The organism is Amycolatopsis sp. NPDC034160 (assembly GCF_055575355.1).
Genome location: NZ_JBVISU010000030.1, coordinates 1 through 56451 on the forward strand (window position 1 = coordinate 1; position 56451 = coordinate 56451).

Consider the following 56451-nt stretch of genomic DNA (forward strand, 5'->3'; position numbering starts at 1 on the left):
CAAAAGGGAGGGGACCATCACTTCCTCCACACAAGAAACCCCGTCCTCCCAGGGGTTCGGGGGTGTCTGTTCGGGGGAAAACCCAACCCCCCCCCCACGACCCGGTCTCAGAAAGCGGCGAGGGTGTGCCAGGCCAGGCCCGGTTCTTCCGCGTCGTCGCGGAGGACCACACCCTCGATCAGGCCGTACGGGCGGTCGGCGGCGTAGAAGACCTCGTTGTCGTTCTTCAGTCCGAATGGCGACAGGTCCACCAGGAAGTGGTGCTTGTTCGGCAGGGACAGCCGGACTTCGGCGACCTCGCCGAGTTCCTCCAGCACCGCCTCTCCCATCGCGTACAGAGTCTGCTGCAGGGAGAGGCTGTGCTTGTCCGCGAAGGTCTCCAGGAGGATCCGCCGGACTTCGGCGTGGCTCGCGGCCCAGTCGATCCCCTCGCCCTGGTAGCGCCAGCGCGCGGTCACCGCGGTCGCGAGGATCCGGTCGTTCGTCTCGGCCAGCGTCGTGTACTTGTCGCGCGGGAACCCGTGGAACTCCGAACCGGTCGATTTGAGCACCACGAGATCGTCCAAACCGGACACCACCCACGCCTGACCGTCCTGAATGGTCACCGCGGTGGTGCGCTTTTCGCTACCGGCTTGGGAGAACGCGTGATCGTGGCCCGAGATGCGGTTCCAGCCGTGCTCGTCGATCAGGATCCTGGCGCCGGAGATGTGCTCGAACGAGTCGACGAAATGCCGCCCGAGACGCAGGGCGAAGTCTTCGATCTCACCGACCGGCGCCTCTTTGGCGAAGGCGTAGACGGTGTTCTTCTGGGTGTCGGTCGCGACGACGTCGGCGTTGTCGCCGGTCAGATGGGTGGCCGCGAGGTCGCCCCGCAGCGACGTCGAAACGGTGAGGTCCTTGAGGTGGTGGACACTGCCCTCGCGCCGGACGGTGACGAGCCGGACTTCGGCCTTGCCGTACTGGTTGGGGCCCAGGGTGATGGCCACGGGCGATCAGCTCCCTCGATAGGTGGAATACGCGAACGGGCTCAGCAGCAACGGCACGTGATGGTGCTCGGTCCCGTCGGCGATGCGGAAGGTCAGGGTGACTTCGGGGAAGAACGCGTCCGGGCCGAGGTGGGCGCCGGTGTCGAAGACCAGCCGGTACACCCCGGGTTCCAGGGTTTCCGGGCCGAGGTCGCGGATCCGGCCGTCGGCGTCGGTCCGCCCGTCGGCGACGGGTTCGCCCGCGCCGGTTTCGAGCCGGACCCCGACGCCCGCCGCCGGTCGTCCCGCGGCGGTGTCGAGGATGTGCGTGGTCACGAGACTCATGCCGTCACCGCCTTTTCCAGCCGCAGCGCGGCGATCTCGGCCAGCTCTCGCCCGGCCACTTCGAGTTCCTTCTCTGGGGCGTTCGGGAGTCTCGAACGCAGGTTCTCCAGCAGTTCGGCGCCGCTCCGGCCGCTCGCGCACACCAGGAAGACGTGCCCGAACGCCGCTTCGTACTCGGCGTTGGCCGCGGCGAATTCGCGCGCGGCGTCACCGTCCACACCGGACTGTTCCGACCGCGACCAGCCTGCCTCGGTGCTCTTGCCGTCCGCTTTTTCCCCGATCCGGGGATGGGCGGCCATCGCCTGCCGCACCTCTTCGGGGCGCAACGGGGTGAGCGCCTCGGACATGGCGAGCAAGGCGGTCAGGTCGGCGTAGGGGCGCCTGGCCAGCAGGCTTTCCACCCAGCGCGGGACGTCGAGGCAGGCGGCCAGCACCGGCCGGAGGTCCTGTGCGGGCGCCTCGTTGAACTCTCGAATGGTCAGCGGCACGGGAATGGACGGTACGGCGGCGGATCCACCGCCGTCAACATTTTGTTGAATCGACCTGCGTTGGGATGTCTCAGCAGTCTTGGTCGCGGTTGAGGTAGTTGTAGACCGTGAACCTCGTGACCCCCAATGCCTCGGCGACGGTCGACACCGATTTGCGGAGGCCGAACGCGCCGCGTTCCTTGAGCAGCCGTACCGCGCGTTGCTTGGCGGCACGGTCGAGGGTGTCGAGCTTGCCGCCGAGTTCGCGTTCGACGTCGCCGATGAGGCGGGCGAGGGCACTGTGCAGTTCGACGGCTGGCTCGCTCGTGTCGTCGCCGACCTGCCGGAGCTGGAGGGTCACGCGAGTCGCGCCGCCGTCCAGCGCCGCCCTGGCGATGGCGGGCAGCGCGTCGAGCAGGGTGTCGGCGTCACCGCGGACGAGGGTGCCGAGTGGGCCGAAGTCGGTGGAGAGGCCCGCGTCCTCGGCCTTGTCGCGTGCTTTGACGGCATGCTCGGGTGGCGGGCCCTCGCCGTGGAACGGTTCGCTGGTGAACTCGGCTTCTAACTGCACCAAGCGAAGGTAGCGCCGCTCGGGCTCATTGACGAGCACGGTGGCCGGAGTTAATGTCGGAGTGCGAAACCTCGATTCCGCTCAGTGGAAGTTGGCGGCTTAGATGGACTTGGTGATCAGGGCGGCGAGGGCGATTACCGCCGCCGGTGAAGTACCCGCGACCGTCGGCGTCGAAGGTGGCCGGATCGTCGCGGTGGAACCCGCCGGAGCCCCACTGAACGGCGATCGCGTGCTCGACCTCGGTGAGGACGTCGTCCTGCTGCCGGGTCTCGTGGACACCCACGTCCACGTCAACGATCCCGGCCGCGCCGAATGGGAGGGCTTCGCTTCGGCGACCCGCGCGGCCGCGGCGGGCGGGGTCACCACGATCGTGGACATGCCGCTGAACAGCCTGCCGCCGACGGTCGACGTCGCGGCGCTGGAGGTGAAGCGCAAGGCCGCCGAAGGACGCGTGCACGTCGACGTCGGATTCTGGGGCGGTGCGATCCCGGGCAATCTCGCGGAGCTGCGCGGGCTGCACGAGGCCGGGGTGTTCGGCTTCAAGTCGTTCCTGCTGCATTCCGGTGTCGACGAATTCCCGCCGCTGGACGCGCGCGGGCTCGAAGAGGCGATGACCGAATTGCGGACCTTCGACGGCATGCTCATCGTGCACGCGGAAGACTCCGAGGCGATCGATCACGCGCCCGACCCGCACGGCGAGAAATACGACGACTTCCTGCGTTCCCGCCCGCGTGGCGCGGAGAACGTCGCGATCGCTCAGGTCATCGAACTCGCCAGGAAAACCGGCGTACGCGCGCACATCCTGCATCTGTCCTCTTCGGACGCGCTGCCGATGGTCGAGAGCGCGCGGCGGGACGGTGTCCGGCTGACCGCCGAAACCTGTCCGCACTACCTGAGTTTCACCGCGGAGGAGATCGGCGACGGCGCCACCCAGTTCAAGTGCTGCCCGCCGATCCGTGAGGCCGGTAATCGCGAACTGCTGTGGCGCGGGCTCGCGGACGGCGTCATCGACTGTGTGGTGACCGACCATTCACCGTGCACTCCCGAGCTGAAACGCTTCGACAGCGGCGATTTCGGACTCGCCTGGGGCGGGATCGCCGGACTGCAACTCGGCCTGCCCGCGGTCTGGACGCAGGCGCGGCAACGCGGTTTCGGGCTTACCGACGTCGTCCGCTGGATGGCCGAACACCCGGCCAAACAGGCGGGGATGCGCCGTAAGGGTCATCTCGTGCCCGGCTACGACGCCGACTTCAGCGTGTTCGCGCCCGACGAGGCGTTCGTCGTCGACGTCGCGGAGCTGAAACACCGCAATCCGGTCAGCGCCTATCACGGACGCCCGCTCGCCGGTGTCGTCCGGAGCACGTGGTTGCGGGGCGAGGAGATCACCGGTGACGACCCGGCAGGCGTCCTGCTGACCCGGGGTGAATGCTGAGATGGAGGCGACCGTGAACGACCGTCCTGAGTGGACAGCCCGGCCCGATCTGGCCTCGCGCAGGTTCGGCGGGACCGTGATGTGGGCGACGGACGAGTTGTTCGCCGAGAAGGAGAACCTGGTCAATCCCTGGGTGCCCGCGCACCGGGCGGAGACCTTCGGGCCCAAGGGGCAGGTCTACGACGGCTGGGAGACCCGGCGGCATCGTGAACCCGGCGACGACCAGGCCATCGTGCGGCTCGGGCTGGCGGGCGCGATCACCGGCGTCATCGTCGACACCGCGTTCTTCAAGGGGAACTACCCTCCGTTCGTCTCGGTCGAGGCGTGCGCGGCCGAGGGGTACCCCAGCGCCGCCGAACTGTCCGAAATGGACTGGGACGTCCTGGTGAAACGCGGCGCGGCCGCGGGGCACACGGAGAACTTCTTCGAGATCGGCGGGAGCAAGCGCTACACGCACGTCCGGCTGACCATGCATCCCGACGGCGGGGTGGCCCGGCTGCGGGTGCACGGCACGCCGATCCCGGATCCGCGCCTGCTCGACCCCGGCGCGCTCGACCTCGCGGCGCTGGAGAACGGCGCGGTGGTCACCGGGTGCAGCAACATGTTCTATTCCTCGCCCAACAACCTGTTCTCGCCGGGGCTGGCGGCGCATCAGGCCGAGGGCTGGGAGACGGCGCGGCGCCGGGACGACGGGAACGACTGGGTCACCGTCCGGCTCGCCGGCGCGGGGGTCGTCCGGTTCGCCGAGCTGGACAACAGCAACCTCAAGGGCAACGCGCCGGGCTGGGCGGCGTTGAGCGGCCGGGACGGCGACGGCGAGTGGGTCGAACTGCTGCCGAAGACGCGCCTGCAGCCGGACACCCGGCACCGGTTCGCGCTCCCCGAGGGACCTGAGGTGACCGAAGTGCGGCTCGACATCTATCCCGATGGCGGCATGGCGCGCCTGCGCCTCTTCGGTGCGCTGACCGATCGGGGCCGCGCCGACGTCGCTTCGCGCTTCGAGGCCTCCCGTACCTGACGCGTTTAGTCCTCTGAACGCGGTGGTTCGCGATGCCAACTACCGCGTTTAGAGGACTAAATGCGAGGGTCAGGGGCGCGCGCCCGGCCGGTTCAGGTACACGGAGAACGCCGAGAGGACGATACCCACCGAGAAGATCGCGGTGAGCCACCACGCGCCGCCGATGGACAGGTTCCACACCAGGGCACCCGCCATGAGCAGTGCCATGACGATGTTCCTGAGCTGCAGCGGCGTCGGTTTGGCCATGGGGCCACCTTCTCACGCGGCCGGATTTTTTCGAGCGGCGGGCAACCCCGCGGGTGTGACATGCGTAAGCGACATGTCAACTTCACCTACCCTCAGGGGGAGATCGAAGTGCAAACCCGAACCCGAAGAATCCCACGGCGGCGCCTTGTGCTGTTCGCCGCGTTCCTGGCAGGGAGCGCCGTGTTCGCCGCTCCCGCGGAAGCGACGTCGCCCGAATCCGTGGCGCGCTCGCAGAACAAACCGGTCGAGATGCTTTCGGAACGCACCGAGAACTCGTCCACCTTCGCCAATCCCGACGGTTCCCGCACCACCCAGGTGCACGGCGGTCCGGTCCACGTCCGCCGCGGCGGCGACTGGGTTCCGGTCGACCTGACCCTGCGGAAGAGCCCCGACGGCCTCATCCGGTCGAAGGCGCATCCCCGCGATCTCGTGCTCACCGGCGCGACCGGCACAAGCGGGGATCTCGCCACTGTGCAGAGCCGGGACGGGAAGGTCGCCCTGCAGTACCCGGGCGCGCTGCCCGAGCCGGTCTTGAGCAGTGAGGTCGCCACCTATCCGGAGGTCCAGCCCGGCGTCGACCTGCAAATCAAGGCCACCCGGACCGGGTTCGAGCAGTTCTTCGTCGTCAAGCGGCGGCCCGATCGCGCGCTGACGTTCACCCTGCCGCTGAGAGCCACAGGGCTCACCACACGCACCGACGCGGACGGGAACACGCAACTGGTCACCGCGTCCGGGGCGGTGGTCGGCAGCGTGCCGGCCGCCGAGATGTGGGACTCGCGGATCGACCGGCGCAGCGGCGACCCCGCCGCGAAGGTGAAGGTCGGGAAGGTGGTGGCCGCCAAGGAACGCGGCACCCTCGGCCTCGACGTGACACCGGACGCGAGGTATTTCGACGACCCGGCGCGGGCCTATCCGGTCATCGTCGACCCGGGCGTCTCGGTGTGGACGAACTTCGACACCTTCACGCAGTCGAACATCGCGAGCACCGATCAGTCGGGTGCCACCGAACTCCGCATCGGCACCTATGACGGCGGGGCCACGAAGGCCCGGTCGTATCTCCACTTCGACGTGTCGCCGTTCCGTGGCGCCGAGATCGAATCGGCCACGTTGTCGTTGTGGGGCAACCATTCCTACTCGTGTTCCCCGCGCAACTGGGAGATCTGGGACACCGAACCGGTCAACCCGGGCACGCGGTGGGCGAACCAGCCCTCGCCCAAGAACCGGTGGGCGACGACGAACGCGACCCGCGGCTACAGTTCGGCCTGCGCGGCTGACTGGGTCCGGACCCCGATCGGGAACCTGATCGGCGCCTGGGCCGGTGCGGGGACCGCGACCGGATCGATGGTGCTGAAGGCGGAGAACGAGTCGGATTCGTCCGGCTGGAAGAAGTTCTCGTCCAGCGAGGGTGGCAAGTCGCCGTACATCGAGGTGACCTACCGGAACCAGCGGCCGAACCCGGCCGCCGGCCACGACATCTCGGACCGGGTCGACTCCGGCGGTGTCACCTACACGAAGTCCCTCACCCCGACGCTGCGCTTCACGCCGACGGACCCCGACGGCGGCAACGTCACCGCGGTCTTCTACGTCTACGAAGGCGAAACGATGATCGCGGACTACTGGGCGTGGGACGTCCCCTCCGGCACCGCCGCGACCTGGACGGTGCCCTCGGGACTGTTGCGGGAGAACCACAGCTACCGGTTCCGGGCCACCACGTTCGACCCGGGCGGAGAGTTCGGCGACGACGCCTGGCTCTCGCTGCAGGCGGTGTCGAGCGGGCTTTACGCCGACGTCGCCGCGTGCGGCTGGAACAACGGGACCAAGGTGCAGCAGTGGCCGTCGAACGGCGCGGACTGCCAGAAGTTCTTCCCGTGGGGCACCGGCGACGGCTTCTACCAGTTCCGTGCCAAGCATTCCGGGCAGGTATTGGACAACACCGGCTGCAGTACGGCCAGCGGGAACCCGGTGACCACCTACGATCGCGTCGCGGGCGCTTGTCAGAAGTGGACGATCGAACCGCAGACCGTCGGCACGGGGGTGTACCGGTACGCCGTCCAGAACGCGGGCAAGCTGCTGGACCAGGGCTGCACCGCGACCCAAGGGGCGCCGCTGTTCATCTGGGACCGGATTCCCGGTCGCGGTTGCCAGAACTGGCGGATGCCGGTTTCCCCGGCGAACGGCGTCACGGTGCAGTGGCTGCCGTTCACGGTGAACACAGCGGCCGAGTAGCGCCTCAGGGGGCGGACTGACGTCGTGAGCTGATCACGCCGGTGTCGAAACCGGCGAGGTGGAGCCCACCGGCGAACCGGGCGTGCTCGATCTTGACGCAGCGGTTCATCACGACGTCCAGTCCGGCTTCCTTGGCCTGGTCGGCGACCGGCTCGTGCCACAGGCCCAGCTGCAGCCAGAGCGTGCGCGCCCCGGCCTTGACGACCTCCTCGGCGACGCCGGGGAGGTCGTCGTGCTTGCGGAACACGCTGACCAGGTCGACCTCGCCGGGCACGTCGGCCAAGGACGGGTACACCGGCTGCCCGAGGAGTTCGTCCAGCCGCGGGTTCACGAAGTCGACCTGGTACTTGCTGGACGAGAGCAGGTACGTCGCGACGAAGAAGCTCGGCCGCGCCGGGTTGTTCGAGGCGCCGACGATGGTGACCGATTTCGTCCGCGAAAGGATGCGGCGGCGCTCGACCGCGCCGACGTCGTAGCTCATCCCGCCACCGCCTTGCCGAGTGCCTGATCGAGGTCCCACAGGATGTCGTCGACGTCCTCGAGCCCGATCGACAGGCGGATCAGATCCGGGCCGACACCCGCCGCGCGCAGCTGGTCTTCCGAAAGCTGCTGATGGGTGGTGGACGCCGGATGGATGACCAGTGTCCGCGCGTCCCCGACGTTCGCCAGATGTGACAGCAGTTCCACGGAGTTCACGAACGTCTCGCCGGCCTCGCGACCGCCGTCGACACCGAACGAGAACACCGCGCCCGGCCCGGCGGGGAGGTATTTCTTCGCCCGCTCGTGATGTGGATGATCGGGCAGGCCCGCGTAGTTGACCCAGGCCACCCGCGGGTCCGCCGCGAGGTACTCGGCGACGGCTCGCGCGTTGGCGACGTGGGCGTCCATCCGCTGAGGCAGGGTCTCGACCCCTTGCAGCAGCAGGAAGGCCGAATGCGGGGAGAGGACGGCGCCGATGTCGCGCAACTGTTCGGCACGGAGCCGGGTGCAGAAGGCGTACTCGCCGAAGTTCTCCCAGTACTTCAGGCCGCCGTAGCTCTCGACGGTCTCGGTCATCCGCGGGAACTTCCCGTTCCCCCAGTCGAATCTCCCGGATTCGACGACGACCCCGCCCAGCGTGGTCCCGTGTCCGCCGAGGAACTTCGTCGCCGAATGCAGCACGATGTCCGCTCCGTGTTCGATCGGGCGGCACAGGTACGGCGTCGCGAGGGTGGCGTCGACGACCAGGGGGATGTCGTGTGAGTGCGCGAGTTCCGCCAGCGCGGCGATGTCGGCGATCCCGCCGCCCGGATTGCCGATGACTTCGGTGAAGATCAATTTCGTCCGGTCGGTGATCGCGGCCGCGTAGTCCTCGATGCGGTCTCCGCTGATGAAGGTGGTCTCGATGCCGAAGCGGCGCAGCGTCCCGGTGAGCTGGGTGACCGTTCCGCCGTAGAGCCCGCCGGCGGAGACGATGTGGTCGCCCGCCTCGGCGAGCGCGGAGAAGGTCAAGAACTCGGCCGCCTGACCGCTGCTGGTGGCGACGCCGCCGATCGCGCCTTCGAGGCTGGCCAAGCGCTCCTCGAAGGCCGCGACCGTCGGGTTGCCGATGCGGCTGTAGATGTTGCCGTACTTCTGCAGTGCGAACAGGTTCGCCGCGTCGGCCGCGTCTTCGAACACGAAGCTCGTGGTCTGGTAGATGGGCACGGCGCGGGCGCCGGTCGCGGGATCGGGCGTCCCGCCCGCGTGCAGGGCGCGGGTGCGGAAGCCCCAGGTGCGTTCACTCATCGCACCCGACGCTACCTCGCGTCCCACCCCGTGACCATCGTTCCCATCCCGTGACCACCCCACCCGCGTTTAGTCCTCTCGATGCGGTCGATGCACGCGCAACTACCGCATCGAGAGGACTAAACGCGGGAAAGGGCTAGCCGAGTGCCGCGCGAAGGCGTCGCTCTCGTTCCTCAGGAGTCTGCCGGGGGCAACTGGTGCACTTCGGGTTCCCCGCCTCGTAGATCAGGCAGCAGGAAGCACGGCGCACCACGGTGTTCCGCCCGACCCGGGAGAACCGCGGTTCCGGCAGCCCGAGGCCGATCGCGGCCACGAGCGGCGCCGCCAGCTCGATCGCCCGGTCGGTGTCGCCGGTCCACAGCAGGCGGTTGCCGATCGAATCCGTCGCGATCGCGCCCAGCGCGCGCGGATTCGCGCCCGTGACCGCCGAGATGGTGCCGATCGCGGTGCCCAGCGCTCCGGCGAACGCCTCGCCGAGTTCGGCCGGCCCGCCGGAGAGGACCCGTGACGAACGGGCGCCGGTGAAGCGGCCGTCCGGGACGAGATCGATGGTCACGGCGTCGAGCGAAGGATCCAGCGGCTCACCACGAACGAGAGACTCGACGGAAGGAGCGACGAGTACCGAAGACAGCGAGTACCACCAGATCGTGCCCAGAACCTCGGGCCGAGAGCAGCCATAGAGCTTCGCGGCGCCGCCTATGCGAGCGCTGACCCAGGTCGCGTCGGCGAGCAGGGTCGCGGGTGCCTCCATCAGGGCACCGGCCGGTACAGCGTGACGCTGAACGACGTGGTGACGTCCACCGGATCGGTGATGGCGTCGAGCCGTTCGCGGCGGCCGTCGCGGTGGAGATGGTGCGCGCTCGGGCCCATCTCGACGACCTGGCGGAGCTGGGCGGGCAACAACTTCACCTTGTGGGTGACCTCGCGCCGGTCGACTTTGTCGAAGCGTTCGCCGAGGGTTTCCTCCAGCCGCGCGTCCTTGCCACCGTCGACGGAGATCACCAGGTCGCCCAGTTCCCGGAGGTGCCCGGGGTTCGGCGTGGCGACGACCAACAGCCCGTCCGCGGTCAGGACGCGATGGAACTGCTCCGCGTTGCGCGGCGCGAAGACGTTGAGGATCAGTGAGGCAGTCGAGCCGGCCACCGGCCAGGGCTCCCACAGATTCCACACGGCCGCGCCCGCGCGCGGGTGCGCGCGAGCGGCCCGGCGCAGCGCGACGGCGGAGACGTCCAGCGCCAGTCCGTACGCGGCGGGGACGGCGTCGAGCACGTGCGCGAGGTAGTAACCCGTGCCCGCGCCGGCGTCGACGATCAGCCCGCTCTCGACGTACTCCGAGGCGACCTTCGAGAGCGCCTCGGCGAGAGGGAGATAAGCGCCGGACGAGAGGAGGTCGACGCGGGCCGCGACCATCGGGGCCGTGTCCGCCGTGCCCGCCGGGATGCGTGCGTGCAGAAGGTTGACGTAACCCTGCTTCGCTACGTCGAACGAGTGGCCGCGCCCACAACGCACCGTGCGATCGGTTACCCCCACCGGGTCACCGCACACCGAGCACAGCAGCGACCGGACGATCTCTGGTGGCAGTGGGTCATTGCCGGGGTCGCGGGTGCTCATGGGGATATTCGACCACGACGTTTCGCAACCGGACAGAACGCACCAGGTCTCCGGAAACCTGGACGTAACAACGCCGCACCGACAGTTCACGCGGGTGAAACCTGAATCGCCGCCCGAGGAAACACCGCGGACCAAAAATTCCTGCGCAGTACACCCCAGGCACGGGAGGAAGATTGTGCTGAACGCAGGAGATACGGCATGGGTATTGATCAGCGCCGCGCTGGTCATGCTCATGACACCAGGACTCGCGTTCTTCTATGGCGGCATGGTCCGCGCGAAGAGCGTCCTGAACATGTTGATGATGAACTTCATCGCGCTCGCCGTGGTCGGTGTCCTCTGGACGTTGTACGGCTTCACGATGACGTTCGGCAACGACCTGGGCGGCGGTCTGCTCGGTAACTTCGATTTCGCCGGTCTCTCGAACATCTCCGGCAAGCTCGCCGGGTTCGCCACGGCCGCGACCGACACCGCGCCCGAAGTGGCCTGGCCCGGCGCCGACGCGCTGCCGTTGTTCGCGTTCGTGATGTTCCAGCTGATGTTCGCGATCATCACGCCCGCGCTGATCTCCGGTGCCATCGCCGACCGCGCCAAGTTCTGGGGCTGGACGCTGTTCGTCGCGGTGTGGGTCACCATCGTGTACTTCCCGGTCGCGCACTGGGTGTTCTCGTTCAACGGCTTCATCAGCGCCGACTCGGTCGGCGGCTGGATCGCCAACCAGCTCAAGGCGCTGGACTTCGCGGGCGGTACCGCGGTCCACATCAACGCCGGCGCGGCGGGTCTGGCGCTCGCGATCGTGCTCGGCAAGCGCAAGGGCTGGCCGAAGGGCACCGGACGCCCGCACAACGTGCCGTTCGTGCTGCTGGGTGCCGCGCTGCTGTGGTTCGGCTGGTACGGCTTCAACGCCGGTTCGGCGCTGGCCGCCAACGACCTCGCGGCCGTGGCGTTCACCAACACCACCGTCGCGACGGCGGCCGCGATCCTCGGCTGGCTGATCGTCGAGCAGATCAAGATCGGCAAGCCGACCACTCTCGGCGCCGCGTCGGGGGCCATCGCCGGTCTCGTCGCGATCACCCCGGCCGCCGGATTCGTCAGCCCGCTGGGGGCCATCGCCATCGGCGTCATCGCCGGTGCCCTGTGCGCCCTCGCGATCAGTCTCAAGTTCCGCTTCGGTTTCGACGACTCCCTCGACGTCGTCGGCGTCCACCTCGTGGGTGGTCTCGTCGGTACGCTGCTCATCGGTTTCTTCGGCACCACCAGTGTCAACTCGCTCGGCGTGGACGGACTCTTCTACGGCGGCGGTCTCGGCCAGCTCGGCAAACAGGCCGCGGCGGCGGGAGTGGTCCTCGTGTACTCGTTCGTGCTCACCTTCGTCATCGGCTGGGTGATCAAGAAGCTCGGCGGGTTCCGCGTCAGCGCGGAGGACGAGGTCACCGGTATCGATGAGGCCCAGCACGCGGAAAGCGCGTACGACTTCTCGGGTTCCGCGGGTGGCATCGGTCAGCACTCGGCGGTTCCGGTCAAGTCGTCCACCGGCAACGCGGCCACGAAACTCGAGGAGAGCAAGGCATGAAACTGATCACCGCGATCGTCAAGCCGTTCACGCTCGACGACGTCCGTTCCGCGCTGGAGCAGCTGGGTGTGCTCGGCATGACGGTCAGTGAGGTCCAGGGCTACGGCAGGCAGAAGGGCCACACCGAGGTCTACCGGGGTGCGGAGTACTCCGTGGACTTCGTGGCGAAGCTGAAAGTGGAGGTCGTCACCGACGACGCAGGTGTGGAGAAGGTGCTCGACGCGATCACGACCGCCGCCCACACCGGCAAGATCGGCGACGGCAAGATCTGGGTGACGCCGGTCGAGACGGTCATCCGGGTAAGGACCGGCGAACGCGGCTCGGACGCCCTTTGACGCTCGGCATATGGCGGTGTCTTGGAATTGACCAGAACGGCGCTCGTCCGAAGGGCTCGCTCACGCGGAGGCGGGTCGCCGTGCAGCTGAAGGTGAGGGTTATATGCCAACGAGCGACCCGGCTACGCGTTCGCGATCGCGCCATACGATGAGCACTGCGCTATAGGCGTCACGGATGGCCGACGGGGGTGAACTGGTCAAGGCCACCGAGCGATTGCTCGAGGGCAGGCACGGGAGGCTAGGGGCGGCCGCGTTGCGGGCAGCCCTGGTCGACCTCTACGAATTCTGGTTGGGCAAGGGCGCCACGATGGCCGGCGTCGACACCGCTGATCCCGGTGTCGCGCTGGCCGCCGTGGGCGGCCTCGGGCGCAGCGAGCTGGTGCCCTTCTCCGACCTCGATCTGCTGTTGCTGCACAACGGCAACTCCCGGGTCGGCAAGATCGCCGACGCGCTCTGGTATCCGTTGTGGGACGCCAAGATCGGCCTCGACCACTCGGTCCGCACGCCGGGCGAGGCGCTGAAGGTGGCGTCCGAGGACCTGCGGACCGCGATGGGGCTGCTCGACATCCGGCATATCGCCGGGGACGCCGAGATCACCGCCAGGCTGGCGGCCGCGGCCCGGGATCAGTGGCGGCGGACGGCGCGGAAACGGGTCGGCGAGCTGTCGGACGCGGTGCGTCAGCGCTGGGCCCGCAGCGGCGAGATCGCGCAGTCCGCCGAACCCGATCTCAAGCACGGCCGAGGCGGGCTTCGCGACTTCGCCGTCCTAGAGGCGATGGCGGCGGCGCAACTGACCGCGAGGCCCGGTGAGGAGCTGCTCGCGGCCAAGGGACTGCTGCTCGACGTCCGGACCGAGTTACGCCGGGAATTGCGCCGGGAGCGGGACATCCTCAGCGCGCCGGAAGCCGAGACGGTGGCGGGCGAACTCGGGTTCGGCGACCGGTTCACCTTGGCGCGCAAGCTTTCCGGCGTCGGACGGACGATCGCCTACGCGGTCGACGTGGCGCTTCGGTCCACTGTGGAACCACCCAGGACGCGGTTCGGACGACGGCCGTCGCGGACACCGCTCGACGAAGGCGTGGTCCTGCACGGAAACGAGGTCGCGCTGGCGCGGGACGCGGTGCCCGCCAAGGATCCGGCGCTGCTGCTGCGGGTCGCCGCGGCGTCGGCCCGGATCCGCAAGCCCATCTCGCACGGGACCCTGCGGGCGCTCGCCGAGACGGCGCCGGAACTGCGCGCGCCGTGGCCCGCCGACGCCCTCAAGGCGCTGGTGGAAATGCTCGGCGCGGGGGAAGGCCTGATCGACGCCGTGGAGGCGCTCGACCGGACAGGCCTGTGGGCGCGGCTGTTCCCCGAATGGGGTTCGGTGCGGGATCTCCCGCCGAGGTCGCCGGTGCACGCGTGGACCGTCGACCGGCATCTCGTGCGGGCCGCGGTGGAGGCGTCGAAACTGACGACCACCGTTTCGCGGCCGGACCTGCTGCTGATCGGCGCGCTGCTGCACGACATCGGCAAGGGGCGCGACGCGGACCATTCCGAACTCGGCGCGAAGATCAGTGCCCAGGTGGCGGCCCGCCTCGGGCTTTCGGAAACGGATGTCGCGCTGGTTTCGGCGATGGTGCGGCATCACCTGCTGTTGCCGCACACCGCGACGCGGCGGGACATCAGCGATCCGGCCACGATCCAGCGGGTGACGAAGACGCTCGACGAGAACTTGGTCCTGCTGGAATTGCTGCACGCACTGACGACGGCAGATTCGTTGGCCACCGGACCGGGCGTGTGGACCGACTGGAAGGCCCGGTTGCTCGCCGAACTCGTGTCCGGTTGCGAGGAGGCGTTGCACAGCAAGGGTTTTGTGCCGCCGGAGCCGATGGGCGCCGAACAGCGGGAACTCGTCGCCGAGGCCGTCGCTTCCGGCCGCGGCGAGGTGCGGATCACCGCCGCCGGCAAGGTCGTGACCGTCGTGTTGGCGGTCCCGGCGCGTGCGGAACTGCTGGCTCCCGCCGCCGGAGTGCTCGCGCTGAACTCCCTGGAGGTCCACGCGGCGGTGCTGCGCGGGCACGACGGAGGACGGGCGGGCGTGTTCACGGCGTCGCCGAAGTTCGGCTCACTGCCCGACGTCACGTTGCTGCGTGAGCAGTTCGCGCGGGCGGTGGCCGGGACGCTGCCGCTCACCCAGCGGCTCGCGGCGAAGGAACGGGACTACGGCGGTGCCGAGACGTCGTCGGCCGGGGCGAAGGTGATCTGGTTCGACGACGAGACCAGCGGTCAGGACACGGTCGTGGTCGAACTGCGGGCCGCGAACCGGATCGGGCTGCTGTACCGGGTCGCGGGCGCGCTGCGGCGGTGTGAGGCGGAGGTGCGCTGGGCGAAGGTGGCCACGCTCGGTGGCGCGGTCGTCGACTCGTTCGCCGTCGCACCGCGGACCGGCCGGGTCGACCAGGCCTGGCGGTCGAAGATCGAGGCGGCGTTGCTGTCGGCCGCTTCCTGATCGGAGATGATCGTTTGCCCCCGCCTCGGTGGGGGTAGGCCAGAGGCGTGCCGGACCCCACGCTGCTCGCGCTGGGGTCCGCGCTGTCCTACGGGTTCGTCGACTTCGCGGGCGGCCTGCTCGCGCGGCGGGCGGATTTCGTCGCCGTCGCGTTCGCGGGGCAGGCGGCCGGGTTCGCGTTCATGGTCGGTGCCGCGCTCCTCGTGACGCCGCAAGCCCCGGCGGTCCCGGACCTGGCGTGGGGCGCGGCTTCCGGTGTGGGCACCGGGATCGGCATGGTCCTCCTGTTCCGGGGGATGACCAGGGGTGCGTTGAGTGTCGTGGTGCCGATCAGCGCGGCCGGGAGCGTGACCCTGCCGGTGATCGTCGGGGTGGCACTGCTCGGCGAACGTCCGTCGGTACCGGCCTTGGCCGGGATCGGCGTGGCGATCGTCGCGTTGTGGGCGGTCTCGCGCTCCGGCGACGGTGATGGACCGGCAATGACGCCTGCCGCCCGCGACGCGCTCATCGCGAGCGCCGGGTTCGCCGTCCAGTACCTCGCCCTCGCGCAGGCGGCGCCGCAAGCCGGTCTCTGGCCGGTGGTGGCGAGCAGGCTCGCCGCGACGCTGACGATCCTGCCCATGGCCCTGCCCGCCGGGAAGGGCCTGCGTCTTCCGCGGCGCCTGGCCGTCCTTTCCGCGGTGAACGGATGCTTCGCCGCGCTTTCGCTGATGCTGTACATGCTCGCCACCCGGCAGGAATTGACCACGATCGCGGTGGTGCTCGCGTCGTTCTACCCGGTCGTTCCCGTGGTGCTCGGCATCGTGGCGTTGCGTGAACGGCCGTCCCGGATCCAGGCAGCCGGGCTCGCCGGTGCCGCGGTCGCGGTGGTCCTGCTCGGGCTCGGCTGACGTCGACCGGGGTGTCGCGGGGATGGCGGACGGTAGCGGTGGCAGGATGTTCGCGGTCGGGACCCGAAGGATCCGGAGGGGCGGTGAGCGCGTGCTGGGGCACGAGCAGAACGCACCCGGACCGCAGCGGCTCACGCTGCCGCCGACGGTCGTCGCCTCGCACCTCCGTGGCTGCGCGGACGACCTCGCCACTTCCCTGACCGCGTCGGGCACCGCCGCGACCGTGCCCGAACTGCGCCAGGTGGTCGAGTACCTCGTCGCCGGGCAACAGGCCTTGGCCGCCGCGCTCGAAGGCATGGCCGTCCGGGTCGAAGAGGCCAGTGAGGGCGCGTTGGCCGCCGCTCCCCAGGTGGACGTCGAGGTCGTCGCGGAAGTACTCCGTGCGGCCGCCACCGCTGTCGGCTGTTCGGCCGAAGCGCTCGCCGAATCACGTCCGTCATTCGAATGTGTGAGCGAATCAGTAGCCCCTGACACCCGTTTGTAGCTGTCCCGTCGCTTCGGCGCGTGGATACGCTGATCAGGCGGAGGTGGGCCATGCGGGCGGTATGGAAAGGCACGATCGGCTTCGGGACCTATGCCATTCCGGTGAAGGCGTACAGCGCGACCGAAGAGCACAACATCCCCCTCCACCAGGTGCACGAGCCGGACGGCGGCCGGATACGGGTGAAGTGGGTCTGCGAGGTCGACGGCGCCGAGGTCCCGCCGACGGAAATCGTCAAAGGCCACCCCGTCCCCGGTGGTGACGTGGTTCTGCTGACCGGCGGCGACTTCGCGTCGCTGATCGCGCCGACCACCCAGTCGATGGACGTCGTCGGTTTCACCCCGGCCGAGCAGGTCGACCCGATGTACTTCGCGCGCAGCTACTACCTCGAACCAGAGCCGGCGGGCACCAAGCCGTACGTGCTGCTGAGCGAGGCACTGCAGCAGTCCGGCCGGATCGCGATCGTGAAGGTGACCCTGCGGCAGCGCGAGACGCTGGGCGCGCTGCGCGTGCGGGACCAGGTGCTCGTGCTCGAGACGATGCTGTGGCCGGACGAGATCCGGCGGCCCGACTTCCCGTTCCTGCACGAGGACGTCGACCTGCGGCGCGGGGAGCTGCGAAACGCGGTTTCGCTCATCGAGGACCTCACGCGGGACTTCGAGCCCGGCAGGTACACCGACCGCTATCGGGAAGCGCTGGAAGCGCTCATCCAAGCCAAACTCGACGGCGACGACGTCCTCCAGCCGACCGCCGCCGAACAGGCGGAAGGCGTGACGCGGCTGCTGGCGGCTCTGCAGCGAAGCGCGGTCGAAGCCGACCGTGACCCGGTCGAAAAAGCCACGGAAGCGTCAGGCAAGGCGCGTGAAGCGCGTACTCGCGCCAAGAAGGCTTCGGCCAAGACCAAATCCCGCGCCAAGACCAGTTGAGTAGTTCTACCCAGGGATAGTTGGGGGTCTTCACGCTGCCGTGACCCCACGGTGACCGGGCATTGTTGTGCCATCGCGCGGCGAGCGCGCGGGGAGGCGAATCGCCTGGTACTGGGGGTCCGGCGAGCCGATTTCCCGCGAACCTCGCCAAGTGTGCTTACGGTCGGCTCGCGGGGAGGCGAGCCTTCCGTAGGGGCTCCGATACCGGCTTGCGAGGGGCGGCCGGTCTCGGAGCCCTTCTTTTGCCGGAGTCCTGCTTCAGAGTCGTTTGGCGGCGCGGAACGCCTTGGCGTAGGTGCCTTCGCCATCGATCAGCGACACACCGCCGGCGTCGCCGAACGTCGGCCCGTTGGCGACCTTGCGGCTGGACAGCACCCGCCGCCTCCCATCGACATCGATGCCGAGGTAGATCCCGGTGTGCGAGACCTGTGGCCCGAGGTTCGGCTCCAGATTGAAGAAGAGGATGTCGCCGGGCTGCAGTGCCGAGTAGTCCGTGGCCTGTTTCTTGGTGTCCGCGATCACTCGCGTCCCGGGACCGAGTTCGGACATCGCCCAGGCGCGTCGCGGTAGGCCCGGCCCCTTCGTGTTGCTGCCGAGCATCGGATAGCCCGCGCGGTAGCCGTAGACCATCCGCACGAAACCGGAGCAGTCGAGCGAACCGAACCGCGCCGGTTCCGCTTTCTCGTGCTTGTCGGGGAAATCCCAGTCGACGCCGAGGTAGTCGTAGAAGTCCGACTTCTCTAGCCGTCCTTCGGCGCTGTCGGGGCCGAAGTTGGCGTCGCCGCCTATCCGGAGCTTCTTGACCGTCTGAGGCGCCGCACCGTCGGTGTATTGCAGTGCGATGGCGAGGAGGTCCGGTGAGGTGTCACCGACGGCCTTGGGCAGCCAGTCGCGGAACCACGGTTCCTTCTCCGCTCCTTCTTGCCAGGCCTGCGGCGCGAAGCGGATCCACGCCGACGAGGTGACGGTGACCGTGGTGAACTTCGGCTCGGTGAAGGTCCGGCTCCGGCCGGTCAGCATGACCGTGCGCGAGCCGTCGGTGAACGACGCCAGCTGCGTGCCGGCGGAATCGCGGACGATGGTCCGGCCGGGGGCTTCGAGGCGCTCGTACGAATACTCGCCGGTGGCCGCGGCACCCGGCGTGACCAAGGCCGCCGACATGGCGGTGATGTCCTGCTTTTCCTGCGTGGCGACGTAGACCGCGGCGGTTCCGGACACGCCGATCACCGCGGCCAGTACGCCGATCCGGATTCCCCTGCCCATCGCCTGCCTCATAGTTCGGGGACCAGCCCGACCAGCACTCCGCTGATCAGGATCGCGTAACAGCCGAGGCTCACCCCGCCGGTGGCGAGGACGGTCGCGGCCGGCGGCTGCCGGACCAGCTGGTAGGCCACCAGACCGGGCACCACGAACCCCAGGGTCTGATGCACGAACAACAGCGGGAAGTCGGCCTGGAGGAAGAGCAGCAAGGTCGTCTGCAGCACGACCCCGAGCAGCACGACCGCGGCGAACAGCCTCTTGCCGTACAGGATCACCACCCGCTGCAGCACTTTCGTGCCCGCGTAGGTCAGCGCGGTCATCAGCACGATGATCGCCGCCCGCCGGAAGTCCTCGACGATGGTCAAGGCGATCCACCCGGGGGTGATCATGCCGCCGGGGGACAGGTTCGTGGTCAGGTAGCAGACCAGTGACAACAGCAACCCGATGGCGAGGCCGATGGTGGCGACTTCGGGCGAAAGGGACATGGTGTGCATCAGGAGGCGACCGCTTCCAGTTTGGCGAGTTCGTCTATGAGGAGTTCGCCCTGTCCGTGGATGTTGCCGATGGCGACCAGCGACGCCTGCCGGTCGATACCGCCGACGATCCTGCGCAGCAGCTCCTCCGGCGGCCGTGAGCCACCGAGGTCGAGGACGCGGTCCTGCCATTCGCTCGGGATCGCGTTCCGCGCGCTGCGCGTCGGGTCGCCGATCAGCACCACGCGTTCCGGGGCGATACGCGGGATCAGCGCGCCCATCTGGCCGTTGCGCTCGACCCGGTCGGGGCGGCAGTTGATGATCACGTGGAGCGGATCGGCGATCGCGCCCTGCGCGCGGAGCTGGTCGATGTTCATCAACGTCGATTCGGGGTCGTTCGCGGCGAAGACGTTCGCGAAGCGGAGCCTTCGCCGCCCCGCGCGGTAGTGGTGGACCTGGAGGACGCCGGGGTCGGGCGGTGCGGCCCACATGCCTTCGAGCGCCAGCCGCCGGTTGACCTTGAGCAGGTCGGCGACGGCCAGCGCGATGGCGACGTTCTCCTTGAACGTGATCCAGCTGAAGCCGCGCATCTCCTCGTCGGTGACCGTCTCGGGGTCGACGGCGATCAGGCGGCAGTTCCGCTTGTCCGCCTCTTCCTGGAGGATCGCGAGCCGGTCCTTCTCCGCGGTGAGGCAGATCCCGCCGATCGGCATCGAGCGGCTCAGCGAGCGCGCGACGTCGTCCAGCGTCGGGCCCATCTCGGCGAGGTGGTCCTCGCGGACGTTGCACAGCACGCCGATGGTGGACTGGATCAGCTTGCTCTGGTTGATCTCCTGAAGGTCCGGCATGACGGCCATGCACTCGATCACCAGCGCGTCCGGCCGGTACGCGGCGGCGCGGCGCACGATGCCGATCTGCTCGACGACGTTGGCGATACCGAACTTGCGGTAGACCGGCTCTTCGCTGCCGTCGGGGTGGATGAACCGGGCCGCGGTGCCGGTGGTCTTCGCGGTCGTCACCAGCCCGCCGCCGCGGAGCGCACCCGCGCAGAGCCGGGTGATCGACGACTTGCCGCGGATGCCGTTGACCAGCACCCGCGTCGGGATGCTGTGCAGGTTCCGGTAGTGGTTGCGTTGCTCGGCGATCCCGGCGGCCAGCATCGCCGCCGACGCGGTGAGCAACACGAAGTAGAGAAACGTCACTTGGGGCTCCGGCCCCGTTCGGCCAGGTGTGGTTGCCGGCTTTCGCCCGGCACCCGCTGCCGCCGCCGCGGCGGCAGCGGCTGTTCCGGGCGGGGTTCGTCGCGGGCGACCCGGGGGAGGTCGCGGCGCGGCCGCGCCGGACGACGGGGCGCGACACGGGGTTCCGGCCGCCGTTCGGCCTTGGGCGCGTCCTTCACCCGCTGGAGCAGCGTGGTCTCGTCGGTCGCCGCGCCCGCCGGACGGCGGACCTCGCCGAGGCGCGCCTTGCCCTCGGTCAACGCCTGGCGGCAGATTTCGACGCAGGACGCGATACTGCCGATCTCGTCCTGGCGCTGCGGGTAGACCACGGCACCCAGTCCGACGCCCTTGGCGATCGGCACGGCGGATTCCGCGACGCGGCGCAGCGGCCGGATGACGACGAGCAGATGCCAGGCGAACAACATCAGCGCGACGACGGCGGTGAGGAGCGCGGCCACCCGGGCACCCGCCCGCACGGTGTTGTCCGAGACGCCGAGCGAGCCGATCGGCTGCTCGGCGACGACGACCCACTTCAGCTCGGCCACGCTGCCCTCGTCGGCGAGGCGCTCCGCCGCGACCAGTGCCGTCGCCGTGGTTTCCCGGGCGGTTTCACCGGTCTGCGCGGCGGCGACGTTCTTGACCAAGACGGGGTCGGTGAGCTGGGAGAAGGCGAAGTAGCCCTCGGTGTCGGCGATGGTGCGCTCGCCCTCGTCGACCACACGGATCCGGCCGCCCGCCGAGCTGAGCATCGAAGCCATCCGCGGCACGTCGTATTCGCCGACCAGGGCCTGTGCCGAGTCCGGCAGATGCGTGAAGGCGTAGACCACGGGTACGCGACCGCTGGTGTTGTGCTGGCGCAGGCCCGCGCCGTCGGGGAGCTTGCCCGGTTCGCGCAGTGCCTCACGCCCGGCCGACTGGAGTACCCCACCGTCGGCGTCGGTCAGATAGACGCTGCGGAACCGGCTTTCGTTCAAGGAGAGCTGCTCGAGCATGCCGCGCAGCTGGTCCGGTTGTTTGCCCGCGCTGAGCCTCGCGACGGCCCGCAGGTCGCCGAGACCTTGGGAGAGGCTTCGGCGGAGCGTGTCGGCCGAGTGCGTGACGCGGCCGTCGTACTCGCTCAGCACGGTGGGCGAGACGGCGGCGTTCTGGCGACCGAGGGTCGCGGCGACGGTGACCGACCAGCCGAGCAGCGCCAAGGAAACGAGCGCGACGACGGCCTGTGCGGAGATGAACGGCTTGACCTTGGCACCGACCTTGCGCCGCCTGAGTTTCGCCCGGTATCGCTCGACGGCACGGGTCAGCCGGTTCACCTCGTGGACGCGGGATTGCCGGACCGGCCGGTCGAGCACCCCCGCCGCGACGGCGAGCGCGTCGGCGCGCAGGCGCAGGATCGGGGCGACGACCGTGCGCCGCAGCAGCACGAAACCCCCGATGGCGAGGACCAGCAGCGCGACCGCCGGGAGCAGGCCCGGCCACCGCGCGGGGACCGGTTCGACCGGGAAACGGCTGATGGTGACGGCGGTCAGCCCGAGACTGCCCGCGGTGCCGTCGGAGGTGACGGGGGCGAAGGACACGACCGGCGCGATCCGCCGGTCCGGTTCGGCGGGCTCGGCCGTGGCGTCACCGGTGAGCGCGCCCGACTCCCCGGCCGCCCCGGCGGCGGTGGCGCGGGTGAGGAGCTCCTGTGCCGTCCGGTCGTCCTCGGGCACCTCGGCGCCGTATGAGTAGAGCAGTGCGCCGTCCGGGGTGACCAGCCGGATCTGTTGTTTCGCGTCCTTGTCGAGCTCGGGCTGCACTCCCCGCAGCGCGGTCGAGACGACGAGGAGCTTGCCCGCGCGGGCACCGGTGAGCGGGAGCGCCGTGAGGACGAGCGGGGAGTCGCCGGGCCGGACGATCGGGCGGACCGTGAGCGTGGAGACGGCGACGTCGCGAAGGTTCTCGACGGCCACCGGTTCGCCGTGGGTGGCCAGCACCTTCCGGGCGGCGGGATCGAAGACGACGAGGCCGCGCCAATCCGGGTAGGTCTCGCCGAGGCGGTTGAGGACGGCGTCGTCATCGGGGTCGTCGAACAGTCCGGAACCGGTGCTGACCCGCAGATCGCCGGCGGCGGCGGTGGCGGAGGTGGCCAGTGCCTGCGCGAGGGCGACGGTCGCGCGCCGCTGGCCCTCGGTGACCTCGTCCGGAACCAGGTCACCGGATTCCCCGCCGATCGCCGAAAGCGGACCGGAGGTGGACAGATAAAGGGCGGTGAAGGCGGTGATCAGCAACAGCAGGACGAAACCCGTCGCGGACGCGACCCCCACGCCACGCGGAAAACCCGCCTCGGGGATCTGATCGCGAAGACGCGCCACCGGGTCGAGCTGGTCCTTCTGCCGATTCACGTGGCCCCCAGGCCTTTCACTTCGACGATCGGGGGTGATCGCGGCCCGGGTCGGCCACTAGCGGAACCCGCACCCAATCGGGTTACACGCGGATATCAACTTTGCCCTCAGTGACGTTACAACTCACCTCAACAGGGACAAAACGCGGCCAAGGCTACCTATTCGGGTGAGCCAGTAGGCTTCGGGTGGTGATCAGCCGAAAGCGGATGTTGCTGAGTGTGACCGGTATCGCTGTCGCGCTGGCCCTGGTGCTCACCCTCGTGCTGATCCTCGGCGACGACAAGTCACCCAAGCCCCCTCCGGCGCCGGACGGGCCGCTGCGGCCCGTGGTCGGCGAGTTCACCTCGACGCTCTCCGCCGAGCAGGATTACCGCTCGCCGAAAGCCGACGAACGTCGCGAAGCGGCTGTCGGCTTCACCACCCTGCTGGACGCCGGGCGCGCGGCGCCGTCCGCTCTCGAAAAGCTCGGGTTCTCGGTGCGAGACGGTGTGGACGCGGAGACGGGGCGGCCGTACACGATCGCCTTGAACGAGTCCGGCACCGAGCGGGCCTGGGGGATGTACCTGATCGACCGCTCCGCACCACCGTCACTGGTCATCGAGGTCCCGCATCCGGCGTCGGACCTGAGGACGGAATTGTTCGGCCTCGACTACTTCCAGCGGGTGCCGGGCGCGGTCCTGCTGATCGCGGGCGCGCACCGGAAGGCCGACGACGGCCACGCCGACGTCGCGCATGAAGTGGACTCGATGTTCCACGTCGTGGCCGCGACCCTCGCCGGACGCGGGATGACACAGGTACAGCTGCACGGTTTCGACGACCAGAACATGCCGGACGACGACATCGTGCTGTCGGCGGGAATGTCGGTGGCGGGGGAGCCCATCCGGCGCGCCGCGGACCGGCTCGCCGGCGGCGGGTTCTCCGTTTGCCGGGCGTGGGTTTCGTCGTGCGGCGCGCTGGAGGGAATGAAGAACGCGCAGGGCAAGGCGGCGGCCGAGGAGGGCACGGCCTTCCTGCACGTGGAGATGAGCCGCACCGTCCGCGAGTCCGGCCCCGCCCGCGCCGGCGTGATCCGCGCCCTCGCCGAAGCCGATCTCCGCGAACCCTGAGCCGCGGTCGGCCGCAACCGCGTCAAACGCCGACCTCGCACACCGACTACCCTGGAAAGCCGCCGGTCCGTGCCGGCACGCCACAACGACCCAGCTGGAGCGTGCACACCCGTGTTCGACACCCTCTCCGATCGGCTCACGTCCGCCCTGCAGACCCTGTCGCGCAAGGGCAGGCTCTCCGACGCCGACATCGACGCCACCGCGCGTGAGATCCGGATCGCGCTGCTCGAGGCGGACGTCGCGCTGTCGGTGGTCAAGGACTTCATCGCCCGGATCAAGGAGCGCGCCAAGGGCGCCGAGGTGCACGGCGCGCTGAATCCGGCGCAGCAGGTCATCAAGATCGTCAACGAGGAACTCGTCACCATCCTCGGCGGCGAGACCAGGCGGCTCACGTTCGCGAAGAACCCGCCGACGGTCATCATGCTCGCGGGTCTGCAGGGTGCCGGTAAGACCACTCTCGCCGGCAAGCTCGCGCTGTGGCTGAAGAAGCAGGGACACGCGCCGCTGCTGGTCGCCTGTGACCTCCAGCGCCCCAACGCCGTCACGCAGCTGCAGGTCGTCGGCGAGCGGGCCGGGGTCACCACGTTCGCGCCCGAGCCCGGCAACGGTGTCGGCGACCCGGTCGACGTCGCCCGCCGCGCCATCGACGAGGCCAAGCGTGCCCAGCACGACATCGTCCTGGTCGACACCGCCGGCCGTCTCGGTGTCGACGAAGAGCTGATGAAGCAGGCCGCGGACATCCGCGACGCCGTGTCGCCGGACGAGACGCTGTTCGTCGTCGACGCGATGATCGGTCAGGACGCGGTCACCACGGCCGAGGCGTTCCGCGACGGCGTCGGGTTCACCGGCGTCGTGCTCACCAAACTCGACGGTGACGCCCGCGGTGGTGCCGCGCTGTCGGTCCGCCAGGTCACCGGTCAGCCGATCCTGTTCGCGTCGAACGGTGAGAAGCTCGAGGACTTCGACCTCTTCCACCCGGACCGGATGGCCAGCCGGATCCTCGGCATGGGTGACGTGCTCAGCCTCATCGAACAGGCCGAGGAGCATTTCGACCAGGAGAAGGCCGAGCAGACCGCGGCCAAGCTCGGCAGCGGCCAGCTCACCCTGGAGGACTTCCTCGAGCAGATGCTCGCGGTCCGCAAGATGGGCCCGATCGGCAACCTGCTCGGCATGCTGCCCGGCGCCGGGCAGATGAAGGACCAGCTCGCGCAGGTCGACGACAAGCATCTCGACAAGCTGCAGGCGATCATCCGCGGCATGACCCCCGCCGAACGCGACGACCCGAAGATGATCAACGCTTCGCGCCGTCTGCGGATCGCGAAGGGCTCCGGCGTCGCCGTCCGCGATGTCAACGAACTGGTCAACCGGTTCTTCGAGGCGCGCAAGATGATGGCGCAGATGGCGGGCCGGTTCGGCTTCGGCGGCGGAGGCGGCGGCAGCAAGAACCGCAAGGGCAAGAAGGGGAAGAAGGGCAAGGGGCGCGGTCCGACGCAGCCCAAGGTCCGCGGCGGCTTCCCGGGCGGCATGCCGATGCTGCCCCCGGGCGGGATGCCCGGCGGTCAGGGTGGACCGGGTGGCCTGCCCGACCTCTCCCAGCTCGGCGGGTTGAACGACGTACCGGGCTTCGATCCCAAGAAGTTCAAGTTCCCGAAGGACAAATAGGCGTGGAGGCGCTGCATCTGGCGGGCGTCGTCCTGCCGGACGGCGAGCACCGCGAGCTGTGGGTCGCCGGCGGCCGGATCACGAGTGAACCGGTCGCCGGGGCGGAAACCGTTGTCCGGCAAGGCTTTCTCGTGCCCGGACTGGTCGACGCGCATTGCCACCCCGGGATCGGCGTCGGCGGCGCGACCACGCTGGAAGAGGCTGCTGAGCAGGCGATCACCGATCGCGACGCCGGCACCCTGCTGATCCGCGACTGCGGGCTGCCGATCGACGTCCGGCCGCTGCAGGAGCGCGCCGACCTGCCGCGGATCATCCGCGCCGGACGGCATCTCGCTCTGCGCAAGCGCTACATTCCCGGCCTCGGCATCGAACTCGATGACCCTGCCGAACTGCCGAAGGCGGTCGCCGAGCAGGCCCGCGACGGCGACGGCTGGGTCAAGCTGGTCGGCGACTGGATCGACCGCGGCGTCGGCGATCTCGCACCGCTCTGGCCCGACGACGTCCTCGCCGAGGCCATCGCCGCCGCGCACGCCGAGGGCGCCAAGGTGACCGCGCACGTCTTTGGCCAGGCCGCGTTGCCCGGCTTGATCGACGCGGGCATCGACTGCCTCGAACACGGCACCGAACTCCTCCCGGACCAGCTGGGTGTCCTCGCCGAACGCGGGATCGCGCTCGTGCCGACGCTGATCAACATCGACAACTTCCCCGGAATCGCCGGCAAGGCGGGCAAATACCCGGTATACGCCGACCACATGCGGGCACTGCACGCCGGCGTAGGACAGATGGTCTCGACGGCCATCGAGGCCGGCGTGCAGGTGTACGCGGGAAGCGACGCGGGCGGCATGGTCGAGCACGGCAGGCTCGTCGACGAGATCGAGGCACTGCACAAGGCGGGCATGTCCGCCGAACAGGCGCTCGCTTCGGCTTCATGGGCGGCCCGCGAATGGCTTGGCGTGCCAGGAATCGTCGACGGCGCTTCGGCCGATCTGCTGGTCTACCCGTCCGATCCGCGTGAGAATCTCGCGGTGCTGCGGCATCCGAGTCACATCGTCCTGCGTGGCAAGATCTACGCCTGACCCGACTCCACCCGTGACCGGAGCGGCACTTAGCGTGGAGGCGTGGTGGACGACGGGCAGACTCGCGAGCGTCTGGTGCTCGGAGCGCACTGGGGATTCGTAGCGTTCTTCGCGGGCATCGCCGGATACCACCTCGTCACCCTGGTCATGAGCTTCCTGATGTCGGGCCGCTTCGGCGGCTACGACCCGCTCGAACTCCGCGACGTCGGTCCGCTGCTGATCCTCGCGTTCCTGCCGACCCTCGTACTCGGCCTCGGCCCGGTGGCCGGTTCCCGGGTCTGGGGACAGGGACTCCGTGCGGACTTCGGGCTCAAACCCACTTGGCGTGACGTCCGGATCGGACTCGCCTGCGGGGCGGCCGCGCTCGCCGCCGGCTACCTCCTCAACCTGCTCCTGCTCGCCGTCTACGGGACCGACAGCACCGACAGGACCATTTCCGACGTCTCGCCCGGCCCGATCACCGAACTGTCCGGCACCACCGGAGGCGACACCGTCTGGCTGGTGGTGGCCGCGGCCATCGTCGTCTTCGCCGCCCCGGTCACCGAAGAACTGCTCTTCCGCGGCACGCTCTGGAACGCGATGGGCTTCCACCGGCTGCCCTCGTGGGTGATCCTGCTGGTCACCGCTCTGGTGTTCGCCCAGCTGCACGGAGAGGCCGCGCGCACGATCGCGTTGTTCGGCCAGGGCATCGCCATCGGCCTCGCCCGTTATCTTTCCGGCCGGGTGAGCGCGGCCGTCATCGCGCACGCGGCCAACAACCTCCCGCCGGCTGTATTGCTCTTCAGCGGCGGGCTGATTGCCACTCCGGGCGGCTAGAGTCTGGGAGTAACCGAACGATCACCGGAGGGGCGGCGTGACCGTATCTCAGCCAAGGGAGCCGATCCCCGAGGCCGCGCCGCCGGACGAGCTCCCAGAAGAAGTCACTGCCGGAGGTGAGGTGGCCGCGCCCGACACGCCACCGCCGCATCGTTGGGGGTTCGGGGCTTTTCTCCTGGTGGAGGCCGTCCTGCTCGCGTCGGCGGCGTTCATCAGCGTCCTGCTCGGCGACGTCCAGCCCGGCCAGCCGCTGCCGATGCGCATGGTACTGCTGGGCACCATGGTGCCGACGATGATCGCCGCCGGGGTCGCGCTGCTGATCACCCGTCTCCGCGGCAACGGCCCGTTACTCGACCTGCGGATCGGCTGGAGCTGGGCCGACGTCAAGCTCGGGCTCAAACTCGGCGTGCTCGGGCTCGGGTTCACCTCGCTCGCCGCCTACGTCTGGACGCAGGTCGTCGGCGACGCGAACGCGACCTCGGCGATCAGCGCGCTCGTCGAAGACCGCCGGATGTCGGTGTCCGCCGCCGTCGTCATGTTCATCTACCTGTGGCTGGTCGGGCCGATCTGCGAGGAGATCATCTACCGCGGTCTGCTGTGGGGTGCGGTCGAACGGCTGCAGTGGCGTACCGAGCGGTGGGGGAGGATCGCGGCGTTCCTGGTCTCGACGGCCGTTTTCGCGGCGAGCCATCTCGAACCGCTGCGCACCACGTTGCTGCTGGTGATCGCGATCCCGATCGGGCTGGCCAGGGTGTTCACCGGACGGCTGCTCGGCAGCGTGGTCGCCCACCAGGTGAACAACTTCCTGCCCGCCGTGACGATCCTGCTCGCCTCACTCGGGATAGCCGCGTTCTGACGGCCGGTCGGCGTCTGGCAGAATGTACGCTTGCCTGCTTTGGCCGGACCCTCTCACCGTGCCCGAGCTTCGGACCTTCGGGTGTGCGCGGCCGTTCCCCACTCGGCTGGCGTGCGCCTTCCACCTGCATCAGAGAGAACTGAGGAGTACCCACACCCGTGGCCGTCAAGATCAAGCTGCAGCGTCTCGGCAAGATCCGTGCGCCGTACTACCGCATCATCGTCGCCGACGCGCGCACTCGCCGTGATGGCAAGGCCATCGAGACGATCGGCAAGTACCACCCGAAGGAAGAGCCGAGCTTCATCGAGGTCGACACCGAGCGTGCCCAGCACTGGCTGTCCGTCGGTGCCCAGCCGACCGAGCCGGTCCAGCGCATCCTCGAGATCACCGGTGACTGGCAGAAGTTCAAGGGCCTCCCGGGCGCCGAAGGCACCCTGAAGGTCGCGGAGCCGAAGCCGTCGAAGCAGGACCTCTTCAACGCCGCGCTCGCCGCCGCCGGTGACGCTCCCTCCACCGAGGCCACCACGCCGAAGAAGAAGTCCGCCCCGAAGAAGGCCGAAGCCGACAAGGCCGAGGCCGCCGAGGGTGACAAGGCCGAGGCGTGAGTTTCCTCGCTGACTCCCTCGAACACCTGGTGCGCGGGATCGTCGACAACCCGGACGAGGTCCGGGTCGAGCTGCTGACCACGCGTCGTGGCCGCACGCTCGAGGTGCATGTGCACCCCGACGACCTCGGCAAGGTGATCGGCCGGGGCGGTCGCACGGCGACCGCCTTGCGCACCGTCATGGGCGGCATCGGTGGCCGCGGCGTCCGCGTGGACGTCGTCGACACCGATCGCTGACCGGGGAACCAACGGGATGGACGTCGTAGTCGGCCGGATCGCCAAGGCGCACGGAATCCGCGGGGAACTCGCGGTGGACGTGCGCACGGACTCGCCGGAACAGCGGTTCGCGGTCGGTTCGGTCGTCACGACGAAGCTGCGTGACGGCAGCAGCAGAGACCTCACCATCGCAGCCGCCCGCGAACACAGCGGGCGGCTGCTGGTGCGTTTCGAAGAGGTGCTGACCAGGGATGTCGCGGAGACCCTCCGCGGCGCCCTGCTGATCGCCGACACCTCGACGCTGCCGCCGACCGAAGACCCCGACGAGTTCTACGACCACGAACTCGAAGGCCTCCGGGCCGAACTCACCGACGGCACGGTCATCGGCAAGGTGCTCGAAATCGCGCATTCGCCCGCCGGGGAACTGCTGTCGATCGAACACGACGGACGTGAAGTGCTCGTGCCGTTCGTGAAGGCGATCGTCCCGACGGTCGACGTCGCGGGCGGCCGGGTGGTCCTCGACCCGCCGGAAGGCCTGCTGGACGCCTGATGCGCCTCGACGTCGTCACGATCTTCCCCGAATATCTCGATCCGCTCCGCGCCGCATTGCTCGGGCGTGCGATCGACCGCGGCCTCATCGAGGTCGGCGTCCACGACCTGCGGGACTGGACGCACGACGTCCACCGCGCGGTCGACGACGCGCCGTACGGCGGCGGACCCGGCATGGTGATGAAACCGCAGATCTGGGGCCCCGCCCTGGACGACGTCTGTGGCGAGAACACCCGCCTCGTGGTCCCGACCCCCGCCGGAAGACCGTTCACCCAGGCCATGGCGCATCAGTACGCCGCGGAAGAACACCTCGTGTTCGCGTGCGGCCGGTATGAGGGCATCGACCAGCGGGTGATCGACGACGCCGCGCGGCGGATGCCCGTCGACGAGGTCTCGATCGGCGACTACGTACTCGTCGGCGGCGAGGCGGCGGTACTGGTGATGGTCGAGGCCGTCGTCCGGCTACTGCCCGGAGTGCTCGGGAACGCCCGCTCCGCCGAGGAGGACTCGTTCTCCGACGGCCTCCTCGAAGGCCCCAGCTACACGAGGCCGGAGGTCTGGCGGGACCTGGCCGTACCGGACGTCCTGCGCTCGGGCAACCACGCGCTGATCGACCGCTGGCGCCGTGACCAGGCACTGGAACGCACCGTCCGGCGCAGACCCGAACTGATCGGGCAACTGCCGGAAGGTAGTCTCGACAAGCACGATCTCGGGGTCCTCGAACGGTTGGACGAGGACACCGGCCAGGCCGGGTCAACCACCTGAGTCCCGGTCTGCAATACTTGACAGGTTGGCGTGAGCGGACGCGCGAAACTTGATTTCACCTCAGGTGAGTATCAGGCCGCGAAGTCGGCCGGAACGCCATCAGCCCCCGGGTAGGTCGCAGTGCCCGACACTGCGCGCCCAAGCTGCACGTAAGCCATACGAAGACGAGGACGGACCACCGATGAACACCCTGGACGCGCTGGACGCGCAGTCACTGCGTTCCGACATCCCGGACTTCCGACCGGGCGACACGCTCAAGGTTCACGTCCGCGTCATCGAGGGCAACCGCGAGCGTAACCAGATCTTCCAGGGCGTCGTGCTGCGTCGCCAGGGGGGCGGCATCCGCGAGACCTTCACGGTCCGCAAGGTGTCGTTCGGGATCGGCGTGGAGCGCACCTTCCCGGTGCACTCGCCGAACATCGCCCAGGTCGAGGTCTTCAAGCGCGGCGACGTCCGCCGGGCGAAGCTCTACTACCTCCGCGAGCTGCGCGGCAAGGCCGCCAAGATCAAGGAACGCCGCGAAAACCGCGAGACGACCTCCGCCAAGTAGGTAGCCACACGGTTACCGGTAACCTGGCGTCGTGGTCGAACCCGTGTCCCAGAACACCTCCGAAGACGAGCCCGACCGCCCCGAAGAGGAGCGCCCCACCAGGGCCTCCCGCCGGGGCCGGTCCGGGGCCAAGAAATTCGGCAAGGTCAACAAGAAGCGGTCGTTCTGGAAGGAACTGCCGATCCTGATCGTCGTCGCACTCGTGCTGACGATCTTGATCCAGCAGTTCCTCGCCAAGGTCTACATGATCCCCTCGGGATCCATGGAGTCCACCCTGCACGGCTGCTCGGGATGCACGGGTGACCGGATCCTGGTCGACCGGATCACCTACGACTTCACCGATCCCGGCCCGGGCGACGTGGTGGTCTTCAAGGGACCGCCGGCGTGGGCGGGCGAGATCGACACGCCGGAGTCCAGCAACATCTTCGTCAGCGGTTTCCGCGCACTGGGTTCCCTGATCGGCTTCGCGCCGCCGGACGAGCGTGACTTCGTCAAGCGGATCATCGCGGTCGGCGGTCAGACGGTGCAGTGCTGCGACAACAACCGTGTCGTCGTGGACGGCAAGGCACTGGACGAGCCGTACGTCCACTGGGAAGAGGGCATGCCCCCCACCCAGAAGACGTTCGATCCGGTCAAGGTGCCTGCCGGCTACGTCTGGGTCATGGGCGACAACCGCAACAACTCGAGCGACTCCCGTTTCCAGGGCGGCGGTGGCGTGAACGGCGCCGTCCCGGTCGACAACATCATCGGCAAGGCGCGCGTCATCGTGCTCCCGCCCGGCCGCTGGGGTGGCGTTTCGGACCACAACCCGCAGGCGACCGCTCAGCCGGTGGCGCTCGGTGCGCCGGCGTGGCAGCAGGGGCTTCCCCTGGGTGTCGGCGTCGCCGCGGCGTGGCCCGTCGTCTTCCTCGGCAGGCGGATGTCGTCCGGAGTGCGCAAGGCGGTCGACCGGAGGCGGTAAGGCCTTGAGAGTTCCTGTACCGCTCACACCGGCCGAGCCGCTTCGGCCGCCGAGAGCAGTGGTGCGTGGCGACCTCTTCTGGGGGTTGCAAAGTGCGCTGGACCGGCGTGGCCTCGGGCCCGTCGCCGGAGTCGACGAGGCAGGGCGCGGCGCTTGCGCCGGCCCGCTCGTCGTGGCCGCGTGCGTCCTGCGTTCCGGAGACGCCGCCCGGCTGCCCGAGCTCACCGATTCGAAGGTGCTCACGGCCAAGGCCCGCGACCGGGTCTACGACAGGGTCGTCCAGCGCGCGCTCGACTACTCGGTCATCGTCATCCCGGCGGCCGAGGTCGACCTCTTCGGTATCCACGTCATGAACCTCGAAGGCATGCGGCGCGCCGTCTCGGCGTTGCGAAGCACGCCGGGCTACGTCATGACCGACGGATTCCGCGTTTCCGGGCTTCCCGCCCCGAGCGTGCCCGTGATCAAGGGCGACAAGGCCGTCGCGTGCGTGGCGGCGGCGTCCGTGCTGGCCAAGGTCACGCGGGACCGGATCATGGGCGACCTGCACGACGTCCACCCGCACTACGGCTTCGACGTGCACAAGGGCTACAGCACCACGGAGCACAGCGCGGCGCTGAACACGCACGGCCCGAGCCCGGTGCATCGCTGGTCGTACGCGAATGTGGCCACCGCGGCCGCCGCGCACCGGGCGCGGCCGCCTCACCCGGTCGTGCTGACCGTCGCGGCGCTGGAAAACCCGAGCGTGCCGATACGTGCCCTCAGCCCCTACGTGGGTAACAATGAACGCTCCGCCGCTGGAGTAGCAGCAGAATCGCGAGGAGGGGCGCGGATTTCATGAGCGCAGAGGATCTCGAGAAGTACGAGACCGAGATGGAGCTCTCGCTTTACCGCGAGTATCGCGACATCGTCGGCCAGTTCTCGTACGTGGTGGAGACCGAGCGGCGGTTCTATCTGGCCAACGCCGTCGACGTCCAGGTGCGCGACGGTGGCGGTGAGGTGTACTTCGAGGTCCGCATGTCCGACGCGTGGGTCTGGGACATGTACCGGCCGGCCAGATTCGTCAAGCACGTCCGGGTCATCACGTTCAAGGACGTCAACGTAGAAGAACTCGACAAGCCGGATCTCCGGTTGCCGGAAGACGGTCCGTTCTCCGGCTGAGCCGCTGGAAGTCTTCTTCCCAAGTACGTGAAGGCCCCCTTCATTGCGCTAGACGCCGTGAAGGGGCCTTCACGTACGTCCGGCACGGCCCTACCACAGGGCTCCGACGATTCATGGTCGCCGGAGGCCGGTCGCGGTCGAATCATCCACAACACCCCGGTTATCCACAGGCGGGCGAATCGAGCCTGGCCGACGTCCGGTCACCCTGGCAGCGTTGATCGCACACGCACTGTGACGATCGCTGAGGGGGATCGAGATGATGGGCACGACCGGACAGCCGGCCACCGGCGCATCGCGCATCGAGCTGGGGCGTTGGGGTGAAGACCTCGCGGCCCGGCACCTGGAGAAGGCGGGCTATGTCGTCCTGAGCCGCAACTGGCGCTGTCGAGACGGTGAGCTCGACCTCGTCGCGACCGACAGGAAGCGTCTCGTCTTCTGCGAGGTGAAGACCCGGACCGGTCTCGGCTTCGGCACGCCCGCCGAGGCCGTGACCCCGGACAAGGCGGATCGCATCCGCCGTCTCGCGCATCAGTGGCAGCGCGCGTTCATGCTCCGCTGGTGCCCGGTCCGCTACGACATCATCGCCATCGTCGCCCCGCCCGGCGCCCGGCCGCAGGTGCGGCATATCAAGGCGGCGTTCTGAATGGCACTGGCGAAAGCGTGGTCCGTCGCGCTGCTCGGCGTCGACGGCAAGATGATCGAGATCGAGGCCGATATCGGCGGCGGCTCGCCGAAGGTGACGATGGTGGGCCTGCCCGACGCGGGCTTGAAGGAGGCCAAGGACAGGGTCCGTTCGGCCGTCCGCAATTCGCGGCAGACCTGGCCCGACGAACGCGTGATCCTCGGCCTGTCCCCGGCGAACCTGCCGAAGGTGGGCTCCGGCTACGACCTCGGCATCGCGGCGGCTGTCCTGGCCGCGACGGGGTCGGTTCCGGCCACGAAGCTCTTCCACACCGTGTTGCTCGGCGAACTGGCCCTCGACGGCCGGGTACGAGCCGTCCGAGGGGTACTGCCGGGATTGCTGGCGGCACGCAACGCCGGATACCGGCGTGCGGTCGTGCCCGCCGAGTCCTTGTTCGAAGCCGCTCTCGTGGAGGGGCTCGAGGTCGGCGGGGTGGCCCGCCTGAGCGATTTCGTGGACTGGCTCAAGGGCGAAGGCGAACTAGCCCGGCCTGAGCCGTCCGTCGCCCAAGAGCCGCCGCGCGTACCCGACCTCGCCGACGTCGTGGGACAACCGGAAGCCCGGTGGGCGCTGGAGGTGGCCGCGGCGGGCGGGCATCACCTCCTCATGACCGGACCACCCGGGGTGGGCAAGACGATGCTCGCGAAACGGCTTCCCGGGCTTCTCCCGCGCCTGACCGCGGAGGAGTCGTTGCAGGTCACCGCGATCCATTCGATCGACGGATCCCTGTCCCGGTCCGCGCCGCTGGTCACCGTGCCGCCGTTCGTCGCGCCACATCATTCGATCAGCGTGCCCGCGCTGATCGGCGGCGGCAGCGGCCTGGCCGTACCCGGCGCCATCAGCCGGGCACACCGGGGCATCCTGTTCCTGGACGAGGTCTGCGAGTTCGGACCGGAACGGCTGGAGTCGCTGCGCACGGTGCTCGAAGAGGGCGAAGTGCGGATCGCGAGGGTCAAAGGCGCGGTCTGCTACCCGGCCCGCTTCCAACTGGTCCTCGCGACGAACCCTTGTCCTTGCGCGCCGGCGAAAGACGCCGACTGCACGTGTTCGGCGGCCGCGCGGAGACGGTACTTGGGCAGGCTGTCCGGACCATTACTCGATCGGGTGGATCTACGGGTCCGGCTGCGTCCGCTCTCCGCGCTCAGCGCACACCTGAGCGAGGCGCCCGAGGCGTCGGCGGCCGTCCGTGAACGGGTGCTGGAGGCCCGTGAACGAGCCGCGAAACGCTGGACCGAACACGGCTGGCCGACGAACGCGGAGGTACCCGGTCCGGCCTTGCGTCGCGAATTCGCGCTTCCCGCGCAGGTCACGGCGTTGCTGGATCGGGCGCTGGAGCGGGGCTCGATCACCGCGCGCGGCGCGGACCGGTGCCTCCGAATCGCCTGGACGCTCGCCGATCTGAAGGGTGCCGAAAGACCCGAGACCGACGAGGTCGCGGCGGCCCTCAACTTCCGGGAGAGGTCATCCTGATGGGTGAATTCGAGGCTGACCGGATCGCCCGGTCGTACCTGCTGCGCGTGGCCGAGCCACCGGCGCCCGCGCTGACCGATTTCGTCGGCGCGCACGGGCCGGTCGTCGCCGCGGAACGGGTGCGCCGAGCCGATTGCCCGCCGAAGGTGCGCGACGAGACGGCCGCGCGGCGAGCGCATGACTACGCCGAGCGGGATCTGGAACGGGCGGCGGCGGGAGAGGCCCGGCTCGTCATCCCGGAAGACAGTGAATGGCCTGCTTGGCCGTTGCTTTCGATGGCCGTCGCCCGAGGCAGGGGCGTCACCGGAATGGCGTCTCCGCTGGCGCTGTGGGTGCGCGGTCCGGCCAGGCTCGACGAGGCGGTGGACCAGGCGATCGCGATCGTCGGCGCCCGCGCGGCGACCGAGTACGGCGAGCACAACGCGGCCGAGGTGGGCTATCACCTCGCGAGCCGGGGGATCCCGGTGTTCTCGGGGGCGGCGTACGGCATCGACGGCGCGGCCCACCGGGGTGCGCTGAGCGCTTCCGGCACGACGGTCGCCCTGCTCGGCTGCGGAATCGACGCCGGGTATCCGGCCCAGCACGCGACCTTGTTGCGCACTATCGGCCAAACCGGCGCCGTGGTCAGCGAGTATCCGCCGGGAACCCCGCCCGCGAGGCATCGCTTCCTCGTCCGGAACAGGCTCATCGCGGCGCTCACCGAAGGGACGGTCGTGATCGAGGCGGGCAGGCGCAGCGGTGCGCGGAACACCGCGGGTACGGCCGGAGCGCTGGGCAAGGTCGTGATGGCGATGCCGGGGCCGGTTTCGTCGGGGATGTCCGCGGGCTGTCACGCGCTGATCCGCGAGGGTGAGGCCACGCTGGTGACTTCGGTCGACGAGATCCTCGCGACCGCCGGGCGGTTCGGGCAGCAGGGCGAGGAACCGCGGAAACCGCGCCGCCGCACCGACCGGCTCGGCCCGGAGGCACTGCGCGTGCACGACGCGCTGTCCGAACGTTCGGCCAAACCGGAGGAACGGATCGCGGCCGAGTCCGGCATTCCGGTGGAGCGGATCCGCTCGTTGCTGCCCGAGCTGGAACTCGACGGCTTCGCGGAAAGAGGTGACGCAGGGTGGCGAAGACGGACAGCGAAGACCTGACTGGCCTACACCTGAGGCGCCATCCCGGCACGATCCGACCACGGACACCGCAACAGGGTGCGGCGATACTTGACCATCCGCCGTCCATCGCGCAGCGTGATCGGCATGCCGTCGACCGAAGGTCCCCACGGCACGGGAAAACGCGCCCGCAGGCCCGATCTGCGCGCCGCCCGTGCCGCGCTGCCGGAACCTGTCCGGAAGCTGATCGACGACTACGAGCGGCACCTTTCCTTGGAACGCGGGCTTTCCGCGCATACGGTGCGTGCCTATGTCGGCGACGTGGTCTCCCTGACGGGCTTCGTGGACGAGAACGGCGGTCGGTTCTCCGACCTCGACATCGCGACGCTGCGCGGCTGGCTCGCCCGGCAACGCGAGGAAGGGGCCAGCCGGACGACGCTGGCCAGGCGAGCGGCGGCGGCCCGCACCTTCACCGCGTGGGCGCACCGCGGTGGGGCACTCGCGACCGATCCGGGCGGACGGCTGGTGGCGCCGCGCGCGCATCGCAAGCTCCCCGGGGTCCTCCGGGCGGAGCAGGCGAGTGAGGTCATGCGGGCCTCAGCCGCCGGTGCCGAACAGCGGGACCCGGTGGCGCTGCGGGACAGTGCCATCGTGGAACTGCTCTACGCGACCGGCGTGCGGGTTTCCGAACTGTGCGGGCTGGACTTGGGCGACGTCGATTTCTCGCGCCGGGTCGTGCTCGTGCTGGGCAAAGGCGGCAAGGAACGCGTCGTGCCGTTCGGCGTCCCGGCCGAAGCCGCGCTGCGCGCGTGGCTGGACGAGGGCAGGGGAAAGCTCGCCGTCGAAGCGAAGGGCCGGGTGGAAGCCGCGCTCTTCCTGGGGGCCCGAGGCGGCAGGCTCGATCCACGGGCGGCCCGCCGGGTGGTCCACGACGCCGTCGGCTCGGTGCCGGGCGCGAGCGACATGGGACCGCACGGCTTGAGGCATTCGGCGGCCACTCATCTGCTCGAAGGCGGTGCCGATCTTCGGAGCGTTCAGGAACTGCTTGGTCACGCTACGCTGGCTACGACGCAGCTCTACACTCATGTGACCGTCGATCGGCTGAAGGCGATCCACGACCGCGCGCACCCCCGGGCCCGATGATGCCGGGGAAGACTCGGCAGGTGACCCGACGGCCCGAACCGACGGCGCACGCGCATCCGCACGAGCACGGAGACCATCCTGAGTCGCATGCTGAGAACGGCGGTCCGATGACCGCCGACCCACATGTCACCGAAGCCGCCGGGAAACACCGTTCCGGCGGGGACGGTCCTGCCGTCGCGCCCGAAGCGCGGACGAGTTACGAAGTGGACGCCGGGATCCAGGCGTTGTGGCGTGAGTTCACCGAGTCGCCGGACCAGGTCGTGCGCGACCGGCTCGTGCTGCACTACGCCCCGCTGGTCAAGTACGTCGCCGGCCGGGTCGGCACCGGCCTGCCGACCCACGTCGACGTCGGCGACCTGATCCAGTCCGGGATCTTCGGCCTCGTCGACGCCATCGAGAAGTTCGAGCCGGCCAGGGGCCTGCGCTTCGAGACCTACGCCATGCAGCGCATCCGCGGCGCGATCCTCGACGATCTCCGTTCCCAGGACTGGGTTCCGAGGGCGGTGCGCAGCAAGGCCCGCGAGGCCGAGCGGGCGCTGGAACGCCTCGGTGCCCGGCTGAACCGCACGCCGACCGACTCCGAACTGGCGGCGGAACTCGAAATCAGCGTCGACGACCTGCGCGAGTTCTACGGTCAGCTGCAGCTGACCAGCGTCATCGCACTGGAAGACCTCGTAGCCGCCGGCAAGGACAGCGGCTCGCTGGTCGACACGCTGCCCGACGACGGCGCCGTCGACCCGGTGGCCGTCCTGGTCGACCAGGACAACCGCCGTCAATTGGCTCAGGCGATCGCCCAGCTCACCGAACGCGACCGGATCGTGGTCGGCCTCTACTACTTCGAGAGCCTGACGCTCGCCGAGATCGGCAAGGTCCTCGGCGTGACCGAGTCGCGGGTCAGCCAGCTGCACACCCGTGCCGTCATGCGGCTGCGCGCGAAGTTGGTCGAACAGGCCTGAGTCTGTTGGTGTACCCGCGTCCGCGATCGATGGCGGATCAGGGTGTCCTGCCACCGCGAGAGCGGGGCCCTCGGCCGGGGCGGGTTCACGCATCTGGTCCCTTGCGAGGTAAGTCTTCAGCTCCGCCGACAGGGTCTGAAAGCTAGCCGCCCTACCACGGTTTGAGGCGGATCTCCGACGGTTCACCGATCAGCGCGAGCGGATCGACGTACTCGGTCCCCTTCCGGACACCGAAATGAAGGCACGCCGGCTCTGGACAGCCCGGATGCCCGGCCGCGAGCGTCCCGAGCACCTGACCCCGGTACACCTGGTCACCCGCGGTGACGACCGGCGCGAGAGGTTGGTAGGTGGTGTGCAGACCGCCTTCGTGGTCGATCGAAACCACCCCGCGGCCCGCCACCTGCCCGGCGAACATCACCACTCCCTCGGCGGCGGCGAGGACGTTCGTACCCGATGCGGCGACGAGGTCCACGCCGCGATGCCCGGGGCCGTACGGCGTCGCCGGTGGCTCGAAGTACCTGGTGACGCTGGGTATCGGTGAGACCGGCCAAGAGAGGCGTCCCTGGGGTGAAAAGGCGGCTCGGGCCGTTCCCGGCACGGCGAACGAGGCCATGAGCGCGAGCGTGATCGCGAAGAGCGCGAGGCGAGGCAGGCGTCTCGGCCGTGCGGGACGGCGATGCCTGCCGCCGGTGCGGTCGATCGCGAAGGAATGCCTGGTGACAGGGCGGGAACAGCTTGTCATGGTCATGCGTTCCAGCCTGGGCGCCCGGCGTGGCGCGTGGGGCGCGCCGAGGGAATCTGTGGATAACCGAGGCGCTTGTGGACAACCGCTCTCATCAGGGGCTGCCGGTGCGGTAGGCGGTGGCGACAGGGAGTAGACTCTTTTGCGCGGTCCGCGGCAGTGGACTGACTTCGCGTGCACGTGCGCGCTCCCGATGGCCGATCTCCTCACGGAGGGTCAGGACAACCGGGGGCACACGGTCCGGCGGTCCCTGAGGGTCACTTCACCTCGGGGTCCGGTCCAGAGCATCTGCACCAGGGCGATCGGCCACCCGGCCGAGAGCGACGAACCGAGCAAGCGCGTCCCGGCGGAGCCGGGCGCGCACGACACAGAAGAGGTTGATTCCGGCAATGGCCGTCGTCACCATGAAGCAGCTGCTCGACAGCGGCGTGCACTTCGGGCACCAGACCCGTCGGTGGAACCCGAAGATGAAGCGCTACATCTTCACCGAGCGCAATGGCATCTACATCATCGACCTGCAGCAGACGCTGACCTACATCGACCGTGCGTTCGAGTTCATCAAGGAAACCGTCGCGCACGGCGGCACCATCATGTTCGTCGGCACGAAGAAGCAGGCTCAGGAAGCCATCGCCTCCGAGGCCGCGCGCGTGGGCATGCCCTACGTGAACCAGCGTTGGCTCGGCGGCATGCTGACCAACTTCCAGACGGTGCACAAGCGTCTTCTCCGCCTGAAGGAGCTCGAGTCGCAGGAGCAGACCGGTGGTTTCGCCGGCCTGACCAAGCGCGAAATTCTCACGCTCACCCGTGAGAAGGACAAGCTCGAGAAGACCCTCGGCGGTATCCGCGACATGGCCAAGGTGCCGAGCATCGTGTGGATCGTCGACACGAAGAAGGAGCACATCGCCGTCGGCGAGGCTCGCAAGCTGAACATCCCGGTCGTCGCGATCCTCGACACCAACTGCGACCCGGACGAGGTCGACTACCCGATTCCGGGTAACGACGACGCGATCCGTTCGGCCGCGCTGCTGACCAAGGTCGTGGCCGAGGCCGCCGCCGCCGGTCTGATGGCCCGCTCCAGCCGCAACGGTTCCTCCGCCGACGCCAAGCCCGAGGCGGGCGTCGCCACGGACGAGCCGCTGGCCGAGTGGGAGAAGGAACTGCTCGCCGGCTCCGAGACCGCCGCCGCGGACGCCAAGGAAGCCGCCGCCGCGACCGAGAGCGCCACCGAGGCGCCGGCCGAGGCCCAGGCCGAGCAGGCCACCGCCTCCTCCTGATCCACCTCGCTCGTGGGGCCGCCTCCGGGTGGCCCCACGAGTACCTCTTCCGCAGACTTTCTCGTACCTGAAAAGGACGGACAACGCACGATGGCGAATTACACCGCCGCAGATGTGAAGCGCCTCCGCGAACTGACCGGCGCCGGCATGATGAACTGCAAGAAGGCGCTGGAGGAGACCGACGGCGACTTCGACAAGGCCGTCGAGTTCCTGCGCATCAAGGGTGCCAAGGACGTCGGCAAGCGCGCTGAGCGCGCCACCGCCGAGGGCCTCGTCGCCGGCGACGGCGGCGTGCTGATCGAGCTCGACTCCGAGACCGACTTCGTCGCGAAGAACGAGGACTTCCAGGCCCTCGCCGCGAAGATCGTCGAGGTCGCGAAGGCCGAGAAGACCAGCGACGTCGAGAAGCTGAAGGCCGCCTCGCTCGACGGCAAGACCGTCGACGAGACCGTCCAGGAGATGGCCGCCCGCATCGGCGAGAAGCTCGAGCTGCGCCGCGTCGCCGCCTTCGAGGGCACCACCACCACCTACCTGCACCGTCGTGGTGCGGACCTGCCGCCCGCCGTCGGCGTGCTCATCGAGTACACCGGTGAGGGCGAGGCCGCCGCCGAGGCCGCTCGTGGCGCCGCCATGCAGGTCGCCGCGCTCAAGGCCAAGTACCTCACCCGCGAAGAGGTCCCCGCCGAGATCGTCGACAACGAGCGCCGCGTCGCCGAGGCGACCGCCCGTGAAGAGGGCAAGCCGGAGCAGGCCATGCCCAAGATCATCGAGGGCAAGGTCAACGCGTACTACAAGGACAACGTCCTGCTCGAGCAGCCGTCGGTCAAGGACAACAAGAAGACCGTCAAGGCCCTGCTCGACGAGGCCGGCGTGACCGTGAGCCGGTTCGCCCGGTTCGAGGTCGGCCAGGCCTGATCCAGGCGCGGAACACAAGAGTCACCGCTGTGCCCCGTCTCCGTCCATCGGGGACGGGGCACAGTCGGGTCCAGAGCATTAGGGAGGGCGACATGGGTGTCCGGGTCGAAGGCGGATACCGGCGGGTGCTGCTGAAGCTGGGCGGCGAGATGTTCGGCGGCGGTTCCATCGGGGTTGATCCGGATGTGGTGCACTCGGTCGCTCAGCAGATCGCCGACGTCGCGCGCACAGGCGTGCAGATCGCCGTCGTGATCGGCGGCGGCAACTACTTCCGCGGCGCGGAACTGTCGCAACGCGGCATGGACCGCGACCGCGCGGACTACATGGCGATGCTCGGCACCGTCATGAACTGCCTGGCACTGCAGGACTTCCTGGAGAAGGAGGGCCTGCCGACACGCGTGCAGACCGCCATCACCATGGGCCAGGTCGCCGAGCCGTACATCCCGCGCCGCGCCGAGCGTCACCTGGAGAAGGGCCGCGTCGTCATCTTCGGTGCCGGGGTCGGCATGCCGTACTTCTCCACCGACACCGCCGCCGCGCAGCGCGCGCTCGAACTCGGCTGCGAAGCCGTCTTGATGGCGAAGGCTGTCGACGGCGTCTACACCGCGGACCCGAAGAGCGACCCGACCGCGGAGATGTTCCACGAGATCAGCCACCGCGAGGTGCTGGAACGGGACCTCAAGGTCGCCGACGCCACCGCGTTCAGCCTGTGCATGGACAACAACATGCCGATCATCGTGTTCAATCTGCTGACCGAGGGGAACATCGCTCGTGCGGTCAGTGGTGAGAGGATCGGCACCCTGGTCGACACCCCCGCCGACGGGGTGCCCGCGTAGTCCTGCTCTGCTCTTCGCAACCGGTACGAATACACAACAACGGGAGTTGCCGTGATCGACGAGACCCTCCTCGACGCCGAGGAGAAGATGGAAAAAGCGGTGTCCGTCGCCAAGGAGGACCTGTCGTCGGTGCGCACCGGCCGGGCCCACCCTGGGATGTTCTCGCGCGTTGTCGTCGACTACTACGGCGCGCCGACCCCGCTGAACCAGTTGGCGGGCGTCAACATCCCTGAAGCCCGGATGGCGTTGATCAAGCCGTACGACCAGACCTCGCTCAACGCCATCGAGAAGGCGATCCGCGAGTCGGACCTCGGCGTCAACCCGAGCAACGACGGCAACGTGATCCGCATCGTCATCCCGCAGCTCACCGAAGAGCGCCGCAAGGAGATGGTGAAGGTCGCCAAGGCCAAGGGCGAGGACGCCCGCGTCTCGATCCGCAGCGTCCGCCGCAAGGCCAAGGAAGAACTCGACCGGATCAAGAAGGACGGCGAGGCGGGCGAGGACGAGGTCGTCCACGCCGAGAAGGAACTCCAGAACCTCACCGACACGTACACACACAAGGTCGACGAGCTGGTGAAACACAAGGAAGCCGAGCTACTCGAGGTCTGATGAGCCAGGTGAGCGAGGAACGCGAGGACCGGGTGGAGAACCCGGAACCGGTTCCGGCCACGGTGCCGGATTCGAAAACCGTGCCGGAACCGGCGCAGAAGGTTTCCCGCGCCGGCCGCAACCTGCCCGCCGCGATCGGGGTCGGGCTGCTGCTGGGGGCGGCGATCATCACGTCCCTGCTCACCGTCCGGTTTCTGTTCATCGGCATCATCGCGATCGCCATCGCGGTCGGCACGATCGAGCTGGCCGGGGCGCTGAAGCGCGCGGCGAACATCCGGATCGCGCTGGTCCCGGTGCTCGTCGGCGGTCAGGCGATGATCTGGCTGGCGTGGCCGTTCGGCCGTGAGGGTGCGCTGACGGCGTTCGTGCTGACGGTGCTGGTCTGCTTGCTGTGGCGGTTGCCCGGTGGGGCGGAAGGCTATCTGCGCGACATCAGCGCGTCGGTCTTCGCCGCCGCGTACATCCCGCTCTTCGGCGCCTTCGCCGCGATGCTGGTGCCGCCGGAGGATGGTGTCGGCCGCGTCTTGGCCTTCATGATCGGGGTCGTCGCTTCGGACACCGGTGGCTACATCGCCGGTGTGCTGGGCGGCAAGCATCCGATGGCGCCCAGCATCAGCCCGAAGAAGACGTGGGAAGGCTTCGCCGGTTCGCTCGTGGCGGGTGTGGTCGCCGGAGCGCTGACGCTGAGTCTCCTGCTCGACGGTCATGCCTGGCAGGGTGTGCTGTTCGGCGCGGCGATCGTCTTGACCGCGACGTTGGGAGATCTCGTCGAGTCGCTGATCAAGCGCGATCTCGGCGTCAAGGACATGGGGAACATGCTGCCGGGGCACGGTGGCCTGATGGACCGGCTCGACTCGTTGCTCCCCTCGGCAGTTGTCTCCTGGCTGCTGCTCTCCGCCTTCGTCCCTGTTTAGACAAAGACGAAACACATGTGACAAGCCCGGAAGACTGGGCCAAGGTCGGAGTATGCGAACTCAAGGGATGAGTAAGCGACTTCTGACCGTGGCGCTGAGCGTCTTGACGCTCGGCGCCCTGACGACACCCGTGGCGGCCGCGGGCGAAAGCCCGGTCGTCCGCACGGATTCCGGACCCGTTCGCGGGGTGAGCACCAGCGAAGGCGTGAGTTTCCAAGGCATTCCGTTCGCCGCACCGCCGGTCGGCGAGCTGCGCTGGGCACCGCCACAGAGACCCGAACCGTGGACCGCCGTGCGGGACGCGAGCAAACCAGGGCCGCGGTGCGCTCAGGGCGAGAGCTTCGGCACTCCCGCGAGCGTCGACGAGGATTGCCTGTATCTCAACGTGATCAGCCCGGCCGGATCGACGCACAAACCGCGTCCGGTGATGGTCTGGGCACACGGCGGCGGCTTCACCTCGGGCGCCGGCAGCGACTACGACTTCAAGCGCCTCGCTCTTGGCGGGAACGTGGTCGTGGTGACCGTGAACTACCGGCTGGGCGTGTTCGGCTTCTTCGGCCATCCCGAACTCGGTCGGGACTCCGGCGTCTTCGGCCTTCAGGACCAGCAAGCCGCTCTCCGCTGGGTCCAGCGCAATGCCCGTGCTTTCGGCGGGGATCCCCGCAACGTCACGTTGTTCGGTGAGTCCGCGGGCGGGATGAGCACCTGCGCCCAGCTGACTTCGCCGTCGGCCGCGGGGCTCTTGTCCCGCGCGATAATCCAGAGCGGGCCGTGCACGATCGACTGGCCCGCCAACGGCATCTTCCCCGGTGGTCCCGAGGGCAAGCTTTTCCAACGCCGTTCGGACATCGAAGCGGCCGGGCGCATCGAGGCGGAGAAGCTCGGCTGCGCCGACGTGGGGTGTCTGCGCGGTTTGCCGGTCAAGGCGCTCCTGCCGCTGCAGTTCAGTTCCCCGACCTTCGACAGCAGTGTCCTGCCGATCGACCCGGCGGAGGCGTTCCGGACCGGCCGGTTCGCGAAGGTGCCGGTGATGACCGGCACCACGCGTGACGAGGGCAGGTTGTTCGCGGCGCTCTTCCCGGATCACCCGATCACCGAAGCGCGCTACCAGCAACTCCTGCGTGACGCCTTCGGTGACAAGGCGTCCGTCGTAGCGGCGAAGTATCCCTCCGCCGCACATGGCAGTCCCGGGAACGCCTTCGCCGACGTCATGACGGATCGGGTGTGGTCCTGTTCGGAAGTGAAGGCTCAGCGGTACCTCGCCGCGAGGACACGGACCTTCGCTTACGAATTCGCCGATCGCGGTGCTCCGGCGGTGTTCCCGTTCCCTCCTGGAATCGACCCAGGGGCTTCACACGCGTCTGAATTAGCTTATTTGTCTGATTTGGGCGGTCTTCCGGCGGAATTAACGCCGGCGCAGCAGAAGCTCGCGGCGCAAATGATTCACTACTGGACCCGGTTCGCCAGGACCGGCGATCCGAACGGCGAAGCACTGCCGAAGTGGCGCCTGGCGCCGAAGGTGCAGTCGCTGGCCCCGGACAGGATCGGTCCGGTCGACTACGCCGCCGAACACAACTGCGGCTTCTGGGCGAAGCTCTGACGAGAGAGCCGGGGGCGAGTGTCTTGCCCCCGGCTCGATCGACTCAGTCGTCGTAGGGGTCGTCGACTTCGGCGGTACCCCAGCCTTCGGCGACCCGCGAGTGGTCGATCACGGCGAACACCGAACCGTCGGGGTCGGCGAGGATCGCCACGCGGCCGTACGGGGTGTCGTAGGGCTGGACCACGACGGTGCCACCGAGCATCAACGCCTGTCCCGCGGCGGCGTCCGCGCCGCGGGCGGGATCCAGTGCGAGATAGACCATCCAGTGTGGGGGAGTGTCCGGCCGGTATTCCGTGCCCATCACGTACCGGTACAGCACGGGTTCGTGCTCGATGAGCCATTCGGCGTAGTCGAGCGAGGCGCCGTCGCCGATCTGGTGGCTGGTGTAGTTGAAGAGGCGGCAGTAGAAGTGGTCCGCCGCGGCGCCGTCGTGGGTGTTGAGATCCGCGCCGCTGAAGGTGTTGGGGAGACCGGTCGCGAACTCCCAGGTGACCGGCGGTTCCCAGAAGACGACGTGCGCGCCGCAAGCGTCGACGGCGTGGATGATGGTGCCCCGCTGGGGAATCGCCACCGGCCCGAGGGTGACCCTGCCACCGAGACTGTCGACCCATTCGGCGGACGCGGCGGCGGAATGGGTCGACAGGTGGACGCTCCATCCGCTCGGCCCGCCGGTGCCTGAGCGGTACAACCCGCCGACGGGGGCGCCGTGCAGTGTCGCGATCGAGTACCGTCCGGTCGGCGTCGCGGGATCACGTTGGACAGTGAACTCCCAGTCGAAAAGCCCGCTGTAGAAAGCTTGTGTGGCCGCTTCGTCTCTGCAAGCGAGTTCGATCCAGCACGGGATTCCTGAAGGGATGACGGAAGTGTGAGCGGCCGAGCCAAGCGACATGCGGTTCTCCCTTACCGGTGGGGGTAAAGTCTAGTCGCTTTCCGCATTGTTCCCGTTAAAGATTTGGACCCGGGTGGTCAGGAACCCGGCCCGGTGTCCCGTCGTTGGAGTTTCCGTGCGCTGGTTTCCCCGATCCGTCTCCTCCTTCCGTCGCGGTGGTGAGGAAGTGCTGCCGAGCCCGAACATCTGGTACTACCAAAAGGCCTACGCGATCGAGAACCGCGCGCAAGACGTCGACGACGAGATCTGGCGGGTTCTCGCCGAGCATCACGACTGGTCCGGGGCGGACGTGCTCGACATCGGCTGCGGTGACGGTTTCCACCTGCCCCGGTTCGCCGCGACGGCGCGGTCGGTGCTGGGGGTCGAACCCCACGAACCGCTCGTCCGTGATGCGCGGCACCGCGTCGGGGAACTGGCGAATGTCGAGGTGCGGCAAGGCCGCGCTCAGCGGCTTCCAGTGCCGGACGCGGCTTTCGACGTCGTTCACGCGCGGACGGCGTACTTTTTCGGCCCCGGCTGCGAACCAGGCCTTCGTGAGGCAGAGCGGGTACTGCGGCCCGGCGGGACGTTGATGATCGTGGATCTCGATGTGACGAGCGAGCCCTACGGGCGTTGGATGCGACAGGATCTGCCGCACTACGACCCGCCCGGCGTCGAGAAGTTCTTCGCCCGTCAGGGATTCGGCTGCCGCAAGGTGATGACGCGATGGCTGTTCGAGGACGCCGCCGCGATGGAAGCGGTGCTGAAGATCGAGTTCAGCGCTCCGGTCGCGGCGAAGGCGATCGCGGAGGTCCGGCGCCTCAACGAGGTTTCGTCAGGAGCCGGGGAGAAGCGGATGACGTTGCCGGTGGGCTATCGCGTGCATACGCGCACCAAGCCCACCGGCCTCGTCGTGCCAAGTCACTCCGCGTCCTCGGGGGACGCCTCGTCCGGAGCGGTGTCATCGTCGGCCTCGCCGAGGATGCCGTAGATCGTCCGGCGTGCCTCGTTGAGCACGTCGACGGCGCGGGACTGCTGTGCCTCGCTGCCGGCGTGCATGACCTGCATGACCGCGGCGGCCAGGGTGGCACCCGCCTTGCGCAGGTTCACCTCGACCGGGTCGACGTCGTGGGCGATCTGCTCCCACGGCGGGACGGCGTCCTGTTGCTCGGCCGAGGCGCGACCGGATGCGGTGAGCTCGAACAGCTTCTTGCCGCTCTCGTCCTTGCTGATCACCAGCCCTTCGTCGGCCAGCATCTGCAGGGTCGGGTAGACCGAGCCGGGGCTGGGCTTCCAGAAGCCGCCGCTGCGCTCGCCGATCTCGCGGATGATCTCGTAACCGTGCCTCGGCTGCTCGGAAAGCAGCGCGAGGATCGCGGCGCGGACGTCACCGCGCTTGCCGCGACGGCCACCGGGGCCACCGCGACGGCCGTGCCGATGTCGGTGCCCGGGTCCGCCGGGGCCCCAGCCGGGCGGCGGGGGGAATTCGCCGAAGCCGCCGCGTGCCCATGGCCCGAAGGCGGGTCGGCCGTGTTGGGGAGGAAAAGGTCGTCCTCGCATGATGTGGATCCTCTCTGCGTAATGTTCCGACACGTTAACGATATATCGGAAACAGTCGTACGGCAACTGAATCTTCGTGACGCAGGTCTCAGCTCAGGTCGAGGGCGAGCAGGTCAACGCCACCCGCGTCGAACTCGCCGACCTTCCGCCAGCCCCAGCGGCGGTACAGCGCTCTGGCAGGCGCCGCGACGCGGGACCCCCGCAACGCGAACCGCTCCAGCCGGTCTTTCAGCAGATCGTCGAGCAGGGCACGGCCGTGATAGACGCGGCGTTAGACGTCGGCGAGCTCAGCTGGTTCGAAGAGCACGGTTCAGTCTGCCCAGAACCACGGTCGCCCACGCCACGACCCGGCACCGCCTCCTTCAGGCGCGGGGAAGGGGAAAGACGTTGAGGTCCCGCTCGGTGAGCGGTTCGCCGCGCCAGCCGAGTGCGACGGCGGCGTCAGCGATCCTTCCGTTGCCCCACAACGGGAATCCAGCGGGGAAGTTCGGCACGAGCCCGGGCACCAGCGTCTGGGCGACGTGGAAACCGGCGGCGGCGACGTCGCAGGTGGTCAGGTCCACGCTGATCACCTCGAACCCGCGTGCTTCGACCCGGTCCTGATAGGTCTTGAGTCCTCGTTCGCCGAGCGAAGGGAGGTCGGCCCAGCCGCGGTCCGGGAGGTCGCGGACCCACGGGGTCACCCGCTTCCCGGCCCGGGGATCGAGGTAGATCTGTTGCTGGCACAGGAGATCCGTGACGTCGGCGAAGTCGTCGCGATAGGAGCCGAGATAGCGCCGGTCGGCCCGATACGGTTTGAGGTCGCCACATTCCTGTCGCAGAGCGGACAGTTCGTGTTCGTTGTCGAGAGCGCGGTAGGTGTGCTGCAGCGCGAACCCTTCGGCGAGTGCCTTCTTGGCGGCTTCGAGGGCGTCCGGCCGGGTGGCGAAACCGAGGGAGAGCCAGCGCGTCACCCGGTCGAGCACCGCCGCCGCGATCACCGGGACCTCGAATTCGTTGTCCAGATGGATGAGCGTGACCTCGTACCCGTCCGCGGTGTCGACGATGAGCGACCGGATCTCCCCGGGGATCGGAAGCCGCGCGAGGCGAGGTGTGTTCGCCCACCACGCCATGGTGGCGTCGTGCTCCAGGACTCTTTCGAGGCCGAACGTGACGGCCTGTTCTTCGGAGGTCCCTGCGGCGAGGCCTGTGATCGGCGGATCGGCGAAGCGGGCTTCCCCCGCTTGTCGTTCGTGTGACACCAGGAACGCCGGAATCCAGACGGATTTCTCGGCGGTGTGGGAAAAGCCCTCGACCCACGAGCAGTCCGTCCCCGAGGTCAGTGGCTCGAACGGGAAGCCGGACGACCGGTACTGATCGGCCGAGTAGAGGTTCAGCCGGCGAGGGTCGAGCGCCGGGACGCCGTAGCGCGCGAGTTGCTCGTAGCTGCCGAAGCGTACTTCGCGGTCTGGGGAGAGCCAGCTGCCGCAGTAGCGCTCCACGGCCTCTGTGATGGCTGACTGCCGGGCGAGGTCGAAGTCGTGCCACGACGTGCCGAGGGCCTGCCTGTCGTTGGGCCAGTTCGTAACACGCCGCATGTCCGCGACGTCGACCGCGCAGACGCGCAGCCGGGCGGGCGTCCCAGGCTTGGGCGGGATTTCCTCGATGCCGGTCACGATCCCGGTCTGAGCGTCGACCAGCCGTGCGGGGTCGGTCTGGGCCGGGACGGGCCGGACGCGGTCCGGAACGGGGAGGATCGGGTGGCGGGTCTCGGTCAGCTCCGCCGGATTCAAGTCGATTTCGCCATCGGTGAGGGCGGATCGTCCGCCGGAGAGCCAGCGTTCGAGGTGGGCGGTGAGAATCGCCAGTACCCAGCGTGCGTCGCCGGGCTCGAGCGACGGTCCGTTCGCGAGCACGTCGATCGGGTGAGGATCCGAGGCGGCGGAGCGTCGGCGGGCGACGACGTCGGCGAAGTCGATCCCGCCGGGCGTGAGCGCGGGCCCGGCGATCACCCGGTCGCGTTCCCGGCGCAACGGTAACCAGCGCACTCCGCTCGCGGCGCACAAAGCGTCCAGCGCGGTCAGCTCGGCGTAGGCGGGGTGGTCGAAAGCCGCGACCACGACGGTGTTCTCGGTGTTTACTTCGGACAGATCCGGGGTGAACGGAACGGTTTCGACGACGGCGTAGCCGCTGACGGCGAGGATTTCGGCGAGCGGTTCGGTGAGGGCCGGGGATCCGGTGAGGAGAATCGCCGTTTCGGGAATGATCTGCACCACCTCCGCGTAGCCGTACCTGGCCAAGTCTCGGGCGGGGCATGACGCGCGGGCGTCTCCTCGTATGCGATCCGCCCGGCCCCGGCTGTGCGGAGGTCACGTGACCTGGGGAACAGCGATGGAGGGCGGCCCGGGCGCGTCGGAGGTGGACATGGGAGACTGAGTGGGCTATGACTGCCCTCCCTCTCGTCTTCGACGCGCCCAAGCGCGGCCTGCCGCCGCGCCACCTCGCCGACCTCACCGCCGCCGAGCGGGCCGAGGCCGTCGCCGAGCTGGGTGAGAAGCCGTTCCGCGCGAAGCAGCTGTCGAACCACTACTTCTCGCGGCTCACGGTGAACCCGGAGGAGATGACCGACATCCCGGCCGCGTCGCGCGAGAAGCTCGTCGCCGACCTGATGCCGCCGCTGCTCACCGAGATCAAGGCACTCGCGTGCGACGACGGCGCCACCCGCAAGACCCTGTGGCGCGCGCACGACGGGACGCTGCTGGAGAGCGTGCTGATGCGCTACCCGGACCGCGCGACCCTGTGCATCTCGAGCCAGGCGGGCTGCGGCATGGCGTGCCCCTTCTGCGCGACCGGGCAGGGCGGCCTCGACCGGAACCTCTCGACCGCCGAGATCGTCGACCAGGTCCGCGCGGCCGCCGCCGTGATGCGTGACGGCGCGATGACCGGCGGCCCCGGTCGCCTCTCGAACATCGTCTTCATGGGCATGGGCGAGCCGCTGGCGAATTACAAGCGGGTGGTGGCGGCGGTGCGGCGGATCACGGATCCGTCGCCTGAGGGGCTGGGTATCGGTCAGCGTTCGGTGACGGTGTCGACCGTCGGTCTCGCGCCCGCGATCCGTAAGTTGGCGGATGAGAAGATGCAGGTCCGGCTCGCGGTGTCGTTGCACACGCCGGACGACGAGCTGCGGGACACCCTCGTGCCGGTGAACGAGCGTTGGTCGGTGGACGAGGTTCTCTCGGCCGCGCGGTACTACGCGGACACGTCCGGCCGTCGGGTGTCGATCGAGTACGCGCTGATCCGGGACATCAACGACCAGCCTTGGCGTGCCGAGCTGCTGGCCAAGCGTCTTCGTAAGCACCTCGGTCAGTTGGTGCACGTGAACGTGATTCCGCTGAACCCGACGCCGGGTTCGAAGTGGGACGCGTCGCCGAAGCCGGTGGAGCGCGAGTTCGTCCGCCTGGTCAACGCCGGTGGGGTCGCGTGCACGGTGCGGGACACCCGCGGCCAGGAGATCGCCGCGGCCTGCGGCCAGCTCGCCGCCGAGAACTGACTGTGCCAGATGATCCCGATTTCGGACCTGTGTCGGTACGCCAACCCAAGGCGACCCCGCGGATCGGCTACTACGATGATGACGACTATATGGGCCGAAGGCGCCCGGGGGCAGGCGTCTTGAGCTGCAGACGGCGAGTCGATTCCCTGCTGGGACTGTCCAATATTGGGCTGAAACGAACAGTGGTCGCCTGCATGTGATCCCGCTGTTGCTTGATCACTGCGAGATGTCAACATTGCCGCGTGTTGAGAAATACGCGGATTGCCGACATGACTATGGCTCGGGTCTTACATAAGTGCTGGATGTTCTAGGGGGTTTGGCTGATTGTGCTGGCAACATTGCCAAACTTGCCTTGTGCGGTCAGTTCACCGCCGAAGGCGGACCTTTAGCCTGATAATCAACAGGTCAAGGTCATTCCGCTGAATCCGGCGTCGGCTTAAAGCGGGGTGCGTCGCCGAAGTCGGCGAAGCGGAAGATCGTTCGTCCGGTTCGTGAACGCCGACGGTGGGGCACGGGATCTGTGATCCGCCGCACCGCCGCAACCCCCGCTTGTAATTCGCCAGCGGCTCGCCCATGCCCACGCTTTTAGTGAGGGGTAAGGCAAATGTGGCGTGTTCGGGTGGGGTGGTGGTCTGGGTGACGTGGCGCCGCACTCGCGTGCTTGGAGGCGTAACACCCGAGTGCGGGAGCCTGGCACGCGAGTCCCGTGTCTGAGCACGCGAATTACGCCTTCGTACTGTCCGCCACCCCGACGAACAGGCCGCCCACGATCACGACACGTTTGGCCTTCTTCTCAAGACTACTCGGGCGTGTCGTCCCACGGATCGAGCAGCGTGATACCGGTGTCGACGAAATCCTTGAGGTTGCGGGTCGCGAGACACGCTACGAAGCGTCTGCAGACAGCGGCAATCTGCGCATCAGCCATACTGTTCGGAAGACCTTGCTCCTCGCGCGCTGCGGCGATCGCGCCGTAGTACTCGGCAGCCACACTGTCGAACGGCAAGATTTGATCCTGGAGGTCTTCGGTCAGCAACTCCGAGACCTTCGCCGCGAGTGCGGCCTTTCGTCGGCCATCTGGCAGCCGAGCGACCCCGTATGCGAGTTCGGCAGCCGTCACAGACGTAATGAAGACCTCATCGGCCGGATAATGATCGACCCAGCGGACCACGTTGCCATCCGGAGCTTGCCTCATCAGTTCGAAGACAACGTTGGTGTCAAGAACGATCACTCGGGAAATTCCGCCGCTCGTGGTTGCTCCACTCGTTGCGGAAGCTCGAACGATGGCTCATCCAGGCCGTCAAAACGCTGCCGGATCCTCGTCCCCATCCCTGGTCCCGATGCCGGCTTGGTCAGCGCGGAGGCAAGGATCGCACGCACCTCAGCCTCCATCGACCGGCCGTGTTCGGCAGCTCGGACCCGCAGCTTTGCCTTCAACCCCCTCGTCGAAATCACGGATAGTCAGATTCGCCATCCGACACCTCCCATGCACTCAATGCTAGTACGACTGGAGCAGGGGTCACTAGCCGCAGGCGGCGGCGATCTCCTGTCTGCGGGTATCTCACCGCGTCGCCTGAGGGCCCAGGCTGACCGACTCGTCGAGGGTGATGCTGTCGGCCGGATCGGCCGGGCACCCCTCGGTGTGGTCGGGCAGTGGCTCGGGATCCACTCGCCGACGTAAGGCGCCGGGTGAGGCGATCGCGCCGTCAGGGGACGGCGCCTGACGTTTTCCGGTGCTGCGTCGTCGTAGTGCTGGAAGTGACGCTACGAATCAAGGAGACCGATGATCAGGATCGGAATCGTCCTCGGCCGCACCCGTCCGGATCTGGCCGAATTGCCGGGCGAGTACAACGTCGTCTCACTGGACATGATGCTGGACCAGGTCGTCGCCTGGAGTACCGCCCTCGCGCCGCTGCGTGTCGCTTGATCCTCCGGAAAGGACTGATGATGCGGGAAACGGACGAAGCCGAACTCAGGCGGCACATCGGCGAGATCGTCGAAGGAATCGAAGCCAAGGATCTGGACCGTCTCCGGCGGCTCTACTCCGACGACGTCGTGTCCTTCGACATCGATCCGCCGTTGCAGCACGTCGGCATCGACGCGAAGTCGAAGAACTGGGCGAGGGTGTTCATGTTCTTCCAAGACGTCACCTACGAGGTTCGCGATCTGCGGTTGACGGTGGATGAAAGTGTCGCGTTCGGACACTGCTTCGGGCGGCTCAGCGGCACGACGAAGGACGGGATCGCGGTGGGTGGGATGTGGGTCCGGGGGACCTTCGGCTTCCGGAAGATCGACGGGCGCTGGCTGATCACCCACGATCAGGCTTCGGTCCCGCTCGACATCGCCGGCGGTAAAGGGATGACCGACCTCGAGCCCTGACCGGCGTTCGGTGTCGTGCTCACCGCACTGGGCCGGATGGCCCAGTCGCGCGGCGGACCCGGCCGTTGGCCGCGACACTCGGAGGATGTCGACGGCGGAGGTGCGCAAGATGTCCGGGACGAAGGCGAGACAGGTTCGCCACAGCGACACCGTGCAGGTGCTCGGGCGGATCGGGATGGGGTGCTATGGGTTGGTGTACCTGCTGATCGGGTACCTGGCGGTGCGGATCGCCGTCGGCGGCGGCGGCCAGGAGGCCGATGGGCGCGGCGCGATCACCGAGGTCGGCTCGACGCCGCTCGGTGGTGCGCTGTTGTGGGTGCTCGCGGCCGGGCTGGTGGCGTACGGCCTGTGGCAGGCGCTGCTGGCCGCGGTCGGATACACCTGGATCGACAAGGAGTGGCGCCGCACCGTCAAGCGGGTGACGTCCGGAGTGCGTTGCGTGGTGGGGATCGGGCTGGGCCTGTACGCGGCCCGGCTGGCCGCGGGGGCGGGGGAGCAGAGCGGTGACCAGAAGCAGCAGGAGTTCACCGCGCGGCTGCTCGCGTTGCCCGCCGGTCCGTTCCTGGTGATCGTGGTGGCCGTCATCGTGTTCGGGGTCGCGGTCGCTTCGGTGGTGAACGGGGTGCGGCGGAACTTCGTGCGGGATCTCGACCTCTCGTCGTTGCCGTCGGGTACCCGGCGCTGGGTCGAGCGGCTGGGACAGATCGGTTACGTGGCACGGGGTGTCGTGTTCGGCATGGTCTCGGTGCTGCTGGGATACGCGGCGCTGACGCACGACCCGTCCCGATCGGGCGGCCTCGACGCCGCCCTGCGCACTTTGGCCGCTCAGCCGTTCGGCACGGTGCTGCTCTTCGTGGTGGCCCTCGGAGTCGCCGCCTTCGGTGTCTATTGCGGCGGAGCCGCGCGGGCACAGCGCGGCTGAGTCCCCCGCGGGGGACAGAACATCCTCCTCCTCAAGTGGACTCCGTCCGGCCCCGCCGGACGATGTGCGCGCAGCAGCGTCGTTTTTAGCCTGACGTCGCAGTGATCTTCCACTGGGCGAAGGGGAACGGCGATGGGGAAAAGACTGGGCAAGGCCGCGACGGCGCTGGCCGTGGCGACGACGATCGTGGTGGCGGGCTCGACGCCCGGAGTGGCGGCGATACCCGACATCGGGGTGACGGACGTGGTGCAGACCCGCCGGATCAGTGAACTCCGGACGTCTCCGGACGGCCGGTTCGGCGCCGTCGTCGTCACCGAGCCTTCGGTCGCGGACAACACCGTCACCAGCCGGGTTCTCGTGCTGCCGTTGGCGAAACCGACGGAGGTCAGGACGGTCGCGACGGTGACCGGGACGACCGCCCGGATCACGAACCTGCGCTGGTCGCCGGACGGAACCTCGCTGGCCTACCTCGCGGCTCGCGACGGCGCGGACGAGATCTGGCAGGTGCCGTCGCGGGGCGGGAAACCGGCGAAACCGCTCGATTTCGCCGGGCCCGCGGTTCTGATCGGTGGCAAGCACGAGGCGTTCCGGCTGGCCAACGTGCCGCCGCATCCGGCGAAGATCCTCGCGTTCGAATGGTCACCGGACGGGCGGCGGCTGGCGTTCACCACGCCGCGGCCCGGCGGCAGGCCGACCACCGACGGCGTCGTCTTCGACGAGCGGACGATGGACCTGCGGACCTTGGAGACGGGGGAGTACGACCTGACCCGGAACGGACTGTGGCTGCTGGACACCGCGACCGGGAAGCAGCGGCATATCGCCGACTTCGTGATGGGCCCGCTCGCCGTCCCCGGCAAACCGGGAATGGCGTGGTCACCCGACGGTACCCGGCTCGCGTTCGCGACGAGGGAGAGCCAGCAGCCCACCGACAATCTCGACACGGCGCGGATTCTGGACGCGGCAACCGGTCAAGTGACCATTGTGGACACCGCGAAGGCACGGCCGCTGCCGTCCGCCTGGTCCCCGGACGGACGTTCGATCCTCGCTTCGAAGGACGACAGGCTGCTGGCGGTCCCCGTCGGCGGGGGGACTCCGGAACCGGTCGCGACACTTCCCGCCGGAACGCGGATGTCGTCGTCGGGCAGCGCGTGGTGGTCGACGGCGGGTGACCGGGTGTTCGCCATGGCGAGCGACGACCGCCGCGAAACCCTTTACGCGGCAAGCCGGTCGGGAACGTTGGCGCCCGTTTCCCCGGCTGCCGGTACCTTGTCCGGCTGCTCGTTCGACCCGGCCCGGCGTCTCGGTCTCTGCGTCCGGGAGGACGTCACCTCGCCGCCCCGCCTCGTCGTCGTGGACGCCGCGACCGGGTCCGTGCGCGAAGGTCACGACCCGAACGGCTGGGCGGCCGGTGTCCGCCTGACCCGCCCGCGAAGCGCGGAATGGACCCTGCCTTCCGGACATCGGGCGACGGGCTACCGTCTCGTTCCCGAGCGTTGTGGCCGGGAGAGCCGCTGCCCGGCCGTCGTGATCACCCATGGTTACGACGCCACCGAGCGGTTCATGGCGGAGGAGAACGAATGGCAGTACCCGTCGCAGGTCTTCGCCGCCAAGGGGTATGTCGTCCTGCTGGTCAACGAGTCGCGGTCGACGCAGGATCCGCGCGACGCCGTCGCGGTCATGGAAGCCGCGGTCAAGTCCGCAGTGGACAGTGGAACCGCTGATCAGGGCAAGGTCGGCATCATGGGCTACAGCCGGGGCGCGTTCGTCAGCGAGGAGGCGATCGCGCGCTCGACCGTGTTCAAGGCCGCGTCCGCCGGTGAGGGCGGCAGTCCGTCGCTGATCCCCGGCTCCGGGCAGACAGCCGAGCACGTCAACGGACCGGTGCTGCAGCAGGTGGGCCCCGCCGCCGGTTCGCTCACGTTGAGCATCCACCGGTTCGTCAAGGGAAAGAACGTGCCTGCCGA

The 56451-nt window shown here is 68.7% G+C and carries 58 protein-coding genes (1 of these 58 only partly in view); 39 read left to right on the top strand and 19 right to left on the bottom strand.

Annotated features, from left to right (window positions below):
- Positions 1-107: 107 nt before the first annotated feature.
- From pucL to ACZ54P_RS36645, 4 genes are all read right to left on the bottom strand, one after another.
- Positions 108-986: a factor-independent urate hydroxylase gene (pucL, locus tag ACZ54P_RS36630; protein WP_465466203.1), complete on the bottom strand. Its 879-nt coding sequence runs from the start codon at positions 984-986 to the stop codon at positions 108-110.
- Between the two features lie 6 nt (positions 987-992).
- Positions 993-1310: a hydroxyisourate hydrolase gene (gene uraH, locus ACZ54P_RS36635; protein WP_465466204.1), complete on the bottom strand. Its 318-nt coding sequence runs from the start codon at positions 1308-1310 to the stop codon at positions 993-995.
- Entirely contained in the window at positions 1307-1798 is a 492-nt protein-coding gene (uraD, locus tag ACZ54P_RS36640) for a 2-oxo-4-hydroxy-4-carboxy-5-ureidoimidazoline decarboxylase (RefSeq protein ID WP_465466205.1), read from the bottom strand. Before uraD ends, uraH begins: the two co-directional genes overlap by 4 nt.
- A gap of 70 nt (positions 1799-1868) precedes the next feature.
- Positions 1869-2348 carry a helix-turn-helix domain-containing protein gene (locus tag ACZ54P_RS36645; RefSeq protein ID WP_465466206.1) on the bottom strand — a complete coding sequence of 160 codons (480 nt, stop codon included), beginning with the start codon at positions 2346-2348 and terminating at the stop codon, positions 1869-1871.
- A 103-nt stretch (positions 2349-2451) separates the two neighbouring features.
- Between ACZ54P_RS36645 and allB the strand changes: the two genes are divergently transcribed.
- Together allB and alc are read left to right on the top strand one after the other, a co-directional pair.
- Positions 2452-3780 (top strand): allantoinase AllB, encoded by a 1329-nt coding sequence (gene allB / locus ACZ54P_RS36650; protein WP_465466207.1) that lies wholly within the window; start codon positions 2452-2454, stop codon positions 3778-3780.
- Position 3781: 1 nt separating this feature from the next.
- The gene (gene alc, locus ACZ54P_RS36655; protein WP_465466208.1) at positions 3782-4798 is read left to right on the top strand and encodes an allantoicase; all 1017 of its coding nucleotides are present in this window, start codon (positions 3782-3784) and stop codon (positions 4796-4798) included.
- 69 nt (positions 4799-4867) lie between these two features.
- On the opposite strand, the gene ACZ54P_RS36660 is transcribed toward alc, so the two are convergent.
- Positions 4868-5044 (bottom strand): hypothetical protein, encoded by a 177-nt coding sequence (locus ACZ54P_RS36660; protein WP_167386368.1) that lies wholly within the window; start codon positions 5042-5044, stop codon positions 4868-4870.
- 108 nt (positions 5045-5152) lie between these two features.
- Between ACZ54P_RS36660 and ACZ54P_RS36665 the strand changes: the two genes are divergently transcribed.
- Positions 5153-7270, top strand: a complete 2118-nt coding sequence (locus ACZ54P_RS36665) for a DNRLRE domain-containing protein (RefSeq protein WP_465466209.1) — start codon at positions 5153-5155, stop codon at positions 7268-7270.
- Between the two features lie 4 nt (positions 7271-7274).
- Here ACZ54P_RS36665 and ACZ54P_RS36670 read toward each other — a convergent pair whose 3' ends face one another.
- From ACZ54P_RS36670 to ACZ54P_RS36685, 4 genes are all read right to left on the bottom strand, one after another.
- Positions 7275-7751 carry a CoA-binding protein gene (locus ACZ54P_RS36670; RefSeq protein ID WP_465466210.1) on the bottom strand — a complete coding sequence of 159 codons (477 nt, stop codon included), beginning with the start codon at positions 7749-7751 and terminating at the stop codon, positions 7275-7277.
- Positions 7748-9037, bottom strand: coding sequence for an O-acetylhomoserine aminocarboxypropyltransferase/cysteine synthase family protein (locus tag ACZ54P_RS36675; protein WP_465466211.1), 1290 nt, complete (start codon positions 9035-9037; stop codon positions 7748-7750). The genes ACZ54P_RS36670 and ACZ54P_RS36675 overlap by 4 nt, the downstream gene beginning before the upstream one ends.
- A gap of 136 nt (positions 9038-9173) precedes the next feature.
- The gene (locus tag ACZ54P_RS36680) at positions 9174-9788 is read right to left on the bottom strand and encodes a (2Fe-2S)-binding protein (RefSeq protein ID WP_465466212.1); all 615 of its coding nucleotides are present in this window, start codon (positions 9786-9788) and stop codon (positions 9174-9176) included.
- Positions 9788-10648 (bottom strand): putative RNA methyltransferase, encoded by an 861-nt coding sequence (locus tag ACZ54P_RS36685; protein ID WP_465466213.1) that lies wholly within the window; start codon positions 10646-10648, stop codon positions 9788-9790. Before ACZ54P_RS36685 ends, ACZ54P_RS36680 begins: the two co-directional genes overlap by 1 nt.
- Before the next feature lie 175 nt (positions 10649-10823).
- Here ACZ54P_RS36685 and ACZ54P_RS36690 point away from each other — a divergent pair, with 175 nt between their 5' ends.
- From ACZ54P_RS36690 to ku, 6 genes are all read left to right on the top strand, one after another.
- Positions 10824-12218, top strand: a complete 1395-nt coding sequence (locus ACZ54P_RS36690; RefSeq protein WP_465466214.1) for an ammonium transporter — start codon at positions 10824-10826, stop codon at positions 12216-12218.
- Positions 12215-12553 (top strand): P-II family nitrogen regulator, encoded by a 339-nt coding sequence (locus ACZ54P_RS36695; protein ID WP_076155332.1) that lies wholly within the window; start codon positions 12215-12217, stop codon positions 12551-12553. Before ACZ54P_RS36690 ends, ACZ54P_RS36695 begins: the two co-directional genes overlap by 4 nt.
- 175 nt (positions 12554-12728) lie before the next feature.
- Positions 12729-15044, top strand: coding sequence for a [protein-PII] uridylyltransferase (locus ACZ54P_RS36700; protein ID WP_465466215.1), 2316 nt, complete (start codon positions 12729-12731; stop codon positions 15042-15044).
- Positions 15045-15091: 47 nt separating this feature from the next.
- The gene (locus tag ACZ54P_RS36705) at positions 15092-15934 is read left to right on the top strand and encodes an EamA family transporter (RefSeq protein ID WP_465466216.1); all 843 of its coding nucleotides are present in this window, start codon (positions 15092-15094) and stop codon (positions 15932-15934) included.
- Positions 15935-15956: 22 nt separating this feature from the next.
- Positions 15957-16418 (top strand): hypothetical protein, encoded by a 462-nt coding sequence (locus ACZ54P_RS36710; RefSeq protein ID WP_465466217.1) that lies wholly within the window; start codon positions 15957-15959, stop codon positions 16416-16418.
- 50 nt (positions 16419-16468) lie between these two features.
- The gene (gene ku / locus ACZ54P_RS36715; RefSeq protein ID WP_465466218.1) at positions 16469-17341 is read left to right on the top strand and encodes a non-homologous end joining protein Ku; all 873 of its coding nucleotides are present in this window, start codon (positions 16469-16471) and stop codon (positions 17339-17341) included.
- Positions 17342-17599: 258 nt separating this feature from the next.
- Here the strand turns inward: ku and ACZ54P_RS36720 are convergent, their stop codons facing one another.
- Genes ACZ54P_RS36720 through ACZ54P_RS36735 form a run of 4 tightly spaced genes read right to left on the bottom strand, consistent with a single transcriptional unit; the run spans position 17600 to position 22675 of the window.
- Positions 17600-18604, bottom strand: coding sequence for an NlpC/P60 family protein (locus ACZ54P_RS36720; protein ID WP_465466219.1), 1005 nt, complete (start codon positions 18602-18604; stop codon positions 17600-17602).
- Positions 18605-18612: 8 nt separating this feature from the next.
- The gene (locus ACZ54P_RS36725; RefSeq protein ID WP_465466220.1) at positions 18613-19095 is read right to left on the bottom strand and encodes a poly-gamma-glutamate biosynthesis protein PgsC/CapC; all 483 of its coding nucleotides are present in this window, start codon (positions 19093-19095) and stop codon (positions 18613-18615) included.
- Complete coding sequence (gene pgsB / locus ACZ54P_RS36730) at positions 19095-20276, bottom strand: poly-gamma-glutamate synthase PgsB (RefSeq protein WP_465466221.1); 1182 nt, start codon at positions 20274-20276, stop codon at positions 19095-19097. The genes ACZ54P_RS36725 and pgsB overlap by 1 nt, the downstream gene beginning before the upstream one ends.
- On the bottom strand, positions 20273-22675 hold the full coding sequence (locus ACZ54P_RS36735; RefSeq protein ID WP_465466222.1) for a HAMP domain-containing protein: 2403 nt from the start codon (positions 22673-22675) through the stop codon (positions 20273-20275). The genes pgsB and ACZ54P_RS36735 overlap by 4 nt, the downstream gene beginning before the upstream one ends.
- Positions 22676-22863: 188 nt before the next feature.
- On the opposite strand from ACZ54P_RS36735, the gene ACZ54P_RS36740 reads away from it, so the two are divergent.
- The 18 genes from ACZ54P_RS36740 to ACZ54P_RS36825 all read left to right on the top strand — a co-directional run bounded on the left by ACZ54P_RS36740 (position 22864) and on the right by ACZ54P_RS36825 (position 38342).
- Complete coding sequence (locus ACZ54P_RS36740; RefSeq protein WP_465466223.1) at positions 22864-23781, top strand: hypothetical protein; 918 nt, start codon at positions 22864-22866, stop codon at positions 23779-23781.
- 111 nt (positions 23782-23892) lie between these two features.
- Positions 23893-25443 carry a signal recognition particle protein gene (gene ffh / locus ACZ54P_RS36745; RefSeq protein WP_465466224.1) on the top strand — a complete coding sequence of 517 codons (1551 nt, stop codon included), beginning with the start codon at positions 23893-23895 and terminating at the stop codon, positions 25441-25443.
- A gap of 2 nt (positions 25444-25445) precedes the next feature.
- Positions 25446-26519, top strand: coding sequence for an amidohydrolase family protein (locus ACZ54P_RS36750; protein ID WP_465466225.1), 1074 nt, complete (start codon positions 25446-25448; stop codon positions 26517-26519).
- Positions 26520-26564: 45 nt separating this feature from the next.
- Entirely contained in the window at positions 26565-27335 is a 771-nt protein-coding gene (locus ACZ54P_RS36755) for a lysostaphin resistance A-like protein (protein WP_465466285.1), read from the top strand.
- Positions 27336-27372: 37 nt separating this feature from the next.
- Complete coding sequence (locus ACZ54P_RS36760; RefSeq protein WP_465466226.1) at positions 27373-28191, top strand: lysostaphin resistance A-like protein; 819 nt, start codon at positions 27373-27375, stop codon at positions 28189-28191.
- A gap of 158 nt (positions 28192-28349) precedes the next feature.
- Positions 28350-28796, top strand: a complete 447-nt coding sequence (rpsP, locus tag ACZ54P_RS36765; protein WP_061984478.1) for a 30S ribosomal protein S16 — start codon at positions 28350-28352, stop codon at positions 28794-28796.
- Positions 28793-29032, top strand: a complete 240-nt coding sequence (locus tag ACZ54P_RS36770) for an RNA-binding protein (protein ID WP_003103110.1) — start codon at positions 28793-28795, stop codon at positions 29030-29032. Before rpsP ends, ACZ54P_RS36770 begins: the two co-directional genes overlap by 4 nt.
- 16 nt (positions 29033-29048) lie before the next feature.
- On the top strand, positions 29049-29561 hold the full coding sequence (gene rimM / locus ACZ54P_RS36775; RefSeq protein WP_465466227.1) for a ribosome maturation factor RimM: 513 nt from the start codon (positions 29049-29051) through the stop codon (positions 29559-29561).
- Positions 29561-30325 (top strand): tRNA (guanosine(37)-N1)-methyltransferase TrmD, encoded by a 765-nt coding sequence (gene trmD, locus ACZ54P_RS36780; protein ID WP_465466228.1) that lies wholly within the window; start codon positions 29561-29563, stop codon positions 30323-30325. The genes rimM and trmD overlap by 1 nt, the downstream gene beginning before the upstream one ends.
- Positions 30326-30506: 181 nt before the next feature.
- Positions 30507-30875 carry a 50S ribosomal protein L19 gene (rplS, locus tag ACZ54P_RS36785; RefSeq protein ID WP_465466229.1) on the top strand — a complete coding sequence of 123 codons (369 nt, stop codon included), beginning with the start codon at positions 30507-30509 and terminating at the stop codon, positions 30873-30875.
- A gap of 31 nt (positions 30876-30906) precedes the next feature.
- A complete protein-coding gene (gene lepB, locus ACZ54P_RS36790; RefSeq protein WP_465466230.1) occupies positions 30907-31836 on the top strand; it encodes a signal peptidase I in 930 nt (309 codons plus the stop codon).
- Positions 31837-31894: 58 nt separating this feature from the next.
- Positions 31895-32674 carry a ribonuclease HII gene (locus tag ACZ54P_RS36795; protein WP_465466286.1) on the top strand — a complete coding sequence of 260 codons (780 nt, stop codon included), beginning with the start codon at positions 31895-31897 and terminating at the stop codon, positions 32672-32674.
- A complete protein-coding gene (locus ACZ54P_RS36800) occupies positions 32671-32994 on the top strand; it encodes a DUF2469 domain-containing protein (protein ID WP_003096226.1) in 324 nt (107 codons plus the stop codon). The genes ACZ54P_RS36795 and ACZ54P_RS36800 overlap by 4 nt, the downstream gene beginning before the upstream one ends.
- A 256-nt stretch (positions 32995-33250) precedes the next feature.
- The gene (locus ACZ54P_RS36805) at positions 33251-33637 is read left to right on the top strand and encodes a YraN family protein (protein WP_465466231.1); all 387 of its coding nucleotides are present in this window, start codon (positions 33251-33253) and stop codon (positions 33635-33637) included.
- On the top strand, positions 33638-35146 hold the full coding sequence (locus ACZ54P_RS36810) for a YifB family Mg chelatase-like AAA ATPase (protein ID WP_465466232.1): 1509 nt from the start codon (positions 33638-33640) through the stop codon (positions 35144-35146). It begins immediately after the preceding gene.
- The gene (gene dprA, locus ACZ54P_RS36815; protein WP_465466233.1) at positions 35146-36285 is read left to right on the top strand and encodes a DNA-processing protein DprA; all 1140 of its coding nucleotides are present in this window, start codon (positions 35146-35148) and stop codon (positions 36283-36285) included. The genes ACZ54P_RS36810 and dprA overlap by 1 nt, the downstream gene beginning before the upstream one ends.
- Positions 36286-36390: 105 nt before the next feature.
- Positions 36391-37386 (top strand): tyrosine recombinase XerC, encoded by a 996-nt coding sequence (locus ACZ54P_RS36820; RefSeq protein WP_465466234.1) that lies wholly within the window; start codon positions 36391-36393, stop codon positions 37384-37386.
- Positions 37387-37406: 20 nt separating this feature from the next.
- Positions 37407-38342 (top strand): FliA/WhiG family RNA polymerase sigma factor, encoded by a 936-nt coding sequence (locus ACZ54P_RS36825; protein WP_465466235.1) that lies wholly within the window; start codon positions 37407-37409, stop codon positions 38340-38342.
- A gap of 151 nt (positions 38343-38493) precedes the next feature.
- On the opposite strand, the gene ACZ54P_RS36830 is transcribed toward ACZ54P_RS36825, so the two are convergent.
- Entirely contained in the window at positions 38494-39090 is a 597-nt protein-coding gene (locus ACZ54P_RS36830) for a murein hydrolase activator EnvC family protein (protein WP_465466236.1), read from the bottom strand.
- A 383-nt stretch (positions 39091-39473) separates the two neighbouring features.
- Here ACZ54P_RS36830 and rpsB point away from each other — a divergent pair, with 383 nt between their 5' ends.
- The 6 genes from rpsB (at position 39474) to ACZ54P_RS36860 (ending at position 45232) form a co-directional block, all read left to right on the top strand.
- On the top strand, positions 39474-40358 hold the full coding sequence (gene rpsB / locus ACZ54P_RS36835; protein ID WP_061984463.1) for a 30S ribosomal protein S2: 885 nt from the start codon (positions 39474-39476) through the stop codon (positions 40356-40358).
- A gap of 90 nt (positions 40359-40448) precedes the next feature.
- The gene (tsf, locus tag ACZ54P_RS36840) at positions 40449-41273 is read left to right on the top strand and encodes a translation elongation factor Ts (RefSeq protein ID WP_465466237.1); all 825 of its coding nucleotides are present in this window, start codon (positions 40449-40451) and stop codon (positions 41271-41273) included.
- 92 nt (positions 41274-41365) lie between these two features.
- Positions 41366-42109, top strand: a complete 744-nt coding sequence (pyrH, locus tag ACZ54P_RS36845; RefSeq protein WP_005154669.1) for a UMP kinase — start codon at positions 41366-41368, stop codon at positions 42107-42109.
- Between the two features lie 51 nt (positions 42110-42160).
- Positions 42161-42718, top strand: coding sequence for a ribosome recycling factor (frr, locus tag ACZ54P_RS36850; protein ID WP_061984457.1), 558 nt, complete (start codon positions 42161-42163; stop codon positions 42716-42718).
- On the top strand, positions 42718-43632 hold the full coding sequence (locus ACZ54P_RS36855) for a phosphatidate cytidylyltransferase (RefSeq protein WP_465466238.1): 915 nt from the start codon (positions 42718-42720) through the stop codon (positions 43630-43632). Before frr ends, ACZ54P_RS36855 begins: the two co-directional genes overlap by 1 nt.
- A 67-nt stretch (positions 43633-43699) precedes the next feature.
- Entirely contained in the window at positions 43700-45232 is a 1533-nt protein-coding gene (locus ACZ54P_RS36860) for a carboxylesterase/lipase family protein (RefSeq protein WP_465466239.1), read from the top strand.
- Positions 45233-45275: 43 nt separating this feature from the next.
- Here ACZ54P_RS36860 and ACZ54P_RS36865 read toward each other — a convergent pair whose 3' ends face one another.
- Complete coding sequence (locus tag ACZ54P_RS36865) at positions 45276-46121, bottom strand: VOC family protein (RefSeq protein ID WP_465466240.1); 846 nt, start codon at positions 46119-46121, stop codon at positions 45276-45278.
- A gap of 115 nt (positions 46122-46236) precedes the next feature.
- On the opposite strand from ACZ54P_RS36865, the gene ACZ54P_RS36870 reads away from it, so the two are divergent.
- Positions 46237-47091, top strand: a complete 855-nt coding sequence (locus ACZ54P_RS36870; protein WP_465466241.1) for a class I SAM-dependent methyltransferase — start codon at positions 46237-46239, stop codon at positions 47089-47091.
- On the opposite strand, the gene ACZ54P_RS36875 is transcribed toward ACZ54P_RS36870, so the two are convergent.
- Together ACZ54P_RS36875 and ACZ54P_RS36880 are read right to left on the bottom strand one after the other, a co-directional pair.
- A complete protein-coding gene (locus ACZ54P_RS36875) occupies positions 47022-47660 on the bottom strand; it encodes a PadR family transcriptional regulator (protein WP_465466242.1) in 639 nt (212 codons plus the stop codon). The two genes, ACZ54P_RS36870 and ACZ54P_RS36875, sit on opposite strands and share 70 nt — an antisense overlap.
- Before the next feature lie 362 nt (positions 47661-48022).
- Complete coding sequence (locus ACZ54P_RS36880) at positions 48023-49912, bottom strand: YcaO-like family protein (RefSeq protein WP_465466243.1); 1890 nt, start codon at positions 49910-49912, stop codon at positions 48023-48025.
- A gap of 170 nt (positions 49913-50082) precedes the next feature.
- On the opposite strand from ACZ54P_RS36880, the gene rlmN reads away from it, so the two are divergent.
- Complete coding sequence (gene rlmN, locus ACZ54P_RS36885) at positions 50083-51189, top strand: dual-specificity RNA methyltransferase RlmN (RefSeq protein WP_465466244.1); 1107 nt, start codon at positions 50083-50085, stop codon at positions 51187-51189.
- A gap of 799 nt (positions 51190-51988) precedes the next feature.
- Here the strand turns inward: rlmN and ACZ54P_RS36890 are convergent.
- On the bottom strand, positions 51989-52417 hold the full coding sequence (locus ACZ54P_RS36890) for a PIN domain-containing protein (protein ID WP_465466245.1): 429 nt from the start codon (positions 52415-52417) through the stop codon (positions 51989-51991).
- A complete protein-coding gene (locus ACZ54P_RS36895; RefSeq protein WP_465466246.1) occupies positions 52414-52641 on the bottom strand; it encodes a FitA-like ribbon-helix-helix domain-containing protein in 228 nt (75 codons plus the stop codon). The genes ACZ54P_RS36890 and ACZ54P_RS36895 overlap by 4 nt, the downstream gene beginning before the upstream one ends.
- Before the next feature lie 328 nt (positions 52642-52969).
- Between ACZ54P_RS36895 and ACZ54P_RS36900 the strand changes: the two genes are divergently transcribed.
- The 4 genes from ACZ54P_RS36900 to ACZ54P_RS36915 all read left to right on the top strand — a co-directional run.
- A complete protein-coding gene (locus ACZ54P_RS36900; RefSeq protein WP_465466247.1) occupies positions 52970-53113 on the top strand; it encodes a hypothetical protein in 144 nt (47 codons plus the stop codon).
- Between the two features lie 20 nt (positions 53114-53133).
- On the top strand, positions 53134-53565 hold the full coding sequence (locus tag ACZ54P_RS36905) for a YybH family protein (RefSeq protein WP_465466248.1): 432 nt from the start codon (positions 53134-53136) through the stop codon (positions 53563-53565).
- 109 nt (positions 53566-53674) lie between these two features.
- Positions 53675-54487: a DUF1206 domain-containing protein gene (locus ACZ54P_RS36910; protein ID WP_465466287.1), complete on the top strand. Its 813-nt coding sequence runs from the start codon at positions 53675-53677 to the stop codon at positions 54485-54487.
- Positions 54488-54619: 132 nt separating this feature from the next.
- A protein-coding gene (locus ACZ54P_RS36915) for a dienelactone hydrolase family protein (RefSeq protein WP_465466249.1) crosses the window boundary here: on the top strand, positions 54620-56451 show its 5' portion. Its footprint extends 106 nt past the window's final position; the window shows 1832 of its 1938 coding nt (coding positions 1-1832); its start codon is at positions 54620-54622; its stop codon lies beyond the right edge, outside the window.

What these genes read in the sequence shown, in the direction of transcription:
- ACZ54P_RS36800 (WP_003096226.1), top strand. Translation starts at nt 32,671, where the DNA reads ATGAGCGCAGAGGATCTCGAGAAGTACGAGACCGAGATGGAGCTCTCG.
- ACZ54P_RS36810 (WP_465466232.1), top strand. Translation starts at nt 33,638, where the DNA reads ATGGCACTGGCGAAAGCGTGGTCCGTCGCGCTGCTCGGCGTCGACGGC.
- ACZ54P_RS36875 (WP_465466242.1), bottom strand. Translation starts at nt 47,660, where the DNA reads ATGCGAGGACGACCTTTTCCTCCCCAACACGGCCGACCCGCCTTCGGG.
- tsf (WP_465466237.1), top strand. Translation starts at nt 40,449, where the DNA reads ATGGCGAATTACACCGCCGCAGATGTGAAGCGCCTCCGCGAACTGACC.
- ACZ54P_RS36695 (WP_076155332.1), top strand. Translation starts at nt 12,215, where the DNA reads ATGAAACTGATCACCGCGATCGTCAAGCCGTTCACGCTCGACGACGTC.
- ACZ54P_RS36830 (WP_465466236.1), bottom strand. Translation starts at nt 39,090, where the DNA reads ATGACCATGACAAGCTGTTCCCGCCCTGTCACCAGGCATTCCTTCGCG.
- alc (WP_465466208.1), top strand. Translation starts at nt 3,782, where the DNA reads ATGGAGGCGACCGTGAACGACCGTCCTGAGTGGACAGCCCGGCCCGAT.
- ACZ54P_RS36805 (WP_465466231.1), top strand. Translation starts at nt 33,251, where the DNA reads ATGATGGGCACGACCGGACAGCCGGCCACCGGCGCATCGCGCATCGAG.
- ACZ54P_RS36725 (WP_465466220.1), bottom strand. Translation starts at nt 19,095, where the DNA reads ATGCACACCATGTCCCTTTCGCCCGAAGTCGCCACCATCGGCCTCGCC.
- ACZ54P_RS36660 (WP_167386368.1), bottom strand. Translation starts at nt 5,044, where the DNA reads ATGGCCAAACCGACGCCGCTGCAGCTCAGGAACATCGTCATGGCACTG.
- ACZ54P_RS36905 (WP_465466248.1), top strand. Translation starts at nt 53,134, where the DNA reads ATGCGGGAAACGGACGAAGCCGAACTCAGGCGGCACATCGGCGAGATC.
- ACZ54P_RS36820 (WP_465466234.1), top strand. Translation starts at nt 36,391, where the DNA reads ATGCCGTCGACCGAAGGTCCCCACGGCACGGGAAAACGCGCCCGCAGG.
- ACZ54P_RS36700 (WP_465466215.1), top strand. Translation starts at nt 12,729, where the DNA reads ATGGCCGACGGGGGTGAACTGGTCAAGGCCACCGAGCGATTGCTCGAG.
- trmD (WP_465466228.1), top strand. Translation starts at nt 29,561, where the DNA reads ATGCGCCTCGACGTCGTCACGATCTTCCCCGAATATCTCGATCCGCTC.
- ACZ54P_RS36685 (WP_465466213.1), bottom strand. Translation starts at nt 10,648, where the DNA reads ATGAGCACCCGCGACCCCGGCAATGACCCACTGCCACCAGAGATCGTC.
- uraH (WP_465466204.1), bottom strand. Translation starts at nt 1,310, where the DNA reads ATGAGTCTCGTGACCACGCACATCCTCGACACCGCCGCGGGACGACCG.
- pyrH (WP_005154669.1), top strand. Translation starts at nt 41,366, where the DNA reads ATGGGTGTCCGGGTCGAAGGCGGATACCGGCGGGTGCTGCTGAAGCTG.
- ACZ54P_RS36860 (WP_465466239.1), top strand. Translation starts at nt 43,700, where the DNA reads ATGAGTAAGCGACTTCTGACCGTGGCGCTGAGCGTCTTGACGCTCGGC.
- ACZ54P_RS36855 (WP_465466238.1), top strand. Translation starts at nt 42,718, where the DNA reads ATGAGCCAGGTGAGCGAGGAACGCGAGGACCGGGTGGAGAACCCGGAA.
- dprA (WP_465466233.1), top strand. Translation starts at nt 35,146, where the DNA reads ATGGGTGAATTCGAGGCTGACCGGATCGCCCGGTCGTACCTGCTGCGC.
- ACZ54P_RS36675 (WP_465466211.1), bottom strand. Translation starts at nt 9,037, where the DNA reads ATGAGTGAACGCACCTGGGGCTTCCGCACCCGCGCCCTGCACGCGGGC.
- ACZ54P_RS36910 (WP_465466287.1), top strand. Translation starts at nt 53,675, where the DNA reads ATGTCCGGGACGAAGGCGAGACAGGTTCGCCACAGCGACACCGTGCAG.
- ACZ54P_RS36900 (WP_465466247.1), top strand. Translation starts at nt 52,970, where the DNA reads ATGATCAGGATCGGAATCGTCCTCGGCCGCACCCGTCCGGATCTGGCC.
- ACZ54P_RS36670 (WP_465466210.1), bottom strand. Translation starts at nt 7,751, where the DNA reads ATGAGCTACGACGTCGGCGCGGTCGAGCGCCGCCGCATCCTTTCGCGG.
- ACZ54P_RS36865 (WP_465466240.1), bottom strand. Translation starts at nt 46,121, where the DNA reads ATGTCGCTTGGCTCGGCCGCTCACACTTCCGTCATCCCTTCAGGAATC.
- ku (WP_465466218.1), top strand. Translation starts at nt 16,469, where the DNA reads ATGCGGGCGGTATGGAAAGGCACGATCGGCTTCGGGACCTATGCCATT.
- rlmN (WP_465466244.1), top strand. Translation starts at nt 50,083, where the DNA reads ATGACTGCCCTCCCTCTCGTCTTCGACGCGCCCAAGCGCGGCCTGCCG.
- ACZ54P_RS36680 (WP_465466212.1), bottom strand. Translation starts at nt 9,788, where the DNA reads ATGGAGGCACCCGCGACCCTGCTCGCCGACGCGACCTGGGTCAGCGCT.
- ACZ54P_RS36720 (WP_465466219.1), bottom strand. Translation starts at nt 18,604, where the DNA reads ATGGGCAGGGGAATCCGGATCGGCGTACTGGCCGCGGTGATCGGCGTG.
- ACZ54P_RS36710 (WP_465466217.1), top strand. Translation starts at nt 15,957, where the DNA reads ATGGCGGACGGTAGCGGTGGCAGGATGTTCGCGGTCGGGACCCGAAGG.
- rplS (WP_465466229.1), top strand. Translation starts at nt 30,507, where the DNA reads ATGAACACCCTGGACGCGCTGGACGCGCAGTCACTGCGTTCCGACATC.
- allB (WP_465466207.1), top strand. Translation starts at nt 2,452, where the DNA reads ATGGACTTGGTGATCAGGGCGGCGAGGGCGATTACCGCCGCCGGTGAA.
- rimM (WP_465466227.1), top strand. Translation starts at nt 29,049, where the DNA reads ATGGACGTCGTAGTCGGCCGGATCGCCAAGGCGCACGGAATCCGCGGG.
- rpsB (WP_061984463.1), top strand. Translation starts at nt 39,474, where the DNA reads ATGGCCGTCGTCACCATGAAGCAGCTGCTCGACAGCGGCGTGCACTTC.